This window comes from Collinsella sp. UBA1693 (genome assembly GCF_002320115.1).
GTDB classification, from domain to species: Bacteria; Actinomycetota; Coriobacteriia; order Coriobacteriales; family Coriobacteriaceae; genus Collinsella; species Collinsella tanakaei.
On sequence record NZ_DCJT01000001.1, the window covers coordinates 1 to 57671 of the forward strand.

General features: G+C 61.5%; 54 protein-coding genes, 2 tRNA genes and 1 other RNA gene (1 of these 57 running past the window's edge). 15 read left to right on the forward strand and 42 right to left on the reverse strand.

The features are described from left to right. Positions 1-775 (reverse strand): Glu/Leu/Phe/Val dehydrogenase dimerization domain-containing protein (locus B3H65_RS00005; protein WP_286683634.1); only part of this gene is annotated, 775 nt, incomplete at its 3' end. Positions 776-969: 194 nt separating this feature from the next. Here B3H65_RS00005 and B3H65_RS00010 point away from each other — a divergent pair. The 6 genes from B3H65_RS00010 (at position 970) to B3H65_RS00035 (ending at position 5272) form a co-directional block, all read left to right on the forward strand. Further along, a tRNA-Pro gene (locus B3H65_RS00010) sits at positions 970-1046 on the forward strand. A 5-nt stretch (positions 1047-1051) separates the two neighbouring features. After that, positions 1052-1125: transfer RNA gene (locus B3H65_RS00015), tRNA-Gly, on the forward strand. Between the two features lie 360 nt (positions 1126-1485). Beyond that, on the forward strand, positions 1486-1962 hold the full coding sequence (locus tag B3H65_RS00020) for a sialidase family protein (protein ID WP_286683635.1): 477 nt from the start codon (positions 1486-1488) through the stop codon (positions 1960-1962). Next, positions 1866-2828: a sialidase family protein gene (locus B3H65_RS00025; RefSeq protein WP_286683636.1), complete on the forward strand. Its 963-nt coding sequence runs from the start codon at positions 1866-1868 to the stop codon at positions 2826-2828. Before B3H65_RS00020 ends, B3H65_RS00025 begins: the two co-directional genes overlap by 97 nt. Before the next feature lie 6 nt (positions 2829-2834). Then, positions 2835-4298 (forward strand): hypothetical protein, encoded by a 1464-nt coding sequence (locus B3H65_RS00030; protein WP_286683637.1) that lies wholly within the window; start codon positions 2835-2837, stop codon positions 4296-4298. Continuing rightward, on the forward strand, positions 4295-5272 hold the full coding sequence (locus B3H65_RS00035) for an S-layer homology domain-containing protein (protein WP_286683638.1): 978 nt from the start codon (positions 4295-4297) through the stop codon (positions 5270-5272). The genes B3H65_RS00030 and B3H65_RS00035 overlap by 4 nt, the downstream gene beginning before the upstream one ends. Before the next feature lie 79 nt (positions 5273-5351). Here B3H65_RS00035 and B3H65_RS00040 read toward each other — a convergent pair whose 3' ends face one another. The 5 genes from B3H65_RS00040 to glp form a co-directional block, all read right to left on the reverse strand. Continuing rightward, positions 5352-6422 carry a sulfate/molybdate ABC transporter ATP-binding protein gene (locus B3H65_RS00040; protein WP_286683639.1) on the reverse strand — a complete coding sequence of 357 codons (1071 nt, stop codon included), beginning with the start codon at positions 6420-6422 and terminating at the stop codon, positions 5352-5354. After that, positions 6422-8044 carry a molybdate ABC transporter permease subunit gene (modB, locus tag B3H65_RS00045; protein WP_286683640.1) on the reverse strand — a complete coding sequence of 541 codons (1623 nt, stop codon included), beginning with the start codon at positions 8042-8044 and terminating at the stop codon, positions 6422-6424. The genes B3H65_RS00040 and modB overlap by 1 nt, the downstream gene beginning before the upstream one ends. Positions 8045-8077: 33 nt before the next feature. Beyond that, positions 8078-8956: a molybdate ABC transporter substrate-binding protein gene (gene modA / locus B3H65_RS00050; RefSeq protein WP_286683641.1), complete on the reverse strand. Its 879-nt coding sequence runs from the start codon at positions 8954-8956 to the stop codon at positions 8078-8080. Between the two features lie 81 nt (positions 8957-9037). Then, on the reverse strand, positions 9038-9511 hold the full coding sequence (locus tag B3H65_RS00055) for a MogA/MoaB family molybdenum cofactor biosynthesis protein (protein ID WP_286683642.1): 474 nt from the start codon (positions 9509-9511) through the stop codon (positions 9038-9040). Positions 9512-9545: 34 nt separating this feature from the next. Next, positions 9546-10805 carry a gephyrin-like molybdotransferase Glp gene (glp, locus tag B3H65_RS00060; protein WP_286683643.1) on the reverse strand — a complete coding sequence of 420 codons (1260 nt, stop codon included), beginning with the start codon at positions 10803-10805 and terminating at the stop codon, positions 9546-9548. 210 nt (positions 10806-11015) lie between these two features. On the opposite strand from glp, the gene B3H65_RS00065 reads away from it, so the two are divergent. Both B3H65_RS00065 and B3H65_RS00070 read left to right on the forward strand, forming a co-directional pair. Next, positions 11016-12452: a chloride channel protein gene (locus tag B3H65_RS00065; RefSeq protein WP_286683644.1), complete on the forward strand. Its 1437-nt coding sequence runs from the start codon at positions 11016-11018 to the stop codon at positions 12450-12452. Continuing rightward, positions 12452-13414, forward strand: coding sequence for a diacylglycerol/lipid kinase family protein (locus B3H65_RS00070; RefSeq protein ID WP_286683645.1), 963 nt, complete (start codon positions 12452-12454; stop codon positions 13412-13414). The genes B3H65_RS00065 and B3H65_RS00070 overlap by 1 nt, the downstream gene beginning before the upstream one ends. A 178-nt stretch (positions 13415-13592) precedes the next feature. Here B3H65_RS00070 and B3H65_RS00075 read toward each other — a convergent pair whose 3' ends face one another. The 3 genes from B3H65_RS00075 to B3H65_RS00085 form a co-directional block, all read right to left on the reverse strand. Then, entirely contained in the window at positions 13593-13973 is a 381-nt protein-coding gene (locus B3H65_RS00075; protein ID WP_286683646.1) for a peptide chain release factor-like protein, read from the reverse strand. Between the two features lie 62 nt (positions 13974-14035). Then, positions 14036-14614, reverse strand: a complete 579-nt coding sequence (locus B3H65_RS00080; protein WP_009140601.1) for a xanthine phosphoribosyltransferase — start codon at positions 14612-14614, stop codon at positions 14036-14038. A gap of 33 nt (positions 14615-14647) precedes the next feature. Next, positions 14648-16084 (reverse strand): MFS transporter, encoded by a 1437-nt coding sequence (locus tag B3H65_RS00085; RefSeq protein ID WP_286683647.1) that lies wholly within the window; start codon positions 16082-16084, stop codon positions 14648-14650. Positions 16085-16411: 327 nt separating this feature from the next. Here B3H65_RS00085 and mscL point away from each other — a divergent pair, with 327 nt between their 5' ends. After that, positions 16412-16894: a large conductance mechanosensitive channel protein MscL gene (gene mscL, locus B3H65_RS00090; RefSeq protein ID WP_286683648.1), complete on the forward strand. Its 483-nt coding sequence runs from the start codon at positions 16412-16414 to the stop codon at positions 16892-16894. A 90-nt stretch (positions 16895-16984) separates the two neighbouring features. On the opposite strand, the gene B3H65_RS00095 is transcribed toward mscL, so the two are convergent. Both B3H65_RS00095 and B3H65_RS00100 read right to left on the reverse strand, forming a co-directional pair. Next, on the reverse strand, positions 16985-17953 hold the full coding sequence (locus tag B3H65_RS00095; protein WP_286683649.1) for an alpha/beta fold hydrolase: 969 nt from the start codon (positions 17951-17953) through the stop codon (positions 16985-16987). Between the two features lie 151 nt (positions 17954-18104). After that, complete coding sequence (locus B3H65_RS00100) at positions 18105-19385, reverse strand: O-acetylhomoserine aminocarboxypropyltransferase/cysteine synthase family protein (protein WP_286683650.1); 1281 nt, start codon at positions 19383-19385, stop codon at positions 18105-18107. A gap of 92 nt (positions 19386-19477) precedes the next feature. Between B3H65_RS00100 and B3H65_RS00105 the strand changes: the two genes are divergently transcribed. Next, on the forward strand, positions 19478-19945 hold the full coding sequence (locus B3H65_RS00105; protein WP_286683651.1) for a C-GCAxxG-C-C family protein: 468 nt from the start codon (positions 19478-19480) through the stop codon (positions 19943-19945). Positions 19946-20021: 76 nt separating this feature from the next. On the opposite strand, the gene B3H65_RS00110 is transcribed toward B3H65_RS00105, so the two are convergent. Then, positions 20022-20657 carry an IMPACT family protein gene (locus tag B3H65_RS00110; RefSeq protein WP_414630706.1) on the reverse strand — a complete coding sequence of 212 codons (636 nt, stop codon included), beginning with the start codon at positions 20655-20657 and terminating at the stop codon, positions 20022-20024. A 145-nt stretch (positions 20658-20802) separates the two neighbouring features. On the opposite strand from B3H65_RS00110, the gene rnpB reads away from it, so the two are divergent. The 5 genes from rnpB to B3H65_RS00135 all read left to right on the forward strand — a co-directional run bounded on the left by rnpB (position 20803) and on the right by B3H65_RS00135 (position 24373). Further along, positions 20803-21161: RNase P RNA component class A (gene rnpB, locus B3H65_RS00115), an RNA gene on the forward strand. 237 nt (positions 21162-21398) lie between these two features. Beyond that, positions 21399-22448 carry an inorganic phosphate transporter gene (locus tag B3H65_RS00120; protein ID WP_286683652.1) on the forward strand — a complete coding sequence of 350 codons (1050 nt, stop codon included), beginning with the start codon at positions 21399-21401 and terminating at the stop codon, positions 22446-22448. A gap of 72 nt (positions 22449-22520) precedes the next feature. After that, a complete protein-coding gene (locus tag B3H65_RS00125) occupies positions 22521-23144 on the forward strand; it encodes a DUF47 domain-containing protein (protein ID WP_286683653.1) in 624 nt (207 codons plus the stop codon). A 204-nt stretch (positions 23145-23348) separates the two neighbouring features. Continuing rightward, positions 23349-23885 (forward strand): nitroreductase family protein, encoded by a 537-nt coding sequence (locus B3H65_RS00130; protein WP_286683654.1) that lies wholly within the window; start codon positions 23349-23351, stop codon positions 23883-23885. Between the two features lie 26 nt (positions 23886-23911). After that, positions 23912-24373, forward strand: coding sequence for a DUF1097 domain-containing protein (locus tag B3H65_RS00135; protein ID WP_286683655.1), 462 nt, complete (start codon positions 23912-23914; stop codon positions 24371-24373). Positions 24374-24527: 154 nt separating this feature from the next. On the opposite strand, the gene B3H65_RS00140 is transcribed toward B3H65_RS00135, so the two are convergent. The 30 genes from B3H65_RS00140 to arcA all read right to left on the reverse strand — a co-directional run. After that, positions 24528-25184: a DivIVA domain-containing protein gene (locus B3H65_RS00140; RefSeq protein WP_009140612.1), complete on the reverse strand. Its 657-nt coding sequence runs from the start codon at positions 25182-25184 to the stop codon at positions 24528-24530. A gap of 56 nt (positions 25185-25240) precedes the next feature. After that, positions 25241-25519, reverse strand: a complete 279-nt coding sequence (locus B3H65_RS00145; RefSeq protein ID WP_286683656.1) for a YggT family protein — start codon at positions 25517-25519, stop codon at positions 25241-25243. 7 nt (positions 25520-25526) lie between these two features. Further along, entirely contained in the window at positions 25527-26282 is a 756-nt protein-coding gene (locus B3H65_RS00150; RefSeq protein ID WP_286683657.1) for a cell division protein SepF, read from the reverse strand. A gap of 72 nt (positions 26283-26354) precedes the next feature. Then, complete coding sequence (locus B3H65_RS00155) at positions 26355-27107, reverse strand: YggS family pyridoxal phosphate-dependent enzyme (protein ID WP_286683658.1); 753 nt, start codon at positions 27105-27107, stop codon at positions 26355-26357. Between the two features lie 156 nt (positions 27108-27263). Further along, positions 27264-28109, reverse strand: a complete 846-nt coding sequence (locus tag B3H65_RS00160) for a phosphate signaling complex PhoU family protein (RefSeq protein ID WP_117679305.1) — start codon at positions 28107-28109, stop codon at positions 27264-27266. Between the two features lie 70 nt (positions 28110-28179). Beyond that, positions 28180-28938: a phosphate ABC transporter ATP-binding protein PstB gene (pstB, locus tag B3H65_RS00165; RefSeq protein WP_414630707.1), complete on the reverse strand. Its 759-nt coding sequence runs from the start codon at positions 28936-28938 to the stop codon at positions 28180-28182. A gap of 57 nt (positions 28939-28995) precedes the next feature. Beyond that, positions 28996-29901 (reverse strand): phosphate ABC transporter permease PstA, encoded by a 906-nt coding sequence (gene pstA / locus B3H65_RS00170; RefSeq protein ID WP_009140618.1) that lies wholly within the window; start codon positions 29899-29901, stop codon positions 28996-28998. A gap of 3 nt (positions 29902-29904) precedes the next feature. After that, complete coding sequence (gene pstC / locus B3H65_RS00175) at positions 29905-30828, reverse strand: phosphate ABC transporter permease subunit PstC (protein WP_117679303.1); 924 nt, start codon at positions 30826-30828, stop codon at positions 29905-29907. 3 nt (positions 30829-30831) lie between these two features. After that, entirely contained in the window at positions 30832-31704 is an 873-nt protein-coding gene (locus B3H65_RS00180) for a phosphate ABC transporter substrate-binding protein (RefSeq protein ID WP_286683660.1), read from the reverse strand. Further along, positions 31668-32450, reverse strand: a complete 783-nt coding sequence (locus tag B3H65_RS00185) for a polyphenol oxidase family protein (protein ID WP_286683661.1) — start codon at positions 32448-32450, stop codon at positions 31668-31670. The genes B3H65_RS00180 and B3H65_RS00185 overlap by 37 nt, the downstream gene beginning before the upstream one ends. Before the next feature lie 126 nt (positions 32451-32576). Continuing rightward, positions 32577-32750 (reverse strand): hypothetical protein, encoded by a 174-nt coding sequence (locus B3H65_RS00190; protein ID WP_286683662.1) that lies wholly within the window; start codon positions 32748-32750, stop codon positions 32577-32579. Between the two features lie 343 nt (positions 32751-33093). After that, positions 33094-34224 carry a cell division protein FtsZ gene (gene ftsZ, locus B3H65_RS00195; protein ID WP_009140624.1) on the reverse strand — a complete coding sequence of 377 codons (1131 nt, stop codon included), beginning with the start codon at positions 34222-34224 and terminating at the stop codon, positions 33094-33096. Positions 34225-34440: 216 nt separating this feature from the next. Then, a complete protein-coding gene (locus tag B3H65_RS00200) occupies positions 34441-35847 on the reverse strand; it encodes a cell division protein FtsQ/DivIB (RefSeq protein WP_286683663.1) in 1407 nt (468 codons plus the stop codon). Beyond that, positions 35804-36715: a UDP-N-acetylmuramate dehydrogenase gene (gene murB, locus B3H65_RS00205; protein ID WP_286683664.1), complete on the reverse strand. Its 912-nt coding sequence runs from the start codon at positions 36713-36715 to the stop codon at positions 35804-35806. The genes B3H65_RS00200 and murB overlap by 44 nt, the downstream gene beginning before the upstream one ends. A 6-nt stretch (positions 36716-36721) precedes the next feature. Continuing rightward, a complete protein-coding gene (gene murC, locus B3H65_RS00210; RefSeq protein ID WP_286683665.1) occupies positions 36722-38152 on the reverse strand; it encodes a UDP-N-acetylmuramate--L-alanine ligase in 1431 nt (476 codons plus the stop codon). A gap of 154 nt (positions 38153-38306) precedes the next feature. Beyond that, positions 38307-39434, reverse strand: coding sequence for an undecaprenyldiphospho-muramoylpentapeptide beta-N-acetylglucosaminyltransferase (murG, locus tag B3H65_RS00215; protein ID WP_286683666.1), 1128 nt, complete (start codon positions 39432-39434; stop codon positions 38307-38309). Continuing rightward, complete coding sequence (locus B3H65_RS00220) at positions 39424-41073, reverse strand: FtsW/RodA/SpoVE family cell cycle protein (RefSeq protein ID WP_286683667.1); 1650 nt, start codon at positions 41071-41073, stop codon at positions 39424-39426. The genes murG and B3H65_RS00220 overlap by 11 nt, the downstream gene beginning before the upstream one ends. Positions 41074-41121: 48 nt before the next feature. Continuing rightward, a complete protein-coding gene (murD, locus tag B3H65_RS00225) occupies positions 41122-42534 on the reverse strand; it encodes a UDP-N-acetylmuramoyl-L-alanine--D-glutamate ligase (RefSeq protein ID WP_286683668.1) in 1413 nt (470 codons plus the stop codon). A gap of 10 nt (positions 42535-42544) precedes the next feature. After that, positions 42545-43576: a phospho-N-acetylmuramoyl-pentapeptide-transferase gene (gene mraY / locus B3H65_RS00230; protein WP_117679296.1), complete on the reverse strand. Its 1032-nt coding sequence runs from the start codon at positions 43574-43576 to the stop codon at positions 42545-42547. Further along, the gene (locus B3H65_RS00235; RefSeq protein WP_286683669.1) at positions 43577-45013 is read right to left on the reverse strand and encodes a UDP-N-acetylmuramoyl-tripeptide--D-alanyl-D-alanine ligase; all 1437 of its coding nucleotides are present in this window, start codon (positions 45011-45013) and stop codon (positions 43577-43579) included. Positions 45014-45167: 154 nt separating this feature from the next. Further along, entirely contained in the window at positions 45168-46931 is a 1764-nt protein-coding gene (locus tag B3H65_RS00240; RefSeq protein WP_349675972.1) for a peptidoglycan D,D-transpeptidase FtsI family protein, read from the reverse strand. A 24-nt stretch (positions 46932-46955) separates the two neighbouring features. Continuing rightward, on the reverse strand, positions 46956-47411 hold the full coding sequence (locus B3H65_RS00245) for a cell division protein FtsL (protein WP_009140634.1): 456 nt from the start codon (positions 47409-47411) through the stop codon (positions 46956-46958). 83 nt (positions 47412-47494) lie between these two features. Further along, positions 47495-48460: a 16S rRNA (cytosine(1402)-N(4))-methyltransferase RsmH gene (gene rsmH / locus B3H65_RS00250; protein ID WP_009140635.1), complete on the reverse strand. Its 966-nt coding sequence runs from the start codon at positions 48458-48460 to the stop codon at positions 47495-47497. Between the two features lie 15 nt (positions 48461-48475). Continuing rightward, a complete protein-coding gene (locus B3H65_RS00255; RefSeq protein ID WP_009140636.1) occupies positions 48476-48907 on the reverse strand; it encodes a division/cell wall cluster transcriptional repressor MraZ in 432 nt (143 codons plus the stop codon). A gap of 562 nt (positions 48908-49469) precedes the next feature. After that, positions 49470-50396, reverse strand: a complete 927-nt coding sequence (locus B3H65_RS00260) for a site-specific tyrosine recombinase (protein WP_286683670.1) — start codon at positions 50394-50396, stop codon at positions 49470-49472. A 99-nt stretch (positions 50397-50495) separates the two neighbouring features. Continuing rightward, positions 50496-52121, reverse strand: a complete 1626-nt coding sequence (locus B3H65_RS00265; protein WP_117679290.1) for a CTP synthase — start codon at positions 52119-52121, stop codon at positions 50496-50498. Between the two features lie 216 nt (positions 52122-52337). After that, positions 52338-53819, reverse strand: a complete 1482-nt coding sequence (locus B3H65_RS00270; RefSeq protein ID WP_286683671.1) for a DUF1846 domain-containing protein — start codon at positions 53817-53819, stop codon at positions 52338-52340. A gap of 290 nt (positions 53820-54109) precedes the next feature. After that, positions 54110-55696, reverse strand: coding sequence for a YfcC family protein (locus B3H65_RS00275; protein WP_181973298.1), 1587 nt, complete (start codon positions 55694-55696; stop codon positions 54110-54112). A gap of 155 nt (positions 55697-55851) precedes the next feature. After that, positions 55852-56847: an ornithine carbamoyltransferase gene (argF, locus tag B3H65_RS00280; RefSeq protein WP_009140641.1), complete on the reverse strand. Its 996-nt coding sequence runs from the start codon at positions 56845-56847 to the stop codon at positions 55852-55854. A 105-nt stretch (positions 56848-56952) separates the two neighbouring features. Continuing rightward, positions 56953-57671 carry the 3' portion of an arginine deiminase gene (gene arcA / locus B3H65_RS00285; RefSeq protein ID WP_286683672.1) on the reverse strand. 523 nt of this gene lie beyond the right edge of the window, so only the last 719 of its 1242 coding nucleotides appear in the window; the start codon falls outside the window, past its right edge — the gene reads right to left on this strand; it ends in the stop codon at positions 56953-56955.

Below are 57671 nucleotides of genomic sequence, written 5' to 3' on the forward strand. Positions count from 1 at the left end.
GGGTCACCACCTTGGCGCCCAGCTGGGCGGCCTTCTTGCAGATGCCCCAGGTGACGTTGCCGAAGCCGGCACAGGCAATGGTCTTGCCCTCGATGCTCTCACCCTCGTGCTTGAGGACGTTTTCCAGATAGTACACCGCGCCGAAGCCCGTGGCCTCCGGACGGATGCGGCTGCCGCCGTAGGAGAAGCCCTTGCCGGTGAGAACGCCGTTCTCAAAGGCGCCCTTCAGACGGCGGTACTCGCCGTAGAGGTAGCCGATCTCCCGGGCGCCCACGCCCATGTCGCCGGCGGGGACGTCCACATCGGGCCCGATGTAGCGATAGAGCGCGGCCATGTAGCTCTGGCAGAAGCGCATGATCTCCGCGTCGGACTTGCCGGTGGGATCAAAGTCAGCGCCGCCCTTGCCGCCGCCGATGGGCAGACCGGTCAGGGAGTTCTTGAAGATCTGCTCGAAGCCCAGGAACTTGAGCATGCCCAGCGTTACCGTGGGGTTGAAGCGCAGACCGCCCTTGTAGGGGCCGATAGCGGAGTTGAACTCGACGCGGTAGCCGCGGTTGACCTGGCACTTGCCCTCATCGTCGACCCAGGGAACACGGAACATAACGACGCGCTCGGGCTCGACCAGACGCTCGAGAAGGCCTGCCTCCTCATAGGCGGGGTTGGCATCTACCGCAGGGGCGATCGAGGTCAAGACCTCGTCTGCAGCCTGGATGAATTCGGGCTGGTCGGCATAGCGCTCGTGCAACTCTGCAACAATTCGCTGGGTATAGCTCATGATATCTCCTTTAGCTCTTGCTGGATGGGCATAGCGCCCTCAGCCATACGGCGTAACATGATAAAGCACGCGTAATGCTTTTACTCTGATACATCAAGTTGAAACTACGCCGCAACATGTTGTTCATGTTTGCCAAAATAAGAAATCATTTGCCTGTTTGGCGAGAAAGCTCTATACTGCCTCTTTGTGGACGTCGGGACGTGGCGCAGTTTGGTAGCGCGCCTGCTTTGGGAGCAGGATGTCGCAGGTTCAAATCCTGTCGTCCCGACCATATACGCGGGCGTAGTTCAATGGTAGAACCCCAGCCTTCCAAGCTGATGACGCGGGTTCGATTCCCGTCGCCCGCTCCAGACAGATTTGCAGGTCAGAGTGCTTAAAAGCTCTGGCCTGTTTTCTTTTGCGGAATCCATGCCATAAGCCTATGCATTCAATATGCCGCCGACGCTTTACTCGCAATGCATCGGCGGCAGCATAGCGCGCTGATAGCAAGTTCGCCCCAGCCTACCGATATCAACCGTTTCACGCGCCAACCGAATACCGGTTATTATCTACCATTTGCACTCTTACCTTACATATGTAACCGTTCTCTCTCTTTTTAAGTGACATCTGTATCCATAGACTACGTTGACCGGCTGGCCAACGCGTAGCCGCATCAACAACGCCTGCCGCTCACCTCTTCCCAAGCGGCACGTAGCAGAATGGATGGATACATGGAACTGAAGTCATTTGGGACAATCGCCGCGGCGTCCCTCATCGCCGCCGGGCTCGCGGGCACCGCCGTACCCGCCACGCTGATCGCAAACCCTCTTTTTGAAGCCCAGGCAGCGGCAAGCGCCACCGCTCCCCTGCCTTCGGTAAGTTCGCGCGCGCTTTCAGGCACCACGGCAGGCCAGCCCTTTGTCTCCAACCAAACCGGCAACAGCCAGCACTACCGCATCCCGTCGATCATCACCCTGGATAACGGCTGGCTGCTCGCCAGCGCGGACGCGCGCTGGGGCGTTTACGGCGACTCCCCGGAGAACCTGGACGGCCTTGTGAGCATCTCCAAGGACGGAGGCAAAACCTGGGAGTGGGAGCTGGTGAACGAGTTGTGGACTACCCCAGCCAAAACGGCGGCCACAAGGGAAACAGCGCCTCGTTTATCGACCCCACGTTTATCCAGGGCGGCGACGGCACCGTCTACATGATGGCGGATGCCTGGCCGGCGGGCACCGGCATTTGGGGCACCGGCGGCGCCAGCTGCCAAAGCACCGGCTTCGACGAGAACGGAAACCTCCTCATCAGCCGCGGCAAGGCCGGCACCATCGCGAGCTTGGACGCAGACCAATACACCTATTATTGCGATGCCGCAGATAAGCAGACGTTCGACATAGACGGCGCGCGCATCGATCTTCGTCCCATTAAAGACAAAAACGGCGCGCTTACCGGCTCTTGGGTCGACGCGTACTTCGACCTGTATACCGTAGCTGACGGCGCGGCGTCTCGCACCGTGGTCAAGCAGCATGAGACCGGCAAGGATATCCAGGCCAACGTGTTTTACTCCCAAAGCGAATGGAAGGCATACCCCACCTGCTACATTTGGCTAGTCAAGGGCACGCCCACGCAAGACGGCATCGACTGGGGCGAGCCTTCGATCCTGAACGTCAAGCGCAAGGACGACCAACCCTTTACCGGCATCTGCCCGGGGCGCGGCCTGGTGGTTCCGCTGCAGGGCGGCGGCGAGCGCATCATGTTCCAAATCTACGAGAGCAAGCAAGGCGGTAACGAGAGCGCAAGCGCCATTTGGAGTGATGACGCAGGCGCCACCTGGCAGCGCGGCGAGCGTTCCAACAAATTCAACGGCAGCGGCAAGTCCAGCGAGTCGCAGACCGTGAGGCTGCCCGGCGGAGGGGTACGCATGTACTCGCGCAACAGCGCGGGCGCGATCTCGTATGCCGACAGCTTTGATAACGGGCAGACCTGGAGCGCCTACACCCTGGATACGGAGCTTCAGTACACCGGCAACTGCATGGTCTCCTTCATCAACGTCGACGGCTGCCTGGTAGATGCGTAGGGCCGCGTGTGGTCCAACCTCATCGCCGCGTCATACCCCAAGACAAGCGGCCGACGCGACGGAGCGGTGCGCATAGGCTCCATCGACGCCGCAACCAACAAGGTCACCTGGCTCAACGCCAACGACATCAAGTTCCCGGGGCGCTTTCTCTATTCCTGCCTCACGCAGGTAGACGGCGATAAGATGGCTATTGTCTACGAGCAGCAGGAGCCAAAGAGCGACGGCACGCAGGATGTGATCTTCAACCAGTTCTCCCTGCTCGACCTTTTGGGCGAGGGCTGGAGCTACAGCGCGGCCACGCCCGCCCTTGCGGTCTCCAACATGGTCGAAGCGCTTGATGTGGACGAGGAAATAGAGCTTTCCGCCTCAGTCGACGGCGTGGACGCGATCGAATACACCTGGACGGTCGAACAGTCTGCCGGCAATGACTCCACCGACAGCGCTCCCGCCGTAAAGATCGATGCCGCAGGCGCTAGCGCCACCCTAACCGGCGCGAACGCGGGCAAGGCACGCGTCAAGGTGGTCGCCGCCTTTGATCTGAACGGCGCGAAGGCCCACCTTGCAGCATCCTGGGACGTCTACGTATCCAGCCGCGGGGCCACGGTGCTCCCCGACCGCTTAGGCACCCATGAGGTCAACGCCACCTACGAGGCGCCCTACACGCTGGCGACGCAGCTTCCCAAGCACGGCGTCTACCTTATCCACGGACAGGAAGACGGCGGACGCATCATGTACAACCTGCCGGGCGGCGCCGCCCCCGACCGCCTGCGCAGCTCCATCTCCAACAACGCGGTGACGCCGGATACGTCCGGCAAGTTCCCCGTAGCAAACCAGGTGTGGAAGATCGACCGTACGGGCGACGGCTACACCATCGCCAGCGTTGCGGACGGGCGCAAGCTCGCCATCACAGCGGGCGACAACGGCTGCAACCTGGTGCTCGGCGACGCGGGCAGTATCTTTACCATCGAAGGCGAGGGCACGGCCAAGACCGTCTCAACAACCGTAGGCGACAAGACCGTCTACATCGGCATGGGAGCAAAAGGCGCCTTTGTTGCGGGCGAGACCCCCTGCAACAAGATTTCGCTGGGACTTGGCGTCATGAGCAACTGGACCGTTTCCACCACGCTCATCTCCTCCGTTTTGGACGAGGCGAACGCGGTTACCAACGACGACGCGTATACGGACGAGAGCTGGAAGGCATTCACCGCCGCACGCGACGAGGCCAAGGCAGCGCTCGATAGCTGCTTGGACACCTACGACACCGAAGCGGCCGCAGAGCAGCAAAAGGATCTGCTGGACACCGCAGCGAAGAAGCTCTTCCGCGCCCAGCGCGGCCTTGCCGCAAAGCCGCTGCCGGAACCCGATCCCGAGCCGCAGCCCCAGCCGCAACCCCAGCCCCAGCCGCAGCCGCAGCCGCAACCCGATCGAGACAACATCAAGTTGAGACGGATGAAGCCGGTAACAAGGTGACCACCACCACGCATAAGGACGGCACGTCCACCATCGACACCACGGCTCCCGACGGCGTCAGCACCACCATAAAGCTCGACAAGGACGGCGACGCCACCGCCATCAGCGGCACCGTTCCGGCAAGCGTCGCCAAAACCGGCCGCGCCACCCTGCCCCTCAAGTACGCGATCGCCGGCGCAAGTAGCGCGGACGCACCTGCGATTACCATCGACATCGCAGGGACCGCGCCGGCGAGACCGTTGCAGGTCAGCCTGGACTCGCAGGACAGCGAGCTGGCCCCGGGCACCGTCGCCGTGCTGGTAGACGCCAACGGGAACGAGAAGGTGCTCGCCAAGACAGCGCTGGCGAACAACCGCGTCTCCTTCCCTATCGAAAACGACGCCACCATCAAAATCGTCAACCGCGGCAAATCGTTCGAGGACGTACGGGAAACCGACTGGTTCGCACAAGAAGTCGTAGGCTACGCGAGCGCCCGCGGCATCATCAACGGCGTTCCCGGGGAGCGAGGAGCGCTGCAGTTCCAGGGCAACACGGCTGCAAGCAGGGCCATGTTCGTCTGCATGCTCGCTAACTTGGAAGACGCGCGCCAGGACCAGCCGGCAAGCGCCTTCACGGATGTTGCGCAAAGCGACTGGTTTGCCAACGGAGCCGCGTGGGGCAGCGAAAACGGTATCGTCGCAGGTTACGGCGACGGCTCCGTCTTTGGTGGCGAGGACCCCGTAACCCGCGAGCAGGTCGCGGTGTTCCTCATGCGCTATGCAACCATGCTGGGGCTCGACACCTCCGCGCGCGTCCAGCCCACCCATCCGGACGCAGGCCTCACCTCGCAGTTCGCTGCGGACGCCATGCAGTGGGCGGTGGCAGAGGGCCTAATCCTGGGAAATGAATCGGGTACGCTCAATCCCGCCTCGACCGCTACGCGTGCGGAGGTCGCCGCCATCCTGGCGCGCTTCATCAACACGCAGCTCGCCTAAAGAGCGCTCAAAGCGCACCTGAAACACGCGTGCATGCAGACGGCGGACGATCGCCCATTGGCTAGTCGTCCGCCGTCTTTTACCTATTCACCATCAAGATCTTGGCCGCGTCAAAATGCATGCGCAAGCAATCGCCCTCGCACGGCAGGGTCGCCATGTCCGCGCCCACCGTGTTCACCTTCCACGTAAGACGACTCGATGCGTCCGCTCGCGGCGGGTCCAGCAGCACCAGGCGCTCAAAACGAGAATCGCTCACCCGCGCCACGCGCAGCATATAGCTGTTCTTGCCGGGCGCCTCGCGGTTGTCGATATGGAAGTAGTTGGCGCGCACGCCCAGGTAGGCAACATCGTCTGCAACCGGAGCGCCCACATCGAACGTCATGCCCCAATCGAGCGCCTCGACCAGGGTATCGCCCACCTTCCGCGCGCGGCTGGTGTTCTTGCACCCGGTCAGACGCAGCGCGGCAAGCGTCTGGGGCCGCTGAACAACCTGCTCCACCGTGCCGTCCTCTTCCACGCGCCCGTTGTGTAGCACGCAGATGCGCTCGCACAGTCGGCACGCCTCATCGATATCGTGGCTTACATAGAGCACCGTAGAATCGATGACGGAAAACAGGTCAAGCAGATTTTGCTCAAGCGCGCTCTTTAAAAACGAGTCGAGCGCAGAAAACGGCTCGTCGAACATGTAGATCGCCGGACGCGCGGCCAGCATGCGAGCAAGCGCGACGCGTTGCTGCTGTCCACCGGAAAGCCTAGCGGGATAGCGGTCCGCATACCCCGCCATGCCAAAAATGGAGAGATAGCGCCGCGCGAGCTCATCGCGCCCTTCACGCGAAAGCCGCCCTTCAACGCCGGCAAGCACGTTATCGGCAACGCTCAGGTTGGGGAACAGCTGATAGTTCTGAAACAACAGGGCGCACTTGCGCTGCTGCGGCGACAGGTTGATGCCGCGCGCAGAATCAAAGAACGTCACGCCGTTCACCGCTATTCGGCCTTCGTCGGGCGTCTCCACGCCGGCGATGCAGCGCAGCGTGCAGCTTTTCCCGCAACCAGAGGCCCCCAGCAGCGCCACGCGCTCGCCGGCGGCTTCCAACCTCACGTCAAGCGAGAAGTCCGGGTAGGCCTTCTTGATATCGAGGACCAAGGACATCAGCGGCCTCCCTTGCCGTCTCGCGTTGCGGATGATGGGGACGAGGAACCACATCCCGTCGAAACCGCGCCCGCGGCAGCTCCCACCGCAGAGCCCACGGCTGCGTCCGTGCGCATAAGCTCGCGCAGGGCATCGCGGTCGATGCGCAGCGCGTCGCCGCCCGCGGCCTCGTCATCGTCCAAAAACGCCGCATCTTGAACGCCCTGCACCCTAGAGCCCACGTGTAAAGCGTCGCCGACGGCGCGACCCTTGATGTAGCCCCGGCTGCGATAATCCTGCGAACGCGCCGTATACAGGTTGATAAAAAGAATCACCAAGAAGCTGAAAGCGATCACCACAAGCACCCAGAACAACGCCACGTCCGTGTCGCCGCCCATCCACTCAAAGTAGATGGCAATGGGGATGGTCTGCGTAATGCCCGCATAGTTGCCCGCGAAAAACAGCGTGCAGCCAAACTCGCCCATGGCTCGGGCGAAGGCCAGCACCGTGCCCGCGGCGATAGAGGGCCAGCCCAGGGGCAGCATAAGCGAATGGAAGATGCGCCACTCGGACCAGCCCAGCGTACGGGCGGCATCGAGCATCTGCGAGTCCAGGGCCTCGAAAGCCCCCAGCGCGGTACGGTAGACCAGCGGAAATGAGACGACAATCGCAGAGATCACCGCAGCGGGCCACGTGAACACCAGCGAGACGCCGTGGTCGATAAGCCACCTGCCCACAGCGGTGGACTGGCCAAAGAGCATCAGCAGTAAAAAGCCGCATACGGTGGGCGGCAACACCATGGGGATGGTGAAGACGGAATCCAGCACGCCCTTGATGCGGCTTGTGGTACCCATGGTGCGCCATGCGGCGAGCAGCCCCAGCGCAAACGAGACCACAAGCGCCACGCCGGCCGTCTTGATGGACACCCACAGCGGACGGTAATCGATTCGGGCAAAAAACGCCCCCAACCCCTCGAGCCACGTGGGCTCGGCCGCCAAGGACACCTGGTCGGCGGCTACCAGGCGCGCGTCATCGCTCCACAGCGCACCGTCGCCCAGATCGATGTCTTCAGCCGCAGCCGCAGCGTCGGCAGCGTCCGCCTGTCCGGCGGCGTCCACCACCGCGTAGGCGTCGCCGTCCTCGCCCGTCACGCAAAACCGGTAGCGGTAAGGAGCCTGCACGTATTGTGGCTCGGTGGTGAAGATCCAGGGGTCCTCGACGTCAGCCAGCGCGGCGCCGCCCATAGAGTGCGCGGCGTCAAGCTCGCACAGCATGCGCCGCAGCGCCGCTTGATCGTCCGCGTCCTCGCAATCAAAGCCAGCTGCCTGGGCGGCATCTGCGTCAACGTACACCAACACGTTTGCGTGCGTGCGAACAACCACCACGTTAGAGTCATCCAGCAACGGAAAACGATACCCCGCTGGCTGGCCGTCCATAGCGCGCGCGGTGCCCTTGGCGTTGCGTTCAAAGCCATCGATGCCAAAAGCGGCGCCCTCTTGCGTGGCGGTGACGGCGGGGTCGGAGGCGCCGGCCGCCATGACGGGCGCGGGCCACAGGGCGACGCACGCCACCATGATGACCGCGACCACCACTGCCAGCCACGCCGCCCTTGCATCCGCCGTATCGATACGCCATGCGCTCAACGCGCCACCTCCTTGCCGCGTTGCGCGGCACACCTATTCAGAGAGCTCAAAACCGTACTTGGCCCAAATCTTCTGCGCATCCTTATTGGTAAGGCAGAACTCCAGGAACTTGGCTGCTTCCTCGGCATTCTCGCTGGTAGCGGACACGGCGCCGGGGTACACGATGGGCTTATGGGAATCCTCCGGGCAGACAAACGCCTCCTCGATGCCATCGTAGCGGAAGATATCGGAGCTGTAGACAAAGCCGGCCACGCAGTCGCCCGTAGAGACGTACTTGGCGGCGGTGCCCACCTTGTCGGCAAGCGCGACCTTGTCCGCGATCGAAGCGGCGTACTCGCCATCCGTGCCCTCGGCATTGGTGTAGAGGCTAACGGAGGCCAGCGCCTGGTTGGCGTACTTGCCGGCGGGCACCGTGGCCGCGTCGCCGATAGCGATCTTGCCGTCCAGGCTGGCAACGTCCTCGATAGAGGAAATGGCAAGGTCGGAACCCTCGGCCTTCACGATCACCAGGTCATTCACAAACATGTCCTCGCGCGTGGACTCGTCCACCAGATCAGCCTCGACCGCATCGTCCATAGTACCCTTGGACGCCGTGATCAGCGCGTCGACCTGCGCCCCGGCGCGCATCTGCTCAACCAGGTCGCCGGACGCCTTGAACTGCGTGTCCGCAAAGGTCACGCCCGTCTGCTCCGTATAGAGCGCCTGGACCTCGGGCAGCGCCTTCTCCAGCGAGTTGGCGGCAAAGATCTGCAACTCCACCTTTTCCGCGCTTTGCGTGGACGAGGAACCGGCAGCTTCGGCGCTGCCCTGCGCGGCGGTGTTGCCAGAGCAGCCGGCAACGGACCCCGCAATAGCAAGCGAGGCGATAAGGGCGAGCGCGCCGCGGCGGCTCATGGCGGTGAACATTGACATGAGATTTCCCCCTTTAAGAATAGGCTGGTGCGAAACAACGCCCTCATTATACTCGTAAGAGAATAATTACAAGCACACACGTTAGTGCCCGCCGCCGGCTGTCATCTTGCATGCGTGCTCAAGCTGGTCGCTTATACCCTCCCAGCACTCCAGCGCCGCCTTGGTGGAACCGGGGAAGTTGATCACCAGGTGGCGTCCGCGCTGCATGCACACCGCGCGCGATAGCATGGCGCGGCGCGTCTTTGTCATGGAATACGCCCGCATGGCCTCCGCGATGCCCGGGACGTCTCGGTCGCATACGGAGCGGGTCGCCTCGGGAGTCACGTCGCGCAGAGACAGACCCGTTCCCCCGCACGTGATCACAATGTCCGCATCCACCTGGTCGCACGCACCAACGATGGCGAGAGCGATCTGCTCCTGCTCGTCCTTGACCACAACATGGCTGGCAACCGACCAGCCCGCCTCCAGCACCAGGCGCTCAAGCGCGGCGCCCGCCTCGTCGCGAGTAAGATCGCGCGTGTCCGAGCACGTGATGACGGCAAAAGATATATCCATAGGGGCCTCCCCGGCTATATGCGATTCGATACGGCTACAAAACGGTGCCCTCGGGCAGATCGATGCGCACGCAGGGCACCATATCTCCCGCGGAAAAGCCCGCGTCCCCATCGGGCACCATCAGCAGACAGTTGGCATTTTGCAGGGTGCCCAGCAGCGCTGAATTCTGGCTTTTTGCCGCAACGACCACCAGCTCGTCGCCCTCATCGCGAGACAGCACCGCGCGGTCGTAGAAACGCCTGGCCTGGGTCTTGCGCACGTTATGGGCGACGCGGGCATACTGCAGGGGACGAGGAGCGACCGCGTAGCCGCGCATCTTACGCAGGGCGGGGCGGGCAAGCATCTCAAATCCAACGCACGCCGCCGCGGGGTTACCGGAAAGTCCCAGATAGGGCGTATTACGGATAAGTCCAAACGTGATCGCCTTGCCGGGACGCATGGACACGCGATCGAACAGTACCCGACCCTCGCGCCGCACCAGACGGGTCACATAGTCGTAATCACCCGCAGACGCGCCGCCGCTCGAGATAACAAAGTCGCACTCTTCCGCCGCGGCGAGCATCATGTTCGAGATCTCGTCCTCGCTATCGCCCGCTATGCCGTAGAACCTGGGCTCCCCGCCCGCCGCGACCACAGACGCCAAAAGGGCGCTCGAGTTTGCATCGCGAATCTGCCCGCGACCGGGGACCGTATCCGGTGCCACAAGCTCGGTGCCAATTGACAGCACGCCCACCACCGGCGCACGATGCACGGGCACCGCCGTGATACCCGCAGACGCCAAAAGGCCGCATCCGGCGGGAGCCAGGACCTCGCCCGCGCGCATGACCGCCTCGCCCGCACGGGCCTCAAGGCCCGCTTCGCGCACGTTGTCGCCCACCTGGGCGGAAGCGGTGAAGCGCACCGTGGAGCCCTCGTTGCCGTCACCTTCCATAACCTCGACGACCTCGTACTTCACCACGGCGTCCGCACCCGCCGGCATGGGCGCGCCCGTCATGATGCGCACCGCGCAACCCTCCTCGACCGCGCCTTCAAACACGTGGCCCGCAGCCTCATGTCCAATGACGACAAGCTCCACGGGAAAGTCCGCGCTCGCATCCGCAAGGTCGCGGGCGCGAACCGCATAGCCGTCCATCGCGCTGTTGGCAAAAGGCGATAAATCGATATCGGTCGCGAGGTCCGCTGCCGTGGGAAGACCGGCTGCCAGGTGCAGCGGAACCTCGACCACGGGCGTGGGGTGGACGTGCTCCATCACGATCGCCTGGGCCTCTTCCAACACCATCAAGTTCTCGGCCATGCGCCCTCCCCTTTCGCGCCGCACCCGCGGCATGCAAGCAGTACTATTCTCCGAGAAGTATAGTCTCCAAATGCCAAGCGCGTAACTCGAACCGTCGATGAAACCCCTATACTTGGTTCCAGCCCGCACGCGCGATATCCCGCATCACCACAAAGCAGGACAAGTCTGCCTTGTCCGCGCCTTGCCCAAGATTGAATAAGGACCGCAACCATGGAAACCAACACCACCAAAAAGCCCCTTGAAGACGCAACCAGCGCTATCGCATACGGCGAGCGCCTACTTGCCGCAGATGTCCGCCGCAACGCGCGAAACATGCATGCAAGCTGCAAATTGCTTGCGCTGGTGCTTTTGGTCTCATGCGCCATGGGTGCCGCCGCATGGGCGTTTTTGGCATCGCTTGACCTTGTAAGCGGCGCGCGCGAGCAGCATCGCGCCCTGTTCGCCCTGCTGCCGCCCGTACTGCTCGCTACCGCGTGGCTCTACCGCACGCGAGGCCTGCAGGCCGGACGCGGCAACAACCTGGTTATCGACAGCGCCCTCACCGGCCGCCTCATCCATGCGCGCATGGCCTTCCTCACCTTCTTCTGCTCCGTCGCCACGCACCTCGCTGGCGGCTCCGCGGGCCGAGAGGGCACCGCCGTCCAAATTGGCGGCACCATCGCCAGCAACGTGAGCCACGCGTTCAAGCTGGGCGAACGCGACCACCATGACCTTATGCTCTCCGGCATCTCAGCCGCCTTCGGCGGGGTCTTCGGCACGCCGCTGGCTGGAGCGTTCTTTGGCATGGAGATGTGCTACGTGGGCAAGCTCGATTACAGTTCTGGACTGTACTGCCTTATCGCGTCCTTCACCGGCGATGCGGTCAGCCGCATGCTGGGCACCCACCACGCACTCCACGTTATAGGCAACATCCCGTCCATGTCGCCGCGCACTATTCTACTGGTGGTGCTCGCCGCCGTCGCATTTGGTCTCACCGCCAGACTCTTCTCCTTTTCCATCCGCACCATCAAGCGCTTCTACGCAAATCGCTTTCGCAACTACCTCGTCGCAGCGCTCGTGGGATCGCTGGTGCTGTTGGGCACCTACGCCGTCTTTGACGGATGGCGATACGGCGGCCTTTCCGAATGGATGGTCTCCTCCGCGTTCGAAGGCGCTAGCTCGCCCATAGACCCCTTAGCCAAGCTCGCCTACACGGCGCTCACGTTGGGCGCGGGCTACCAAGGCGGCGAGGTCACGCCGCTGTTCGGCATTGGCGCGTCCATGGGCAGTGTGCTTGGCCAAGCAGTGGGCTTCGACCCCTCCTTTTCCGCCGCGCTGGGCATGATCGCCGTCTTTGGATCTGCCCTCAACGTCCCCATCACCACCATCATGCTGGGCATCGACCTGTTTGGCGGACGAGCGGCGGGCTATTTTGTTATCGCCTCCTTTGTAAGCTACCTGGTCGCCGGGCACCGCGGCGTGTATCCAGCGCAGCGCATCGTCACACCCAAGCGCCGCTCTCTTGCGGGCGATGAGCAGCTCACGGTGGACCAAGCCATCCAGCGCCATCGCGAGCAAGTCGATCAAAGCGCCCCGAGCGACGCCACCGACACCGTCGCCGAAGCCAACAGCGCAGACGCCGCCACCGCAACCGTCCCGGAGGACTGATGAACACCCGCACCAACTTGGGAAAAACGCTGATCATCGTCAACCCCACCGCGCAGTCCGGGGCAGCAGCGACCGCAGCCCAACAAGTCCAGCGCTTCTTGTCCATGTACATGCACGATGACAGCGCATTCGAAGTGGTCCACACCACACACCCGCGCCACGCCACGCAGATCGCCTCGCAGGCAACCGGTTACAACACCGTGCTCGCGCTGGGCGGAGACGGCCTGGTGCATGAGACCGCCTGCGGCCTTATGGCGATCGGGTCCGAGGCGCGCCCCTGCCTGGGCGTGCTTCCCGTGGGTTCGGGCAATGACTACGCGCGCACGCTCGGCATGGACCAGACTATGGGCGCGGACCTTAGCTGGCTTTCCCACGCGCGCAAGCGCACCATGGACGTAGGCCGCATCGATTACGTCGGCGAGGCGGGCCGTGGCACCGACTACTTTGTGCAGACCTTCTCCTGCGGTCTGGACGCCGCCATAGCCATTGGCACCTACGAGTTGCGCAAGTCGACCGGCCTTTCGGGGGACGCGCTCTACCTGGCCAGCGGCCTCAACGTATTCGGCATCGGTTACCGGCGCTTTCCCCTGCGCGTCAAGTTTGAGGACGAGGCGTGGCAGGAACTTGAATCCATCATCATGGCCATCCAGATAGGTCCCACCTACGGCTCCGGTTTTCGCATCTGCCCGGACGCCGACCCCTCAGACGGCCTGTTCGACATCTGCTACGCCCACGGCAAGATCCCCCGCGCCATCGCCCTGCCGGTTTTTTTGCGCGCCAAGAACGGACATCACCTTAGCTCGCGCTACGTTCACGGCCGCCGTGCGCAGAGCGTGCGCCTGCTCTTCGACGGCGAAGATTATCCCCTGCAGGCGGACGGCGAGCAAATCCGCGCCCGCAGCGCCACCATCACCATGGTCCCTAGCGCCCTTACCGTCCTGGCACCGGCAATGTCTCGGTAGCCATGAGCTCAACGAGCCAGCCCATATCGCCAAAAACGGATACAGCGACATGGTCATCATGAACTTTGTTGCTTTTTTAAACGATGCGATCAAACCATGAGGCGATTGGGCTAATGAACAATAGCCGTTTGCGCGCTCGCGCCGCTCGACCAAAGCAAGTCACGCGCCCCGTCATCTTCTAGTCGTCCGCACCGGGGCGGCGGCGCCGTTCCTTTGCCTGCGCGCGGTGGTGCTTATCCGCCAAGCGACGTGCGCGGGCGGCCTTAGTGGGCTTGGTGGGTCTCCTCTTTTTAGGTGGACGAGAACGACGTTCAAACTCCGCGTGCAACTTACGCAGGCAGCACGCCCTGTTCTGGAACTGGCTGCGGCTCTCGCGCGACGTCACCGCGATGCCCGAGGGAACATGACGCATGCGCACAGCGGAATCCGTGGTGTTCACGCCCTGGCCGCCCGGACCGGTCGCGCGAAAAACCTGCACCTCGCAGTCGCGCGCGACCTCCTCCAAGCTCTGTGCCGCCCATGCGGCGAACGCCTTATATGTCGGCTTTTCCTCGTCCATATAATCAACCTGCGAAATAGCCTGTAAAACGGCTTGCAAACGAGCCCGCGATACGGTCGCCGTTAGGCGAACTCGATCTGACCCGTTTCATCGTCCATAGACACGATGCGGGCTAGCGACTCCAGGTGATAACCGCGTTGGCGCAGCTTGTCGCCACCGGACTGGAAACCCTTCTCGATGGCGATGCCAATGCCCTCGACCGTGGCGCCGGCGGATTCGCAGATGCTGATGAGTCCCTCGAGCGCGCAGCCGTTTGCCAGGAAATCGTCCAGGATCAAGACATGGTCGCCCTCGGAAAGGAAGCGCCTGCCCACGATAACGGGGAACTCGCGCTGCTTGGTGAAGGAGTAGATAGTGGTGGAGTACTGCTCGCCATCCAGGTTGATGGACTGGGCCTTTTTGGCAAAAACCACCGGCGCGTTGCCAAAGTGGCGAGACGCCATGCACGCCAAGCCTATGCCGCTGGCCTCGATGGTGAGAATCTTGTTGATGGGAGCATCGGCGAACAGGCGCGCCCACTCGGCGCCCATGTGGTCGAACAGCTGCGTATCGCATTGATGGTTAAGGAACGCATCCACCTTCAACACGCCCCCGGCCTTGACGATGCCGTCCTTGCGAATACGATCTTCAAGCTCCTTCATTACAGCGTTTCCTTCCCTTTTCCGACCCGGCGCTTACTTGCGGCGCATCATCCGAACAAGCGTCATCACAAAACCTATGGCGACCAGCGCCGCCGTAACTACATAGACTATACGGTATCCGTACAGAAAAATGTCCGGTCTTCCCGCAACATACGAAGTAACGCGATATCCAGCGGCCACGCTCATTTGGCTGTAGAGTAGCGACGTGGATCCGCTGATGCCGATCGCCATGCCCAAATAGCGGGCAAGCGCGGCCAGGCTACCGCCAAAGCCCAGGGCCTCGCGCGGCAACGAACCCATCACCAGGGAATTGTTAGGCGACTGGAAGATAGAGGTGCCAAGCGACGCCAGACCCAGGCAGATGAGGATGTGGACAAGCCCCGTCTCCTCGCCGAAAAAGCCTACCAGCAAAAGGCCCGCGGCGAACACGAACAGGCCAACGCACGTAGGACGCTCGCATCCGATTCGGTCGGACACCGCGCCGGAGATGGGACCGGCGATGGCGTTCGCAAGCGGGATGACGCAAAAGATCAGACCCGCCGTATCGGGCGAGAAGCCGCGAGCATCCTGCAGGTAGAACGGCGTCATGAGCTCATAGACGCCGATTGCGACGAAGCTGATGAACAGGCACGCGATGTTCACCATGAAGGCGCGGTCGCGAAAGACCGAAAGCGCGACCAAGGGGTCGTCCACCCGGCGCTCGACCATGACGAACGCGACCATAAGGCCCAGACCCGCCGCGAGCATCAGCAGGGTCGAAGGCGTGGCCCCCGCTTCGAGCATGGTGATGGATATGAAGGTGAGCAGCATGCCGGGAACCAGCAGCACCGAGCCCAAGACGTCAAGGCGCCGTCCAACCGACTGCGGCGCTACGTGGGGCAAGGTCTTAAAGCCAACAAACAGCGAGGCCACGCCCACGGGCACGTTGATAAGGAAGATATACTCCCAGGGCAGCGCGCTCACGACAAAGCCGCCCAAAACCGGACCGCACATCATTCCCAGGGCAACAAAGCTCGCAAGCAGCCCCAGGGCGCGCCCGCGTTCGCGCGCCGGGAACGATTCGGTGATGATGCCCATGTTGTTCGCCATGGCCGATGCGCAGCCCACGCCCTGCACCGCGCGGGCAAGCACCAAAAACTCAAGCGTGGTCGCCATGCCGCACAAAAGCGAGCCCAGCGCGAAGATCGCCACGCCCACCTGGAAAAAACGAACCTTGCCGTAGATATCGCCCAGCCTGCCGAACACCAACAGCACGGCGCAGGTGGTGAGCAGGTAGATGGATGAGACCCATTGAATCTGGTCGAGCCCTACGCTCAACTCCTTTTGCATCACGGGCAGCGCCACGTTGACGATGCTCGAGTCGAGCGTGGCCATAAACGTCATGATTAAAACGGTAAACAGGATAGCCCATTTGTTCTTGCCGTGGGTGTTGCCCTCCACGGCATCGTGGATGCGCTGATCTTCGCTCATGCGTACCTCGCTTGTTCACAAGTGGCGCCGCGCGCTCTGATGACGAAGGTGCACCCCTCCCGCCACGTGCCGCGCTATCGTTCCCGCGGCCGCGTAGATACGCCGGGGTCCGACCATAACGTGCCCGACCCTGCATTTTTCGCACAGTGTTGTAACACGGAACGGTCGAAAGGGGCAAGGTAATACCATGCGCCGCACGAAGATTCCGCGACATGTATAATCAAGTTTGCCGGCCTCCGATGCAGGGTTTTCGCGCTAAACGCAATCCCTTTGCACCGTCCGCCCACGCCAACGCCCAAACATCATCAAGACAAGGAGGCTGCTCACATGGCTCTCAAGAAGATTGTCAAGGAATTCCAGGACTTCATCAGCCGCGGAAGCGTAGTCGACCTCGCCGTCGGCGTTATCGTGGGCGGCGCCTTCACCACCATCGTCAACTCGCTAGTGGCAAACATCATCCAACCCCTCATCTCCTTTGTCACCGGAGGCGGGGCGGAGATTCCCGGCCTCGCGATCAACCTCAACGGCAACATCGTCGACTTTGGCGCGTTTCTCTCCGCCGTCATCAACTTCCTCATCACGGCAGCCGCGGTCTTCGCCATCGTAAAGGCCTTGAACAAATTTAACGACATCAAGGAGGCTGCCGCGAAAGCAGCCGCGATCAAGGCGGGACTTGCCGAGGAAAAAGACGGCGATGCCGCACCGAAGCCACGCGTATGCCCCTACTGCAAGCAGGAGATAGACCGCAGCGCCACCCGCTGCCCGCATTGCACGAGCAAACTGGACGGCTATCAAAACGCGCTGGAATAGCGAGCCGCACGCCGGCGCCTTCAGCTTTATCAAGGTTGCTTCGAAACACGCGCCATCGCCAAACGGCAGTGCCGAAAGCGCAAATGAAGGCTAGGAGCCCAGCACCTCATCAAGCCAAACGGAAACGTCCTCATGCACCTGACCCTTGATGGGCTCGTTCAGGATCTCATGGCGAACGCCGGGATAGATCTTCACGTCAACGCGCTCCATGCCGGCGCGGCGATACATCTGAGCTGCGCGCTCAACGCCCGCACCGCAATCCCCCACCGGGTCCTCTGCACCGGCGATAAAGAAGAGGGGCAGCGCGTGGGGAACGCGCGCGACAAGCTTGGGATCGGTCGCGTCCGCCACCAACGTCGACAACGTGTGGTAGGCGCCCACGGTGAACTTCTGGCCGCACAGGGGATCGCGACGATACTCATCGACCACCTCGGGATCGGTTGCGATCCAATCGACGTCCGTCCGCGCGCCCTCGATCGCCTTGCCATATGCCCCCGCACCCATGCCGTCGACCAGCTCGCTGACGTATCGCTCTCCGCGCGAACGGGCGATACCGCGGGTCAACGCCTTGCCCGCCGCCGAGAGCGCGCGAGGTTGCTGACCGGTGCCGCAAATCACCGCGGCGCGAACGCCAAGGGCGTACCTCGTAAGGTAGACGCGCGTGATAAAGCTGCCCATAGAATGTCCAAAAATGATATACGGAAGGTCTCCGGACGAACCGCTGTCCTCGCGCAGGCGCTGCATGACAAGCTCACGTAGCGCGTTCACGTCATGGAGCAGAACCTCCTCGCCTTTCTCGAGCGGCATGTGCCCAAGGTCATCTGCGCTCGCCACCGTTTTACCATGACCTATATGATCGTTGGCGCACACCGCAAAACCCCGGCCGCATAGATACTCGGCAAAGCCTGCATAGCGCTCCACATGCTCGGACATACCGTGTACAAGTTGCACCAGACCACGCGGCCCTGAAGGAGCGGCCTCATGGTCCGGCTCCCACAGCAGCGCGCGGATAGTCGAGGTGCCATCATAGCTTGCATAGGTAATGGTAGTGGTCTTCACGGGAGTGTCCTCCAAACAAGGGACGAGATCCAACGCTGAGAATCATCCTACCCAAAAAACTAAGCCCGCACCGTCCATACAGGCAGACGGTGCGGGCTTGTTTTCGCATGCGCTCATGCGCGAGGTCCATGCGCACGAGGAGGCCGCGTCTTTAGATGGTGTCGAGAGCCTGGGCGATGTCGGCGATAAGGTCCTCGGTCGACTCGATGCCGCAAGAGAGGCGCACCATGTCCGGGGTGATGCCGCAAGCGACGAGCTCTTCGTCGTTCATCTGGCGATGTGTCGCGTTTGCAGGGTGCAGGCAGCAGGTGCGGGCATCGGCAACGTGCGTGGCGATCTGCGCCAGACGCAGGCTCTTCATAAATTGCTCGGCCGCGGCGCGACCCCCGTTGAAGCCAAAGCTGACCACGCCGCATCCGCCCTGGGGCAGATACTTCTGGGCGAGCTCGTGATAGGCGTCGCCCGGAAGACCCGGGTAGCGCACGAAGCTGATCTTGGGGTGCTGCTGCAAAAACTCCGCCACCGCCTGGCCGTTCTTGCAGTGCTGGGGCATGCGGACGTGCAGGGACTCCAGGCCCAAATTGAGCAGGAAGGCGTTCTGGGGAGACTGGATGCAGCCAAAGTCGCGCATAAGCTGGGACGTCGCCTTGGTGATAAAGGCGCCCTCCAAGCCAAAGCGCTCGGTATAGACCACGCCGTGATAGCTCACGTCGGGCGTAGTGAGGCCCGGGAACTTATCGGCATGCGCATTCCAATCGAACGTGCCGGCGTCCACGATCGCTCCGCCAACGGCGGCGCCATGGCCGTCCATGTACTTGGTGGTGGAGTGGGTCACGATGTTGGCGCCCCACTCGATGGGGCGGCAGTTGACCGGCGTGGGGAACGTGTTGTCGACGATCAGCGGCACGCCGTGGGCATGCGCCGCGGCGGCGAAGCGCTCGATATCGAGGACGGCGAGCGCGGGGTTGGCGATGGTCTCGCCGAAAACTGCCTTGGTGTTGGGCCTGAACGCGGCCTCCAGCTCCTCGTCCGTGCAATCAGGGGCGACGAAGGTGCACTCAAGGCCCATGCGGCGCATGGTATGGGCGAGCAGGTTATAGGTACCGCCGTAGATAGCGGAGCTCGCTACCACGTGGTCGCCGCAGCCGGCGATATTGAAGATGGCGAAGAAGTTCGCGGCCTGGCCGGAGCTGGTTAGCATGGCGGCGGTACCGCCCTCGAGCTCGCAGATCTTCGCGGCGACGGCGTCGTTGGTGGGGTTCTGCAAGCGGGTGTAGAAGTAGCCGGACTCCTCAAGGTCGAAGAGTTTTCCCATATGCTCGGACGTGTCGTACTTCCACGTGGTGGACTGGTAGATGGGCACCTGGCGGGGGTCCGCGTCGCCGGGACGGTATCCACCCTGGACGCACGTGGTTCCGATATGTTCAGCCATAGTTCGCTCCTTCTTCAAACGCTTTCATATGCGCTCGATACATGCACACGAGTAAAATGGTATACCCAACTCGATACGCAAAGGACTTCAACATGGCAATCAACAAGGATGAAATCTTCTTGAACCGCTCCGAGATCAAGAAGGAGGCCGCGCGCCTGCATGAAATGGGCTACAACTGCGCGCAATCGGTCGTCTGCGCGATGGCACCTGCCATCGACCTCGATGCAGACGGCGCCTTTGTATTGGCGGAGGGCTTTGGCGCCGGCATGGGCGGCATGACCGAGACCTGCGGCGCCGTCTCCGGAGCCGTCATGGCCTTAAGCCAGGTGGAAAGCACCGGCCGCGACCAGATTGGTAGCAAGGCCAAGACCTACAAGCTTTCTCGCGAGATGAGCGCTCGCTTTGCCAGCACCAATGGGTCCACGGTGTGCCGTGAGCTCAAGGGCATCGGCTCTGACGCCGGAGCCCTGCGCAGCTGCCCGGGCTGCATCGATGACGCGATCGACCTCGCCGTTGATATTCTGGTCGAGCAGGGCGCGCACGAGGCCGGCTCGCGATAGCGCCCATCTCCCCCGTGCCCTTTAGTCCCGTGCCTTTTTGGAATGCGCTCCTTTGGGGACCGCAAACCCCTAGGACCTAAAACTCGGCGAAGCGCTCCTCGCCCACGCTCACGTCTTCGCGACCGCCCATAAGCTCGGTGAGCGCTGCCAAAAACGCAGCCTGCTCCCCCACTTTGAACACCAGGTGCAGGAACACGGTATCCGTGAAATCGGTGCCCGCGATCTTGCAGCCAGAACCCGCTGCCAGATGCTGCACCTGGTCGTAGAGCGGATACGGCACGCGAACGTCCACGGAGACCACGCTGGTCATCTCCACCAGCTGCCCCGCCGAGCGCGCCGCGGCGATCGCCTCCTGCGCTGCGGCGGTGTACGCCCTCACCAGGCCGCCCGGCCCCAGAAGCGTTCCGCCAAAATAGCGCGTGGTGACGCAGCAGACGTTTTTAAGGCCGGCCCCGCGCAGCACCTCCAGCGTGGGCATGCCGCTGGTACGCTGGGGCTCCCCGTCGTCGCTTTGGCGCTCGCGCCCGTCTAGCAAGATCCACGCCGGCACGTTGTGGCGGGCGTCGTAGTGGCGGGCCCTCACCGCGGCGATATGGGCGTTGGCCTCGTCCTCACTCTCAACGTGAACCAGCTGCGCGATAAAGCGGCTCTTACGGTCGACGAACTCGCCAGTAGCCTCAACACCCTCCCTCATGGTGATGTAATCGTCCACAACTCCCCCTTTTTTCGGCGCCGCCGGCAGCAAGCGCGGCCATCGAAATCCATGTCTTTCAGACACCCATTATATATGTGGAGCGTTCGATGATACGCGCGGGCAAGCGCGGCGACGCGCAGGGCGTGCTACAATACTCCATCGCAAAGCGGGCCAGGCGATCGCGCGTGCGGCATGTTCGCATGTGAGGAAAGTCCGGGCTCCACAGGGCAGGATGCTGGCTAACGGCCAGGCGGGGCGACCCGACGGAAAGTGCCGCAGAAAAGAAGACTCCCGCTGCCCGCTATATGCGGGTGAGAGAAAAGCTGAAACGGCGGTGTAAGAGACCACCAGCGTCGTGGCAACATGGCGGCTTGGTAAACCCCATCCGGAGCAAGCGCAAATAGGAGCGCCATGGACCGGCCCGGTCCGCGTTCGGGTAGCGTGCGTGGAACTGCACGGTGACGTGCAGGCAAGATAAATGATCGCCCACGACAGAACCCGGCTTATCGGCCCGCTTTGCCTTTTCACCACCAACTATTCCAACGAGATGCAGACAGCCGTCTACCAAGCGCGCCGTGGCCTCATGGGCCGTTAGACGGGATTACCCAAACCGCTTGGTGCTCGATGATTTCAAATCCCTTACGGAGTCCTTACAAACGATAACCGTATTAAGACCTCGTTAATATTGTGTAAGGTGTTATCCTATTACGTGCTTTGTAGGGTGCGGAGGGACATCCGCACGATAGGAACGTGGTTTCAGTGGACGTATCATTCTCCTATTTCATCTCGCAAGTCTTTTCCAATCCAATACTTGCAATGACGGTCGCCCTCACGCTGGGCGTAATCTTTGTCAACGGCTGGACGGACGCGCCCAACGCGATCGCCACCTGCGTGACCACGCGTTGCCTGCCGCCCAAGGCCGCGATCATCATGAGCGCCATCTTTAACTTCCTGGGCGTCTTCATCATGACCCACATCAACGCCAGCGTCGCTTCCACCATCTCCAACATGGTCGATTTTGGAGCCAACACGCAGATCGCGCTTATCGCGCTGTGCGCGGCCCTGTTCTCGATCGTCGTCTACTCGGTGGGCGCCAGCATCTTCGGTATCCCCACCAGCGAGAGCCACAGCCTCATCGCGGGCCTTACCGGCGCGGCGATCGCCCTGGGAGGCGCGGACGGCGTCAACATGAACGAGTGGGTCAAGGTCCTCTACGGTCTGGTCCTCTCGCTTGGCTTGGGCTTCGCCGCGGGCTGGGGCGTTTGCAAGGTCGTAACGCTGCTCTTCGCGAACACGGACCGCCGCAAATCGAACACCTTCTTCCGCTGGGCGCAGATCGCCGGCGCCGCGGGCATGAGCTTCATGCACGGCGCGCAGGACGGCCAGAAGTTCATCGGCGTCCTGTTCCTGGGCGTCGCCTTCTGCAACGGACAGCCCTCCGTCGAGAACATGATCATCCCCGTTTGGCTCATGTTGCTGTGCTCGACCGTCATGGGCGTGGGCACCTCCGTGGGCGGAGAGAAGATCATCAAGTCCGTGGGCATGGACATGGTGAAGCTCGAGAAATACCAGGGCTTCTCCGCGGACCTCTCAAGCTCGCTGTGCCTGCTGCTAGCCACCCTCACCGGCATCCCCGTTTCCACCACCCACGTTAAGACCACCGCCATCATGGGCGTCGGCGCGGTCAAGCGCCTCTCGGCCATCAACTTTGGCGTTGTCAAAGATATGCTGCTCACCTGGGTCTTCACCTTCCCCGGCTGCGGCCTCATCAGCTTCCTCATGGCAAAGCTCTTCTTGCTCTTTATCTAAGCGAATCACTATGGAAGAAACGCCCGCACGGGCGATGTAGAACCCCAATCAAGCGGTACAAAAGGAGCCATCATGGCAAAAAAGAACGACGCATTCTATTACGACAGCTTCGCAAAGGCGGCAGAGCTCGCCTGCAAGGCGGCAGAGAAGTTGGACGATGTCATGCGTCACTTCGACCCCGCCAAGATCGTGGACGCCGTCGCCGAGATGCACGAGATCGAGCAGAGCGCCGACGAAATTGTCCACGAGGTCAACGACGCACTGATCAGCGCATTCATCACCCCCATCGAGCGCGAGGACATCTCGACGCTCGCCAACGCGCTCGACGTTGTCACCGACCGCATCGAGGGCGTGCTTCATCGCATCTACTTCACCAACATCCAAGAAATGCGACCGGACGCGCTCATGATGTCCGCCAAGGTCATGCGCGCCTGCGAGCAGATGCATGATCTGGTTCTCGAGCTCCCCCAGTTCAAGCGCTCCAAGAGCCTGCGCGAGCACGTCATCACCGTCAACACCATCGAGAGCGAATGCGACGACCTGTTCATCAACGCCATGCGCACGCTGCACACCACCGACCTCGACCCTCTGGCCGTCATCTCCTGGCGCGACGTCTACATGTTCCTTGAGTTCGCTGCAGATTCCTGCGAGTTCGTCGCCGACACGGTCGAGTCCATCGTCATGAAGAACAGCTAGGATCCGCTGAAACGCCGGCTCGTCGTTCAGGTAATAATCTTCCACGGCTCCGCCAAGCGGGGCCTTTTTCTTAGCTATCGCCGAAAGTCGTATCACAAGAATCCCGACGCGCGCCGCATATGCCAACGCGCTTGCGTACAATAGAGCGCGTTGAGACTCGTTTGATTCGGATCCAGATGGTCATCCGCTACGAAAGGAGGGCCCATGGCCTTTTCCAACCTTACCCTTACTCGTTATTCTTGCCGCGACTACCAGAACCGCCCCGTCGAGGACGAGAAGATCGCGCAGATTATCGAGGCCGGCCGCCTGGCGCCCTCAGCCTGCAACAACCACCCCACTCGCGTGATTGTCTGCGACACCCCCGCCCTTAAAGGGAAAGCCGCCAAGGCAGCACACCATTTCGCCAAGGACGGAAGCGTCTTTGGAGCGCCGCTGGTCCTTTTGGTATGCGCTAAAGAGCAGGTTGCCTGGACGCGCAAGTACGACTCCATGAATGCCGCGCAGATCGACTCTGCCATAGTTACCGACCAGATGATGATGCAGGCGGTCGACTTGGGGCTGCAGACCTGCTGGGTGTGCCATTTTGACCCCCGTATCGCCATCGATGAATTCGACTTGCCTCAAGACGCCTACCCCATCCACATGCTTACCGTGGGCTATGCGGCAGACACGATCGCAGAACCCGAAAAGCGGGAAGAACGCACCATCGCAAAAGAGGACTTCCTTAACGTTCGCGCCTAGCGTCTTTATCACCTGGAAGGATAAGCATGTTCAAAGCAAGCAACGTACTTCCCGCCTTTGCAACCGGCCTGCTCTGCACCGTCTGGATGATCCTGGCGCCCATGGCGGGCATTCCGGGTTGGTCGGGCTTTGCAGGATGCACCGCGTACTTCGCAGCGCCCGGCAAAGGCACCAAGAGCCTGCCTGCGACCTTTGCCTGCGTATCAAGCGGAATTGCCTACGCCTTGCTCTCGCTCAATCTGGGAGCGCTTATAGGCGGTCAGGCATTCGGCCTCTTCATGACCTTCGCCACCACGTTTCTCATGTGCTTTGCAGGCGGAAGCAAACTGCTCTCCTTTGTGCCCGGCGCGTTCATGGGCTCGTTTTCCACCTTTGCAGCAGGCGGCGACATGTATGCCGTAGGCGGGATACTGCTAGGAGTGCTGCTAGGCCTTGCGTGCGATACCTTGGGAAAGGCGTTGGTCAGCGCCAGCGCAAGCAGAAGCTAAGCGAATCCGTTCTAGAGCGCGGACAAAGCATCGCCGCCGCATCCGCCACTCATCCGCTACTCGTGCGCCACTCGTCCAAAAACCAAAACCTAGAAAAAGAAGGCCTCGCACATGCGGGGCCTTCTTGGCAATAGCGATAACTATGAAATGAAGACTAGTCCAGATCGTCAGCGCCAAAGTTGTCCAGCGGAGCAAACGGATCAGCCACGGGCATGGGCTGAGGGACAACCGGAGCGACGGGTTCCACGGGAACAGCGGAAGCAGCGGAGCCGGTGGGCGTGCTCATGAGCAGGTCGGACGGGAACGAATTCTGAGCCTCGTCCATAAAGTGCTGGATGAGCTTGAGGTACTCGTTCTTGAAGTCCTCGCGGGAAGCCTTGAGACGGTCGATCTCCTCGATCTCGCTCTGCTTCTCTGCGAGAGCCTGACGGATGACCTCGCGGGCCTTGGCATCGGCCTCGTTGCGAATGCGCTCGGCGTTCTCCTGAGCCTCGGCAACGATGGCATCAGAGGTCTGCTGCGCAGCGATAAGGGCCGCGGAGATCTGGCGCTCGGAAGCGGTGTAATCAGGCGCGGGAGCGGGTGCGGGAGCCGGCGCGGGGGCAGCCTGGGCCTGAGCGAGCTGCGCCTGGGCCTCGGCGAGCTGCTGCTCAGAAGCGGTCAGGCGATTCTTGAGATCCACGATCTTGTTGAGCATAGCGTCAACCTCAGAGGAAATCTTCTCAAGGAAGACGTCGACCTCGGCGGGATCATAGCCGCGCTTGGCCTCAGAAAAAGTCTGGGCCTGAATATCTGCAGGGGTGATAGCCATCGAAAAATCCTTTCCGTGCCGTTAATGCCGCAGCTTACTGCCGCGACCATGCATTCCTACAAGATTATACCTATCAAATACACCAAAAGCCGCTCGATGAAGGTTAACGCAAGAACAGCAATAACAGGTGAGAAGTCTATACCCCCCATGGGAGGCATGATCCTCCTAAAGAAATTGAGGTACGGGCCCACAATGCCATCGAGCACCGCGCCAATGTCCGCCAGCAATCCGTTGGGGTTCATGGGAATCCATGTCAGCAGGCAATAGACGATGATCAGGATGTTGTAGAAATTGATAAGCGAATCAACAATCTGAACTAGGGTGTACGGGGTCACAGCTCTCCTACTTGGTCTTTATATAGCCCTCGGCGCGAAGCTTGGCCAGATCGGATTCCTTGACCTCGCAGCCCTGGGGCAGCACGATGAAGACGCGGTCGGCGACTTCCTTGACAGACGCGCCAAGGCCGCAGGCGAAGCCATAGCTAAAATCAAGCACGCGCTTTGCAACCTCGGTGCGAACGCCGGCGAAAACCAGGACGACGGGCTGACGGGTGCGCACGCGGCGAACGACCGTCTCGATGTCGTCATAGCTCTCCGGACGAAGAATGTATGCGGGAAGCTGAGGGGTACCGTTCACAACGGCGCTGCGATGAGCCGCGGCGTCAGCTGCCGTGGTGCTGGAAGCAGGGCTTGCCGGCGAGGGGACGGAGCGAAGGGTCTCGGCATAGCTCGACGGGGTGTCGTAAGCGCCGGGACGATACGCATCGTGCGAGCGCGTGGGCGGGTTGAACGTGGTCGCATGGCGATCGGCATCGCCTACCAACTGGCCGCTACGGGTGTAGACCGCTACGGATTCCGCCTCGCCGCGACGGGTCTGGCCAAGCATGCCGTTGCCGCTGTCCTGCTCGCCATACGAGCCGTAGCCCTGGTCGTTTCCGCCATAGCCTGCGGACGAGTAATCATCGCCGTAGCCGGCATCCGCACCGCCATCGTCATAGTAATCGTCATAGCCGTCGCCCTGTGCATAGGAATCGCGGCCATAGCCACCCTGTTCCTGCCCAAAAGGGAGCTTGCTCTTGAGTTCATCTAGGAAGCCCACGTTTCCTGCCTCTCTGCCCGTCGTGCGGTTAGTGTGTGAATGGTGCAGGTCAAGCCAACACGCCTGACCAGCCTATTCTACTGCAAAGGCGGGGTCAAACACCACCCTGCCAAGGCGAACGATGGTAGAACCCTCCTCGAGCGCGATCTCGAAGTCCTCGCTCATTCCACAGGAGAGCTCGTCCAAAGAAAGATCGGGGTACTCGGCGGAAAGTTCGTCCCTCAACTCGCGCAATCCCGCAAACGTCGCGCGAGCCACTTTCTTATCCCCTCGCGGCGCCATGGTCATAAGTCCGCAGACGCGAATTCCATAAAGTGTCTGCAGGTGCGGTATGGCCTGGCGAACCTCGTCGACCGAAAAGCCCGACTTGGTCTCCTCGCCGCTCACGTTCACCTCAAGCAAAACCGGCTGCGCGGCGTCAAGCAGGCCATCCTCGATGCGACGGGAAGCGCGGCTTGCAACGGCTTCTGCCAGGTGCAGCGAGCTGATGGAATGGATAAGGTCCGCACGTCCTAAAACCGCGTTGATCTTATTGGTCTGCAAGTTGCCGATCATGTCGAAGCGCACGTCCGGGATATCCGCGCCGGCAGCGCGCATCTGCTCCAGGCCGTCGATCTTACGGGCGAGCTCCTGCGGGCGGTTCTCACCAAAAGCTCGGTAGCCGGCGGCAATAGCAGCCTGGACGTATTCCAAATCCACCGTTTTGGACACGGCAATAAGCTCAACGTCCGCAAGCGTGCGACCGCTTTTGCTCAAAGCCGTATCCATGCGGAAGAGAATCTCCTCGCGACGGCGCCTCAATTGATTCTGCAAGCTGATGTCCATACGACCACCTTCGCCAAATAACCATGTGAGCACATACTAGCGCACCTTTGAGGCGGCACCCCCGCGCAACGCATCTCGTAACACGGTATGCGCAAAACAAAGGCGCTTCGGGAGCATGCCCAAAGCGCCTAGTGCGATCTATAAGGAAGAAAACCGCTAGTCCTCGTCCTCATCTTCTGCATCGAGCTCGCGAATCAAAGTGGCAAGCTTCGCGCCAACCTCGTCCAAAGGCAAGTCGGCAACGTAGCGCGCGTCAGACTTGGGCTCCAAGATAACACCCTCGCCAGACGGGATGCGCATGCTCTCGAGCTCGCCCTCGTCCGCCTCCAGGATATCGGAGGCGCTCCAGCGCTGACCGGTCAAAAGGAAGGTCAGGCGCGTGCCGATCTCAACGGAGACGCTAGAGATGCGCTCCAGGTAGCGGGAGGTCATGATGGTGCGACGAAGGTCGTCGTAAGCGTGCTCATCGGGCTCCTCGACGGAGACGATGTGGTTGTACACGCGGAAGAACTCCTCGTAGACCTGACGCACCGGCTCATCCAGGTCCATAAGCGAGCGCATGGCGGACAGGTCGTTGTTGACCAGGGCCGTGGCGGTGGCGCCCAGAACCTGGTAGACCAGCGAGGCCTCGGTCTCGATGAGCTCAACCAGCTCGTTGGGGATCTTGAGATCGGCATTGGCCTTGCGCTTGGCGCCGCGGGCGATGGAGCGGACGTGGTCGCTCATGCGGGCGAGGTTGAAGTTCACGTAGATGATGGTCTGCAGCAGGCGGAAGTCAGAGGCGACCGGTGACTGCGTGGCGATGAGGTTGTAGCAGACGGCCTCGAGGTTGGCGCAGCGGGCATCGATCTGCAAGGTGGCCTTCTTAGCCTTGTTTGCAAGCTTCTTGTCGTTTAAGACAAACGCCGAGATGGCGTCATGAAGCGTGAGGTCGACTGCCTCGAAGATAGAGAGCATCTCGTGGCGTGCCTCGACTAGCTGACGGGAAAACAGTTTGCGCATTCTTGGCTCCAATCAGACGAGCGCGGGCGAATACAAACCCGCAACCGATAATGACCGGTCGGCTGTCCAATCAGCCGAATCGACCGGTGATATAGTCCTCCGTGCGCTTATCCATCGGACTAGTGAAGATAGCGTCGGTCTGACCATACTCAATCAGTGTAGCAGGCTCTCCGGCAACTTCCTGCAAGAAGAACGCGGTGTAATCGGAGATACGGGCGGCCTGCTGCATGTTGTGCGTAACGATGATGATGGTCATCTCGGGCGCGAGCTCGGCCATCAGGTCCTCGACCTTCTGAACGGAGGTGGGATCGATGGCTGAGCAGGGCTCGTCCATCAAGAGCACGTCCGGCTGAACCGCCAGCACGCGGGCGATACACAGTCGCTGCTGCTGTCCGCCGGAGAGCGCCAAGCCGTCCTTAGAGAGCTGATTGGATACCTCTTTCCAGAGGTTGGCGCGCTTCAGGGACTCTTCGACTATGTCGTCGAGGTCGCTTTTGCTAGTCACGCCCTGCAGTCGAGGGCCAAAAGCGACGTTCTCGTAGATGGATTTAGGGAAGGGGTTGGGCTGCTGGAAGATCATGCCCACGCGGCGGCGCAGATCCACCGGATCGACGCCCTCGGCGTAGATATCGGATCCGTCCAGCGTCATGGCGCCCTCGATACGGGTCCCCTCGATAAGGTCGTTCATGCGGTTCATGCAGCGCAGAAACGTCGACTTACCGCAACCAGAGGGGCCGATGAACGCGGTGATCTTGTTTTTAGCGATGTTGAGGTTGACGTCGGTAAGAGCATGGAAGTCGCCGTACCAGAAGTCGAAGTTCTGGGCGATCAGCGCGCTCTCGGTTACTGCGGGTGCGGACTGGTATACGGACACGGGATAAGCTCCTTACTTGCTCTTACGCGACAGGTGGCGGGCGAAGAGATTGAACGCGAGAATGATGACCATCAACAGCAGCGCCGTACCGTAGGCGGCGTTCATGTTGATGCCGTCGTTGGCCAGAAGGTACAGGTGCACGGTCATGGGGCGACCGGAATCAAGCGGCGTGACGGGCATGTTGATTGCCTGGCCCATAGTGTAGAGCACAACGGCGGTCTCGCCGATGGCGCGACCGATGCCCAAAACGATACCCGTGGCGATGCGGCCGAAAGCGGAGGGAAGCACGATCTTGGAGACGACCTGCCACTTGGTGGCGCCCAAGCCGTAGGCGCCCCAGCGGATGTAGCGGGGGACCGAGCGGATGGCCTCCTCGGTGGTGCGCATGACGATGGGCAACATGAGCAGTGCCAGCGCGAGCGCGGCGGAAAGCATCGAGAGTCCCAAACCCATGGCCTCGACAAAGAGCGCGTAGCCAAACAGGCCCATAACGATCGAGGGCACTGAGGCCAGCGTGTCGGCGGCATAGCGAATGGTGTTGACGAGCCTGCCCTGCTTGGCGTACTCGGCCAGATAGACGGCTGCCAAAACAGCGATGGGCGTGCAGATGAGCATCGCCAGCGCCGTCACGTAGATAGTCGAGACGATGGTGGGCCAGATACCGCCCTCCGCGTTGACGCCGTGGGGCCAGCCGAAGATGAAATCGAGCGAGATATGCGGAAGGCCGTTGACGACGACGTAGGCGATGATGGCCACCAGCACCAGTGTGGTGATGGCGGCAGCCAGGCGAAAGACCCCAAGCATCACTTTGTTGGAGGTGTTCTTGGAGATACGGCCCTGCTTGCCGTGCGAAAGGGCGCGCTTGATGCGCTGCGAGGAGCTAAGCTGCTCGGTAGAGGTAGAAGCGTCCTGAGCCATCGCCTACCCCTCCTTCCTCATCTTTGAGAGAACGCGGACGATGCCCACCAGCGCGGCGGAGATGATGAAAAGCACCACGCCCATGCCGAACAGGGCGGTGCGGTGCAGGCCGGACGAGTAGCTCATGTCGAGCGCGATCTGGCTGGTGAGGGTGGATACGGGGCTTGAGATGGAGTCCGGGATGACCGGGGCGTTGCCGACCACCATGAGGACGGCCATGGTCTCGCCGATAGCGCGGCCCATGCCCAAAACCACCGCGTCGACGATGCCGAAGCGCGCAGCGGGGATAACGACCTTGTAGATAGTCTGCCACTTGGTTGCGCCCATGGCGTAGGAGGCCTCGCGGATACCCATCGGGATGGAGTTGAGCGCGTCGATAGTGAGCGTGGTGATGGTGGGGACGATCATGATCGCCAGCACGAACCACGCGGTAAGCGCGCCGAAGCCCATGCCGCCGGTAAGCTCGGCCACCACCGGGCGGATGATGACCATGCCGAAGAAGCCGTAGATGATCGACGGGATGCCGGCCAACAGGTCGACGGCGGGGCTGATGAGGGCGCGCACACGGTCGGTCGCGATCTCGGTGAGGTAGACGGCGGTGCCCACGCCCAAAGGAACGCCCAGCACCAACGCGCCTATGGTCACCAGACCGGAGCCCGCGAGGAGCGACAGGATGCCGTACTGTCCCTCCGTGGGAGCCCAGGTGAAGCTGAAGAAGTTGGCAAGGCCGATATCCGTGAAGACCGGGGCCGCCTGCATCATGGTGAAAGCGAAGATCAAAAGAACGGTGACAACAGCAAGGAAGGCGCAGCCGAAGAAGAGGTACTGCAACCCCTTTTCCTTAAGGTAGGTGCTGCGGGATACCAAGGCAAGGTCGCGTTTGCGCGATTGAGACGTCTCTTGGACGTTGGAAGCGGTATCGCCCATGTGCTACTCCTCCCCTGCTTCAGAGCCATTACCGGCGGGAATGAAGCCGGCCTCGCGAATCTGCTCGTCCATTTCCTCGGACAGGACGTAGTCGATATAGCCCTGTGCCTCATCCGTGGGCTCGCCCTTGGTGAAGAAATACAGGTCGCGGGAGATGGGGTAGCCGCCGCTGGCGACCGTCGCCTCGATGGGCTCAACGTGGTTCACGTTGATGGCGCGAACCTGGGTCTCGGCGTACTTGGACTCCACGAAACCCATGGAGATGTAGCCGATGGCGCCGCGGGTGCGGCTGACGACGTCGCGCACCTGGCCGGTGCCGGAAAGCACGGCGGCACGGCGGTCGAAGGACTCGCCGTCCATGATGATGGACTTGAACGCCTCGCGGGTGCCGGATGCCTCATCGCGGTTGACGAGCTGGATAGCGAGGTCCTCGCCGCCCACTTCCGACCAGTTGGTGATCTTGCCCGCATAGATGTCGCGGAGCTGCTCGGTCGAGAGGTTCTGGACGGGGTTGTCCGGGTTCACGATGACGGCGATGCCGTCGTGCGCGACCGGGATGGTGGTGAGGCCCAGCTTTTGCTCTTCTTCGTTAAGACCGCGAGAAGAGGTCGCGATCTCCGCCGTCCCATTGGAGACGGCCTCGATGCCGGCGCTGGAGCCCAAGCCGGAGACGAGGACGCTGAGCCCCGTCTGCTCGGCGTAGGCTTCAGCAGCGACCTCGGCGATGGGCAGGCAGGTGGTCGAACCCGCCACCGTGATCTGGCCATCCGAGGCACCGGAAGAGCATGCAGAGATTGATAGGGCTGTTGCCAGGGTGAGGGCCCCGATAGCGATGCTCGCTAGAGGGCCACGGCTATGGCGGCGTGGCGACCACAAGTGCCGTTCTCCGCCCGGTACGAGAAGAACCGGTCGTTGAGACGCACGGTCGAGAGCCGCAAGTCGTGAATTGCGCACGGAGGAACTCCAATTTCTTCGAGCGACTGACGTATGCACGCGGACAGATCCAAAAGCCGCGATGCGGTTTCTGCAATGGTATCAAATTGTAAAGAGAACTTATGCATCAGGTCATCAGACACCTGATATTCGTCCCCTTGAATATGCGGGCCAATATACGCAGAAATAGCGGATGGGTCGGCTCCCGTCTCCTCGCACAGCGCGCGGGCCGCCTTTGCTGCGATACGGGCATATGTGCCCTTCCAGCCGGAATGAACCACGGCAAAGCCATTGTTTCCGCAGGTCAGAATAACCGGTACGCAATCAGCGAAGCAGAGCATGACGGGAACTTGGCGGGCGGTGCATACGATGGCGTCCGCGCCCTGCGCAACCCGCTCGCGAATACTCTCGAGATAGCCTGCACCAGAATTTCGCACCACCACCACGTCATCACCATGAACTTGGTTGGGAATTATCAGGGCATTGTAAAGGTTTTCAACTCCCAGCGCGCGCAGGGCTAAAAGCCTATTATGCTGTACTGCTTCAAGGTCGTCTCCAACATGGCTTCCCAGGTTAAGCGAGGCATACGGAGGCTTGGAAACCCCTCCTGTGCGCTCGGTGAAACCAAAGGCGATATCGGCATCACGAGACCCCACAAGGGTCACGCCATCAACGGTAAAGCGCTCCACAGCATCGACCACCAATCATCAGCATCTGCATAAGGGAACGGGGCGAGAACGCTTCCGCCCTCGCCCCAAACTCATTTGCTATACGTTGTACCCGCGGCGCGCGATCCTCACACGCCGCGCTTCATTTTAGTCACCACCGGATGCGCGGGAGCTCTCGACCACCTCGATAGCATCCGGCTGGATGAGCGCCGGCAGTTCATATGGGTTGTCAACATCTTTGGTCGCAACCTCAAAGCGAACATCGACCACATCGCCCGCGCGCAGGCTCTGCACATCGACATCCTCCCCCTGTTCCGTCACGCGGGTGTTCTTCCCTGGTGAGTCACACCCAACCGCATGGCGATCTGTTCCTGGCTATATCCCCTGCCCTGCCGCAGGGCGACCAAACGCTCCCCAAACCCCTTGTCCATCGCTTCGCCTCCTATCGAAAAGCAACTTCGATATATACACCATCTCACAATCGAGCAGCCTGTCCTAGCAACCAGCGCTTACATGGATCAGATTATGGCAACCATATCGTGCAAAGGGGCCGCACGGGGTGCGAGACGTGTCTGCACGAGAACGTAAGCTCGAGATACAAGAAGGCGCCCCGACGTTGATGCCGGGGCGCCCTATATAAGCAAGCTATCGTACTGAAAAAACGTTAGAACGTGCCGCGCTTAAGGAAGTCGGGCAGCTCGAACTGGTCGTTGCCAAAGTTAGGAAGCTCGGTGCCGCCGATGTTGCGGGTGGGAGCGGCCTGGGCGGCGTGCTGGGGAGCAGCCTCCGCCTTTGCCTGGGCCTGGGACTGAGCAAAAAGGTCATCCTGGCGGTTGACGTTGGAATCGGAGAAGCCGGTGGCGATGACGGTGATGCGAACCTGATCGCCCAGGGACTCGTCCACAACGGTACCGAAGATGATGTTGGCCTCGGGGTCGACGGCGTTGGCGACAAGGTCGGCGGCGTCGTTGATCTCCTGGATGCCAAGGTCCTTGGAACCGGCGATGGAGAGCAGGACGCGGGTGGCGCCATCGATGGAGCTCTCGAGCAGGCGGCTGGAGATGGCCTGCTGGGCAGCGTCGACCGCGCGGGAATCGCCGGAGGCGACGCCGATGCCCATCATAGCGGTGCCGGCCTGGCGCATGATCGTCTTGACGTCTGCGAAGTCCAGGTTGATGACGCCGGGGACGGTGATCAGGTCGGTAATGCCCTGGGTGCCCTGGGAAAGGACCCCATCGGCGTTGGAGAAGGCCTCCAGCATGGTGGTCTTCTTCTCAGCGATGTCGAGGAGCTTATCGTTAGGGATGACGATGAGGGTATCGACGCTGTCGGACAGGGTCTTGATGCCCTCCTCGGCGGCCTTCTTGCGCTTGCGGCCCTCAAAGGTGAAGGGCTTGGTGACGACGGCGACGGTTAGCGCGCCGACCTCGTTCATAGCGATGTCCGCAACGATGGGAGCGGCGCCGGTACCGGTGCCGCCGCCCTCGCCGGCGGTGATGAAGACCATGTCGGCGCCAGCCAGGGCCTCGGCGATGTCGTCGCGGCTCTCATCAGCTGCCTTGCGGCCGACCTCGGGATTGGCGCCGGCGCCCAGGCCGCGCGTGAGGTCGGTGCCGATGTGCACCTTGATGTCGGCATCGGAGATCGCCAACGCCTGCGCGTCGGTATTGATGGCCACGAACTCGACGCCGCGGATACCCTCTTCAATCATTCGATTGACCGCGTTGGTACCGCCGCCGCCGACACCGACCACCTTGATGACGGCAAGATAGTTGTTGATCTCGTTCTCGTGCATGTGTCGGTCCTCCGAACATCCGTATACGCAAGATTGCGAATAAACAACGGTAATGATAACCCTCAAGTTAAGATTAAACCTAGAGATAAAACACGTTATCTTTGCATGTTTTCCCGGTAAAAGTCAAATGCATACGCCCCCAAATGTGAATTTAACAAACAAACAGCAGGTAGACCAGCTGACCATTCACCGAGAGCTGGGATTTTGTCCAAAGCATCACGTGGGAACGCTGCGGAATGTATACGCATTGGGCGTTCGCACGTTGATGAAGGTGACTCCCTGCTCCTGCTGGAGTAGCTGCGTCACCACGCGCTCCTTCAGGGCGATATCGTCAGGCGGGCCGAGCGCTATCTCCACTCCGGAGTCAAGGTTTGCAGAAATCGCCTCCTCGGACGCAATGGAGATATCTTTGATCTGGGCGACGAATTCCGGCGTGAAACCCTTCGCGTAGGCGATGCCGTCCAAGACCAAATCAGAGGTGACGTCATCGCCACTTGACGGAGACACATCGGCGGAAACGTCGCACAGCAGAATCGCGTTCGACTGCTTGGCAAGGGCCTCGGCGGCATCTTTGCCGGAAAGCGCGGTGATGCCCTCGGGCAGCGCAGTCGCCGCCGTATCCACTTGATCCTGAGCGTCCGCATCCTGCGAGGCGCCATCTTGGGTAGCGCTGTCCTGGGAATCGGCGACGACGGGCTCTATGTCATCGACGATGTTGCCGTCCGCATCCACGTACACGCTCAGCGACATGGGCGCAATCCAGCACGAATCATCCCCGATCGCCCACGCGATATCATCCGCGGCGATATAAGCGATCGCTATCACCGTTCGCTCGTGCGGGGTGATGACAAGGGTATGGGGAAACTCGCGCTCGATATCCACGCCGGAGACCCATGGGTTCTTCTTGAGCGCGCTCGACAGCTCGGCTTCGTTGACGTTGAAGAGCGTTGTCCCCTCTTTGATGTCGATCAGCTGCTCCGCTTGCTCCTGCGTCACATGGACGCTGCCCTCTATCTTGATCTCGGTAGCGGCGAACAAGCCGGAGTTCAAGATAACGATGGCGGCGACTGCCAGCGCCAGCACGCCCAGCAAAACGGCGGCGATGGCCGCTCGCGGAACACGGGGCACCGGCAGCTTAGAAGCGATGGCCTTTGCACCGGATGCGATCTTGCCGGCGGGACGCGGCTCCTTGGCAGGCGATGCCTGGGGAGCCGGGGAATTTAGCGCGCGCGCCGTTACGGGGCGCGAACCCTTCTTTATTGATTGGTTGAGAGTTGGCACGGCGGCCTTGCGCATGCCGGCTTTCTTGATGCCCTTGCCAGACATGGGAGCGGCGGCGGGTTTTGCCGGAACGCTTTGAAGTCCGCGGGGAGCCGGCCCCTTTCCAGAGACCTGCTTGGCGGGTCGCTTAGCCTTAATGCTTGCCGCAACCCTGCTGGAGGTTTTGCGAGACGGCGCGGTATAGGCGCTGATAGGTTTTTTGGGAGCGGGAACCGAAGCTGGACGCGTGGCAGGAGCGGAGCTTGAAACGGGGCGCTTCTGCGCAGCGGTCGCCTTGCGGAACGTGGGCTTCGCGGCTCTAGAAGCCGAGGAATTTGACTTCCGGTTGGAGCTCGACGCCATACGTTTCCTTTACCTTTCCGTGCACATGTCGAATAACCGCCGCGACATCATCGGCCGAAGCGGTCCCTTTGTTCACGATAAAGTTAGCGTGAATCGTCGAGACTTCGGCGCCGCCTATAGAAAAACCCTTCAATCCACAGTCCTCGACCATCTTTCCAACACTCATGTCGGGCGGATTGCGGAACACCGATCCGCACGAGGCGGAACCGATGGGCTGCGTGCGGCGACGGCGCGCAAGCGAGCGCTCCATCTTAGTCCTGATATCGGCCTTGTTGCCGGGGGCAAGGCGAAGCGTAGCCTCCAGAACGATCTCGTCGCGCGGCAGCGTGTTGGTGCGATACCCCCACGTGACGTCATCGCGACCGTAATGGCGAATGCCCTCGCCCGCCTTATAGGTAAGAACGTCTTGGACCAGGGCACCTATCCACTCATCGCGCGAGCCCGCGTTCATGGATATCGCGCCGCCCACGGTACCGGGAATGCCGACGGCAAACTCCAAGCCCGAGAGCTCACGGCTCAACGCCTCGTTAACCAAGCGCGCCAGCATGGCGCCGGCGCCGGCGGTAATGGTTGCGCCGTCATCGGCGAGCACAAAGCGGCTGAACTCGCGTCCCAGCGAAATCACCGCACCCGGGTAGCCGTCATCGGCGACAAGCAGATTGGAACCCTTGCCGATAATGACCCACGGCACCTGCTCGCGCCCCAGAACCTCCACGGTCCGGCGCAGCGAGTGGTAGCTATGGCAGGTGATGAAGAGGGACGCCTTGCCGCCGATGCGGTAACTGGTATGGCGAGCAAGGCGCTCGTCCTCTACAACCTCGGTATCGATGAGTCCCGAGAGGGACATGACGGCGTTGAACAGACCCATGGCGATCTAGCGGTCGCTATCGAGCTGCTGCACGTGCTCGAGGTAGTCGGGACCCACGGTGGTGACGTCGCCGGCGCCCATGGTGATCAACAGGTCGCCGTCCGAGACGGTCTCATCGATGCACTGCATAAGGTCGGCGCGATCGGCAACGTAGCGCACGTCCATACCGGGATGCAGCTCGCGCACCCTGTCGGCAAGCATCTTGCTGGTAACGCCCGGAATGGGCATCTCGCCCGCAGGGAACACGTCGATCAAGATGAGCTTGTCGGCGTCCGCGAAAGCGTTGGCGAAATCATCGCGCAGCGCCTGCAAGCGCGAGTAGCGATGCGGCTGGAACACAACGGACACGTGCTTGAAAGCAAGGTCCTTTGCCGCGGCAAGGGTCGCCTTGATCTCGGTGGGATGGTGGCCGTAATCGTCCACCAACGTCACGCCGTTGACATCGCCCACATGGGTGAAGCGGCGGCGCACTCCCTCAAAGCTGGAAAGCGCCCGGGCGGCAGCGTCCACGTCCAGCCCAAGCACGTAGCTCACGGTGAGCGATGCGGTGGCGTTGAGCATGTTGTGATGGCCGGGGTTGTGCTTGATGGAAACCTCATGGGTGGTGCCGTCGGGCAGCTTCACCGTAAAGGTTGCGCCGATGGCATGCATCGACTCGCCGGGGACGCAGACCACGTCGTTATCGGCATCGACGCCATAGGTGATCACGCGACGGCCGGTGGAACGGGCAAGCTCGGCCAGGCGCTTCTGGTCGCCGCACGCGATAACGCAACCGTCCTCGCCCACCAAATTCATGAACGTGCAGAACGTCTCCTCAATCTCTTCAAGGGACGAGTAATGGTCCATGTGGTCCGCCTCGACGTTGGTAACGACCACCACGTTGGGGTTGAGGTACAAAAAGGAGCTATCGGACTCGTCCGCCTCGGCGACAAAGAACTCGCCCGAGCCGTTGCGGCCGTTGGTGTCATAGCCCTCGACGATGCCGCCGATAAGGAAGCTGGGGTCCAGGTCCATACGGTCGAGCATGGTGGCGCACATAGAAGACGTGGTGGTCTTGCCATGCGTACCCGCCACGGCGACAGTGGTGTAGCCCTGGCCCAGCGCAGAGAGCATCTTGGCGCGAGGCCACACGGGAATACCCAGCTCGCGTGCGCGAACCAGCTCCGGGTTGGTCTCGGGAATAGCGGTCGAAACAACAACCACCTCGGGCTTGACCTCGTCGATGGTCTTGGCCTCATGGCCAATATGGATATCGACGCCGGCTCGGGTGAGCTGGCGGATGTAGCGGGAGGTCTTGAGGTCCGAACCGCTCACCGCGTAGCCGCGCTCATGCAGCACCAGCGCGATGCCGCTCATGCCGGCGCCGCCAATGCCAATAAAATGCGCGCTCTTAAACGCGGGCGCCTCGGTTGTCTCGGGTACTACGATGTTCGACATGCCTACTCCTCGTAGCGTCGCTTTCATAATTAACCTATCCATTGTACTCTCATGCGCGCCCTTATGCACTCACCGCGCACGCATAGGAAAATACCCCCATCCCGCAGGCGATCGCCCAAGCAAATCAACCAGCAGGATGGGGGCATGCAAGCGGTTAGCGAACCAATGCCTCTATCTGGTCCGCGAGCATCTGCGCCGCGCGGTCTTGCGCCAAATCCTTGGCCGCCCGCCTCATCGCGGAGCGTTTGGACGAGCTCGCCAGCAGGTCTGCCAGAGTATCCTCAAACGCCTTGCCATCGATATCCGCGTCCGCAAACATCACAGCCGCATGGGCATCTACCAAGAAGCGGGCGTTGGTGGTTTGGTGGTCCGCCGTGGCGTGGGGATAGGGCACCAGCACGGAGGGCACGGCCAGGGCGGCGATCTCGGCGATGGACGAGGCCCCGGCGCGCGAGAGCACCAGATCCGCCGCCGCCAGCATATCGCCCATATCCTGGATATAGGGCTGGACCGTCCAACGGCTTGCCTCGGCATCCGTCAGGGCCAAAAGGTCGCGCGTCGCCTCAAAGTCGTCGGCACCGGTCGAGTGCATAACATGCAAGCCGGGGACTGAAAGCAGGCGCTCTTTTAACGCGGCGATGCGTTCGTTGAGGTGATGGGCGCCAAGAGAGCCGCCAAAGACCAGCAGCAAGGTCTCGTCCTCGCCCACCCCCAGCGCAGCGCGGCCGCGAGCGCGATCGCCCTCAAGCACGGAGCGGCGCACCGGGTTGCCGGTCATAACAATCTTGGTATGGGCGCCGGCATGTTCACGGAAGATCTTCTCAACGCTGGGCTGCGCGATAGCGATAAGAGACGCGGTCTTGGCGGACTGCTTGTTGGCAAGGCCGGGTACGGAGTTTTGCTCGTGCAGCGCCACGGGGACACCCATCTTGGCGGCGGCGCGCATAAGCGGGAGCTCGATGTAGGCGCCAAAGCCGATGGCCACGTCCGGTTTGAGCGAGGCATCGTCCTTAAACGCACGGACAAGCCTGGATTGCTCGCGGCTTAGATGGTACAGGGCGGTCGCCAGGGTCCATGGGCGGGCCCGGTCAAAGCCGGTGACGTGCACGGGAAAGAAGTCGAATCCTGCCTGAGGCACCAACTTGCCTTCAAGGCGGCGCGACTCGCCAAAGAAGCGGACCGCATGTCCGCGCTGCCGCAGCTCCTCCGCAAGCGCAAGTGCCGGATTAACGTGTCCGGCAGTGCCGCCGGCGGCGATAGCGACAGAGAGCTTATCGGTCATAACGACCCCTCCTGGTTGAATTTGAATATCCGCCGCGACCACCATGGTTGTCGCGCCGGCCAGAACCATCATACCTGTTCACGCGCGGGCCGGAATCGCGCGACCGCAAGCGGTCCGAGGGGTCGCCGTTAAGGTTCACGCGATCATAGCCTCCGGAGATGCCGGTGCGACCATAGCCCGCAGGACCCCGCGAGGATGTGGACGAGGACCTTGCGCCCCGGGTGGAACCCCCCTGACGCGGCGAGCCCGACTGCGAGGAACGCCCGCGCGAAGATTCGCCTCGCGCGGAGCCGCCCGTAAGCACGCTAAAGCCAGATGAAGTCGCCCGTCCACCGCGGTCGCGATCAACCACGGAAAGGCTCTGGCGACGCACGTCATGGATGGTGGTCTGGTTGCTCTCGATCGAGACGCGCAGGATAAGACCGGCCATGATCATCGACGTCAGCACGGAAGATCCGCCGTAGCTAATGAAGGGGATGGGTTTGCCGGTCATAGGCGTGACGCCCAAGATGCCCATGACGTTGACAAAGAACTGGATGCCAAGCATGAGCGAGGAGCCGTAAGCTATGAGCCTACCAAACCGATTAGGGCAGCGCGTTCCAATCCTAAAGGCAGAGACCAACAGCGCTATGAAGACCGCAAAGAAGATGACGGTGCCCACCAAGCCGAGCTCTTCACCAATGATGGCAAGAATATAGTCATTATGCGCCTCGGGCAGGTAGTTGTACTTCATGGTCGACCCGCCGATGCCGCGGCCGAACAATCCGCCCGACGCAAACGCCATGATGGCGAGCGTCGCCTGGTAGCCGTCACCGTATGGGTCCTTCCAGGGGTCGATCGCAACCATCAAGCGGGCGATACGGTAGGGCTGCGCGACAAGCGCGGCGGTGCCGGCGACCGCGAAAACGCCGAGGATGTAGACGATATAGCGCCCGGGCAGCCCGGAAAGGACGAGCATAAAGAAGACCGCGACGGCGATGATGAGGGTACTGCCCATGTCCGGCTGAACAAACACCAGGGCTAGAGGCAGACCGATGCCCAAGACCAGGCCTTTAATGAACTTCTGGGAATCGATTTCTCGGTCAATAAAATAATCCACGGCAAGGCGCGCTGCGATGATGATGGCAACGGGCTTGGCAAACTCAGAGGGCTGGATGGTGGTAAAGCCAAGGTCGATCCAGCGAACGGCGCCGCCCGACCCCGCACCGATCACCTTAACAAGCACCAGCAGTCCCATGATGATAACCCAAAACGGCTTGGTCCAAAAATAGCGATACGACTCAAGCGAGAAAGCGGGCGCGATGCACATGATAAGAATGAACGCCAAGCCGATAGCCATATTAATAAGCTGGCGAACCAGAAAGTACGTCGAGCTGCCGGCCTCTTGAAGCGCCTCGACCGAAGATGCCGAATACACCATAAGCAATCCGAATGAGCACAGCGCCGCAAGACAGACGATAAACACCAGGCGGGGCGCCATGATGCGCGCGGGAACGCCGGCGATCAGGCGCTCGCCCATGCTGGAATGCTCAAACTCGGTAGCGCGTCGGCGGCGAGGGCGCTCGACCCGGCCGCGAACCCCTTCCCCGGCGCGTGCGTCCATGCGCGCATCCTGGTTGTTTCGCGTATCACGTGCCACTGGCGGCTCCTCGTCCAACTATAACGTTGCGATTCCTTAAAACCGCTCCTAGTCCATTTCAACTTCTGCCGCGTGGTCGCGCAGCTCTTGCAGGTACGCCTTAAAGCGGCGTCCGCGCTCCTCAAACCCGGAGAACTCATCAAAGGACGAGCACGCGGGCGATAGCAGCACCACGTCTCCCCTGCCGGCGAGCGAGCGCGCCACGTCAACGGCGTCGCACAGGTCGCTGGCGACCGCGATGTCGATATCGCTGGCGCCCTCGGTCTCCTCCAGCGCGTGCCGGAAGCGCTCACGCGCCTCGCCAAAGCAGACGACGGCGCCCACCTGAGCGGCGACCTGCTCAGCGAACTCGTCCAGGGGCGTGCCCTTATCATGGCCGCCAAGCAGCAAGATCACGCGGTCTTGCGGAAACGCGGTAAGCGCCTTGAGGACGGCGTCGGTGTTGGTCGCCTTGGAATCGTTGACGTAGCGGACACCGTCAAGCTCGCCGCACGGCTCGACGCGATGCTCCAGCGGCGCAAACACCTTGAGACCCTCGCGAACACCGACCGCGGTGGCGCCGCAAGCAAGGGCCGCAGCAGAGGCCGCGAGCGCATTGATCACGTTATGGTGACCAAAGATCTTGAGCTCGCCCGCACTCACCAGCGACGTCTCATCGTCCGCCAAACGCACCGTAAGGACGCCGTCGCGCACAAAGGCCGCGTCAGCGGTGCCCGGATCCTCAAAGGAGACGCTCAGCACGCGCCTGCCTGAAACGAAGACCTGGTCGCGGTAGGCGTTGATGCCATCGTCCTCCACATCCACGATCGCAAGATCATCCCTGTCCATGTTCTTAAAGAGGCTGATCTTGGCGCGGGCGTAGTTATCATGCGAGCGGTGCCAGGCAAGGTGGTCCGGCGTGATGTTGAGCAGCACGGACACGCGGGGGTGAAGCTCGCACGTGGTGGCCAGCTGGTAGCTGGAGAGCTCGGCGACCAGCCAGTCCCCCTGCGAGCGCGAATCAACGGCACTGATGGCGGTCATGCCGATGTTGCCCACGGCAGAGGCCGCCATGCCGCTAGAGCGCAGCAGATGCTGGGTGAGCGAGGTGGTGGTGGTCTTGCCATTGGTGCCCGTAATGCCGCACCAGCGCTGGGGAGACAGGCGCCAGGCAAACTCGGGCTCGCCCATAATCTGGACGCTCGCCGCGCGAGCAGAACCAAAGAACTCGGAGAACTCCGAAATGCCGGGGCTGGCTACGCACACGTCATACGATCCCTGAACAAGCTCGGTGCCGTAGACGAACTCAACACCCGACGCCTCGAGCGAGCGGGTTTTCTCCGTAGGCGAAGAGGAGCCGCCTCCGTACACCGTAATGGAGTCGACGCGATCGCCGCGATGGCGCAGGGCCCAAGAGACGACATCGAGCCCCGTGGTTCCCTGGCCGAGGACCAGCAGAGAAAATCGATCTGGCAATGACATGGGTACTCCCCTATGCAAGTTGGAAGAAGAAGGCGAGGCCCAGCGCCCCGCATGCGGCGGCGATGATCCAGAAGCGGATGACCACCTTGGTCTCCGCCCAGCCAAGCTTCTCGAAATGGTGATGAATGGGCGCCATGAGGAAGACGCGCTTGCCCGTGGCCTTAAAGCTGACGACCTGGATGATGACGGAGAGCGCCTCGACGATGAACAAGCCGCCCACTACCAAAGAGATGACCTCCGTGTTGGTGAGCACGGCGACGGCGGCAAAGCCCGCGCCCAGAGCAAGCGAACCGGTATCGCCCATGAAGATGCTTGCCGGATAGGCATTGAACCACAGAAAGCCAAGGCAACCGCCCGCGCATGCGGCGCAGAAGATGGCCAGGTTGGGGTCTCCGCGCAAGAAGCAGATGGCGGCCATGACCAACATGGCGATCATAACCGTACCGCCGGCGAGGCCGTCAAGACCGTCGGTGAGGTTGACGGCGTTGGACATTCCCGCAAGCAGGAGGAACACAAAGACGAGGTAAAGCCAGGGCACCGAGATGGTGGTGCCCGCTACGCTGAACGTGGTGGTGAGGACGCCCAGATCGATCGCGAACCCGCCGGGGAAGCGAATGACCGGTTCCACGCCGCACAGGTTGACGGCGGCGAGGAAGAACGCGACCACGATCAACGTGAGGCCCACCATCTTGGCTCGCGGCGTCAAGCCAAGCGAGCGGCCCTGCGCCACGGAGGTAACGTCATCGAGCAGGCCAAGCGCGCCGGTGGCCAACGCGGCGCCGGCAGCCAGCATGATGGAGGGCGCGGGCTGCGCCAGCAGCAGGCAGGACACCACTATGCCCAGCAGGATCACCACGCCGCCCATGGTGGGGGTGCCCTGCTTTACCAGATGGCGCTTGGGACCGTCGGCGCGAACCTGCTGGCCAATGCCCTCGATTTTAAGAAGCTTGATCCACAGCGGCATGAGGAGCGCCGTAACTATAGCAGCGATACCCAGGGCGACAAACGCCTGATACGTTGGGTAAGCGGGGTTGAAGAACATCTAGCACACCTCTTCAACAAAGCGATCGAGGCCCACAAAGCGCGAGCCCTTAACAAGTACAAGGTCGGTAGGAGCGAGAACATGCGAATAGCGGGCGATGAGCTTGTCGCAATCCGGCACCACCTGGATGCCGTCCTCGTCCATACCCATAAGACGGGCGGCGGACGCCATCTGTCGAGCGTTCTCATCGCCCACGCAGATCAGCAGCCCGGGCTTTTTGGAAGCGGCATACGCGCCGACCAGCTGGTGCAGGCGGGGAGCCTCATCGCCCAGCTCGCCCATCTCGCCCAGGATCGCCACGCGCGCGCCGCGGCACGGCAGCGTGGAGAGCAGATCCAGGCCGGCGGCCATGGACTCGGGGCTAGCATTGTAGGAGTCGTCGATGACGCGCGCGCCGTTGGCAGCCAAGCGAACCTCCTGGCGGTGCCCGGTGATCTGAGCCTCCCGGAACACCTCATCGATGGTGAACTGCGGAATGCCCAGTTCGGACGCTACGGCGGCGGCGTACAGCGCGTTTGGCACAGCCTGCTTGCCGGTGATTCCCAGCTTGGTCTTGAACTGCGCGCCGTTGGCGAACATAAGGTCAAAGACAGGCGAGCCGTTCTGGTCCAGCTCTATGTTGGTGGCACTCACGTCATCGTCCGCAGACGTGCCGCACAGCACCACGTCCACGCCGGCCGGCTTGGCGAACGTAGCGGTGATAAACGGCGTGAACTCGTCCTCGCCATTGAGGATGAGCTTGGAATGATGCCCCTCGAAGTTCACGGACGAGGGAGCCATGCCGCAAACGATCTCCGCCTTGGCGCGCGCGATGTTCTCGCGGCTGCCCAGCAGGCCGATGTGCGAGGTGCCGATTTTAGTGATGATGCTGTAGGTGGGCTGGGCGCAGCGCGACAGGCGCTCGATTTGGCCCAGCGAGTCCATGCCCATCTCGAGCACCATGATCTGGGTGTTGCGCGGAGCGGCAAGAATGGTGAGGGGCATGCCGATAAGGCTGTTGTAGTTGCCGCGCGTGGCATGGACGCGGTAGCGCGTCGCGAGCAGGGCGCACAGCACGTCCTTTGTGGTGGTCTTGCCAATGGAGCCGGTGATACCTACCACGGTGCAGCGCATGCGCGCTCGATAACCCTGCGCCAGGCGCAGGAGGAACTCGGTAGCGTCGTCCGCGGTGAAGATGGCGCACTCGTGATCGTCCGCCTGCCTTATCAGCTCGCGAGACGGCTCGCGGGTCAAAACGACGCACGCCGCACCCGCCTCGATCGCCTGGGAAGCGTAGTCGTTGCCATCGACGCGCTCGCCCGGGAAGGCGACAAAGATGGAATCGGTCTCCACCTGACGTGAATCGATGACGCAACCCCGGCAGACGCGGTCGGCGTTGCCGGTCCATGGCTTAGCACCCGTCACGTTCTCGAGGTACTTTACCGCTATCTCTATCATGCTAGACCCTTCGTTAGCTTATAGACAGCCTGCTATTGTACCGCTCGGTCAAGCCGCAATGGTGCAGTCCATGTGAACAGCGCATGACGGCAACATGCGCCCGCCCGCGCTCGTCCACGCCGGCGGGCGGGCGAAGAGTGCCATAGAACGCTTTTTACTCCCCCGCCTTGATGCCAAGCGCGTCGATAGTCGCCTGCATAATGGTCTTGAACGGCGGCGTCGCCACGCTGGAGGTGTAGGCCGTGCCGTCCAGGGTGATGTAGACCATGGCCTTGGGATGTTTGGGGCTTACAAAACCCAGGAACGACGCCATGTTGTTGTTTTCCTGGTAGCCGCCGCCCTCTCCGGCGCGCTCCGCGGTGCCGGTCTTGCCGGCGATGTTGTAGCCCTCGATCTGGGCGCCCGCGCCGGTACCCTCGGCCACAACCGTCTCCATCATGGAGACAACCTGCTCGGCCGCCTCTTCGCTGATGGCACGTTTGTCCTTGGAAGCCCAGTCGATCTCCTCGCCCTTTTTAGACTTGAGGAAGTGAGGGGTTACCATAACGCCCTTGTTGGCGATGCCGGTCATAGCGCGCAGAAGCTCGATGGGCGACACGGCGATACCCTGGCCAAAGGACATGGAGCCCAAGCTGGAGCCGTCATATTCGCTACGATCGCGAATGATGCCCGTGGATTCACCCGGGAAATCGATGCCGGACTTGGTGCCCAGGCCGTACTTCTTTAAGTATTTAGCGAAGTTATCCTCGCCCACTTTACGGCCAACCAGCACCATACCGGTGTTGGATGAGCGGCGCATGATCTCGCGCACCGACATAGTCATGGTGTAGTCGCGTTTGTCGACGTCGTAGACGTGGTCCGAACCAACCTCGACGCTGGCGGGGACCGAGAACTCGGTGTCGGGCGTGACCTTGTCCATATCGATCGCCATGCCGCAAACCAACGCCTTGAATACCGATCCGGGCTCGTAGGCGTCGGTCACCACGCGAAGGTTCATGTCCTCCGTGCGCGCCTCGGCAAGGTTTGATTGATCATAGGTGGGGTACGAGCACGCCGCTAGAATCTCTCCAGTTGTAGGATCGCATACCACGGCCGAACCATAGTTGGCGCCGGACGAGGTCACGGCCTCCTTCATGGCATCCTCGGCCGCGCGCTGGATGTTGGCATCAATGGTAAGCACCATGTCCGTACCATCCTGCGCAGGGACCTTCTCATAGGCGCCGCCCGCGATATAGCTGCCGTCGCGGGCGCGCTCGCGGACAATGCTGCCGTTCTCGCCCATAAGGTCGTCGTTGTAGTAGCCCTCCAGGCCGGAGATGCCCTCATTGTCGACGTTGACCACGCCCAGCACCTGCGAGGCCATGCTGCCATACGGGTATACGCGCTTAATGGTGGGCTCAAACTCAATGCCCGCGATGTCCTTCTCGGCAAGAAGATCGGCGTCTTCTTGATCCACTTGGCGCTTGACGTAGGCAAACGTGGTATCGCGATCCAGGATGTCGCGAACCTCGGCGGCGTCCACGCCCAAAATATCGACCAAGGCGTTTACCGCCTTGCGCTTGCTCTCGATAAGTTGCGGGTTCACGTAAACGTTTTGGCACTCCACGCTGGACGCCAGGACGTTTCCGTTGCGGTCGTAAACGGTACCGCGCTTGGCGAAAAGCGTCTGGTGCGACAGGCGGCGGTAATCCGCCTGCTGGCGATATTCATCTGCATTGAAGACCTGGTAATCCAGAAGCTTGGCACCGCACAACAGAGCGCCGGCGCCCATAAGGACTCCAAAGAACTTTCTCCTTGTTACCAAGGAGCGCTCAAGCTCCTCGTCCCTGCGCTGCTCTTCACGCGCATTGCGCGCGCTGCGGCCATCTCGCGGTTTATGAGGGCGATATCCCCTCTCGTCATAATTGTTATAGGGCATAGTCCCTCTAAAAATCGCGGAGCTCTACTGAACGGATGCGACCGGCGTAGCGGACACGTCGACGGTGACGCCGCCCTCGGCCTCGACCATGCCGAGCGTGCCGGCGGCGAGGTCGCGAATACGGGTGGTAGCGCCGTAGACGGAACGCATGACCTCCAGGTTGGAGCTTTCCTCCTGAGCGGTCTCAAGCGTGCTGTTGAGTTGCGCGTTGCCGTTCAGAGTCGCCGCGGTCGCGCTCGCTATGGTAACACGGGCGACGCCAAGGGCGAAGAACATGGCCACCAACACAAGGGCGACCTTGATAACACGGGTGAACACCGGGCTGACAGCCTGGTTTGCCTCTCGGCCCGCACCACCGACCACGTCGAGGCGCGGGCGCTCCAGGCGTTGGGGGCGAGCGGGGGCAAAAGCCTCCTCGCCCATATAGGGCTCGGCCGTCATATCATAGGCGACTGCTGTGTTTGTGTTGTAATAAGCCATGATATGAGACCCCGGTCCTTAGCTATAGTTATGGTTCGTTTAAAGTTGCGCCGCGGACCTGCCCAATCGTTACCGCTATGCGGCTACAGCCTCATAGCGACGCGGATTTTAGCTGATCGAGCCCGCGGATTGCGCTCTACCTCCTGAGGGGAGGCGACAAGCGGCTTTCGGGTGATTACCTTCAATGTCGGCACGTGCCCGCATACGCACACCGGAATCTCCGGCGGGCAGATGCACCCCTGGCTCATCTCCTGGAACATGTGCTTGACGATGCGGTCTTCAAGCGAATGGTAGGAGATAACGCATATGCGGCCCTTGGGGTTGGTCCAGCGAATAGCCGCTTCAAGGCCGCGCTCCAAAACTTCGAGCTCGTGGTTGACCTCGATGCGGATGGCCTGGAAGCTCCTCTTCGCCGGATGACCACCGTGGCGGCGAGCCGCCGCGGGTATGCCCGCTTTGATCACCTCGACAAAGTCTCCGGTGGTCTCGATCGGCGACGTCTCGCGGCGGCGCACGATCTCGCGAGCGATCTGCGATGAGAACTTCTCCTCACCGTAGACGCGAAGAATCCGGGCGAGGTCTGCTTCGTTATAGGTGTTGATGACCTCAGCTGCGTTTAGGGTGTTGTTACCCGGATCCATACGCATATCAAGCGGGGCGTCCTCGTTGTACGAGAATCCCCTTCCAGGGATATCGAGCTGTGGGCTGGAAACGCCCAGATCGAACAGGAATCCATCCACCCCCGGCACCTCTGCAGAGCACAGAAGCTTGTCAAGATCCCCAAAGTTGCCTTTAAGGAGCTTGGTGGGGGTTCCCGGCGCCTCGCGCTCAAGGCGCGCCGCCGCGGCCTCTAGGGCCATGTCGTCCTGGTCGACGCCAAGCAACAGTCCGTCCTCGCCCACCTGAGCAGCCATCTTTACCGAATGGCCAGCGCCGCCAAGCGTGCAATCGCACACAACGGAACCGCGCTTGAGCTTCAGGGTGTCGAGCACTTCCTGTAACATGACGGGTTCATGCCGAAATGCGGGTGTCAAAGTTCCCGATTCCATGTTCGCGTTCAGTCCTTACGAGTAAAAGAGGTCGGCTAGGTCGTCATCGTCGGCTTGCTGCGTCTGCTCCCACACAGCGCGATCCCAAATCTCCAGGTGGTCGAAGTTGCCAACCACGGTGACTTCGCGAGTAAGATGCTTCTTCTCGCGAAGCGCCTCGGTGAGGCCGATACGCGATGCCGAATCGATATCCATCGGAGTCGCCATCGAGTTGATCTTCCTCATGAGCGCCTGGTCCTCGCGCTTGCGGGGGTCGAAGCCGCCGCGCTTGTCGAAGAGGCCCATAACCCACTTCTCGTACTCATCGCTCGAGAACACGTACAGGGCTTCGACATCGGGTGCGGGCAACACGTAAACGTGCGAAGAGAGCTCGTCGCGGACGGCGGCAGGCAGGGACAGGCGACCTTTGGCATCGAGATTGCGCTCGTATGTTCCGGTCAATATCACTGCTGCGCCCTCCCCTCGGTTGCTCGGATGCGCGTGTACGGGGAACCACCCCCTCTGTCGACGCTTTCAATATTATGGGCTAGAGCGACTTTTATCAACACTTTTTCCCATTCTCTCCCCCACCCTCCACCCATTCCCCCACTCATCCCATAAAAACGACCGCTTGCGATTTCAAGCAACCACTACATATTGTGTTGTATCAGCTATTTTTGCCCACCCCTCGCCCCTGGATCGAGCGCCCTAACCTTCAAGTTAAGCTTGAATCGACTTTTGAGAGTTTGTGGCAGCGTTGTGAACCCGCAGGTAGATGGCAATTTTTGATAATTAGTCTGCCCAGTCATGCCAACAGGGGGCCGTCCGCACCGGCGCGTAGCTCCCCACCCCCACAAATTGAGTTCATATCCATATTTATCTCAGTCTTTGAGGCCCAACAGGGTCGGCGACGTCCCACTCGCTCCCCACCGCACCCCACGCCCGCACCCGCTCTCGCGTCCCACTCGCTCCCCCGCACGGCCCCACCAGGCCCCACGCGCGGCCCCGCACGCGCCACGCGCGCGGATCGCTAGGCGCGCGGATGCGCCGCCAGGTACACCTCGGTCAGCTGGGTTCGGTCAACATGCGTGTAGATCTGCGTGGTCGAGATATCCGCGTGCCCCAAGATCTCTTGGAGCACGCGCAGGTCCGCGCCGCCAGCGAGCATGTGGGTCGCAAACGAGTGCCTCAACGTATGCGGATGCAGTCCCTCGATGCCCACCGCGCGGCCGTATCGCTCGCACGCGGCATGAAGGCTCTGGCGCGAGAGCCGCCCACCATTCTTATTTAGAAAAACCGCCGGGCTCTCGTCTAGCGTTCGAGCATGGGCGGCAAGCCCGTCGCGCGCCCCACTATATATATAGTGTTGCAACGACTTCGCAGCCGACCCCGCGATAGGAACCAATCGCTCCTTGGATCCCTTGCCCGTCACGCGCAGCAAGCCCTCGTCCAAATGCACATTGCGAATATCAAGTCCCACCAGCTCGCTTGCGCGTAGACCGCACCCATACAGCACTTCAAGCGCAGCATGATCGCGCTCACCCGCGTTGGTTTGGGGAAACGGCTGGTCAAGCAGCGCGGCAGCGGCGTCGATAGAGATCACGTCCGGCAATCGCTCCGCCTTTTTTGGCAGCTTGATCGCAGATGCGGGGTTTGCGGTCGAGAACCCCTCGCGCAGCATGAACCTGTGCAGGCCCTTGACCGCAGATAGCGAGCGCTCCACGGACGAGACCGCGTATCCTCCCAACCGCCGCGCCATGGCAAACGCCTCTATATCCGCCCTTGTCACATCGCGCAGCTCCACGCCACGGCGGTCCAAAAACGCCACGTATGTCCCCAAGTCACGCCGGTACGCCTCTATGGAATTGGACGAGAGGCCGCGCTCGACAGCCAGATGGTCCAGGTATTCGGCCACGGGCCCGCACCCGCCCGCAAAAGCGGAAGCTTCATCTTGCACGGTCGTGACCCTCCCATCTCTATCAAGCAGGGGCGCCGCGTAGCACAGCAGCGCCCCCGTACAAACAGCGCAACGTTGCGCCGTATCTACAATACTCCCCTAGCAGCCGGTCTCATGCAATGCGATCGACGCGCGTACAAACTCACGGAAAAGCGGCTGCGGCCTAGTTGGACGGCTCTTGAATTCCGGGTGGGCCTGCGTGGCGACAAACCACGGGTGAACGTCGCGCGGAAGCTCCACCATCTCGACCAAGCGCTCGTCCGGCGAGACGCCGGAGATCACCAAACCGGCGTCCTCAAGGCGTCCGCGAAACGCGTTGTTGAACTCGTAGCGATGACGATGGCGCTCGTAGACCAACTCGCTACCGTACGCCTCGCGGGCAAGCGTGCCCTCGGCCAACCTGCATGGGTAGGCGCCCAATCGCATGGTACCACCCTTCTCCGTCACATCCTCCTGCGAGCTCATGAGGTCGATGACGGAATATGGGCCGTCGGGGTCGAACTCGGACGAGCTTGCGCCCGCTAGACCCACCACGTTGCGCGCAAACTCGCACACGGCGACCTGCATGCCCAGGCAAATGCCAAGGTAGGGAATCTTGTGCTCGCGTGCGTACTCGGCTGCGCAAATCTTTCCTTCAAGCGCGCGCTTGCCAAAGCCGCCGGGCACCAAAACGCCGGAAGCATCGCCCAATACCTCGTCCACGTTGTTCTGATCAAGCTGCTCACCGTCAACCAGCTCCACCTGCACGCGACGGTCAAAGAACACGCCGGCGTGGTGCAGCGCCTCGATAACGGAGAGATACGCGTCGGGCAGCTGGGTGTACTTGCCCACCACGGCGATCTTCACCGCGTCGACATGGCTGTCCGCATGGTCCTTCTTGGCCAGGAACGCATCCCACTCCGCCATGTCGCGCTCGCGCGGGTCCAACCCCAGGCGCTCGCAGACGCGCAGGTCGAAGTCCTGGTTGGCAAGAAGGGTGGGCACGTCGTAGATAGACGCACAGTCCTCGTTGGTAAAGACGCAGTTGGTGTCCACGTCGCAAAACGACGCGATCTTGGAGCGCGTGTCGTCGCCGATCTCATGATCGCTGCGCAAGACGATTATATCCGGCTGGATGCCCAAGCCACGCAGCTCTTTGACGGAATGCTGCGTGGGCTTGGTCTTAACCTCGTGCGCGGCGGCGATGTAGGGCACCAGCGAAACGTGGATGCAGCATACGTTCTCGGGGCCGGCATCTTTGCGGTACTGGCGGATCGCCTCGATAAAAGGCTGGCTCTCGATGTCGCCAATGGTGCCGCCCAGCTCGGTGATGACCACGTCGGCTCCGGTCTGCTCTTCAACGGCGCGGAAGCGGGCCTTGATGGCGTCGGTCACGTGCGGAATCACCTGCACGGTACCGCCCAAAAAGTCGCCGCGGCGCTCGCGAGCGATCAGGTCGCGGTAGATCGCTCCCGTGGTGAAGTTGGAATCGCGGGTAAGGTTCTCGTCGATAAAACGCTCGTAATGACCCAGGTCAAGGTCGGACTCATAGCCGTCCTCAGTAACAAAGACCTCACCATGCTGGTACGGGCTCATGGTGCCCGGGTCAACGTTGAGATACGGGTCGGCCTTCTGCATGGTCACCTTGTATCCGCGAGATTTAAGAAGACGCCCCAGCGAAGCCGCGGTAATTCCTTTTCCCAGCGAGGAGACAACGCCGCCCGTTACAAACACATGCTTGGCCATAGGTACACCATGCCTTTCCGATTAGTTAACCTACTGTTCTAACCGGAATTTAATTGTACTGCGCAATTGTTTCCAACATAAAGGTGTAATGAAAACGGGCGCCATGGTTCACAAAATGGAAACCATAGCGCCCGCGCGCATGAGATTTATATGGACGATGACCCGTGGCGAGTCCGTCGTCCCCGCAGGGGGCCGGCGAGCTTAACGAGCAAGCGCCTATTTGTGGTAGAACGTGTGACGCTCGTACTTGGGCTCGCAGCACACGTTGATACCCAGCTTGCGATAAAGCTCCTCGTCCGTTTGGGAAATGATCACGCTAAAGAACGCGTCGCAGCCGCGCAGCTTGGGCAGCCCGTCGATCACGCGCTTGGCGGTCTGGCTGGTTGCGGAGGAAATGGATAGGGCGATCAGCGTCTCATCGGAATGCAGGCGATGGTTCTTGGAATCCAACTGCTCGGTCTTAAGGCGGCAGATGGGATCGATGGCGCCGTCATCGATCACGTCCTCTTCAACATCCACGCCGGTGACGGTCTTAAGCGCGTTCATCAGAAGCGAGCTCGCCGCGCCCAGGCGCTCGGAAGTCTTGCCGGTAATGACGCTGCCGTCCGCGAGCATCATGGCGCCCACCGGGCCGCCCGTCTCTTCCTCTCGCTCAAGGGCGGCGGCACGAGTGGGCAGGTAGCCCTTGTCGATGCCGGCCTTCTGCATGATGGCCTTCAGGCGGCCCACCTGCTCCTCGCCCGTACCGGTGCGCTTTACGTTCACGGCGGCGGTAAAGTAGCGACGGACGATTTCCGCCAGCGAGGCATCACGGCACGCCTCGTCATCGCTGATGGCGAAGCCGACCATGTTGACGCCCATGTCCGTGGGGCTCTGGTACGGGCTTTCACCCAAAATCTTGCCCATAAGGGCCTTGACCACGGGGAACGCCTCGACGTCGCGGTTGTAGTTCACGGCGGTCTTGTTGTAGGCCTCCAGATGGAAGGAATCGATGATGTTCGCATCGTCCAAATCAACGGTCGCGGCCTCATAGGCGATGTTGACCGGATGGTTCAGGGGCAGGTTCCACACCGGGAACGTCTCGAACTTGGCGTAGCCGGCCTCCACCCCGTGCTTATGCTCGTGATAGAGCTGCGATAGGCACGTGGCAAGCTTGCCCGAGCCGGGACCGGGCGCGGTCACCACAACCAGCGGGCGGATGGTCTCGACAAACTCGTTCTTACCGTAGCCGTCCTCGGAAACGATGAGGTCGATATCGTGCGGGTAACCCTCGATGGGATAGTGCAGCTTGCAGGTGATGCCCAGGTCCGCAAGGCGGTGGCGGAACACGTCCGCGGCGGGCTGGCCCGCGTACTGGGTCAGCACCACGCCGGCGATGCGAAAACCGTGCGCGCGGAAGATGTCGGCCAGGCGAAGCACGTCCTCGTCGTACGTGATGCCCAGATCGCCACGTGCCTTGTTCTTCTCAATGTGGTTGGCGTTGATGGCGATGATGATCTCGACATCGTCCACCAGCTTCTGGAGCATGCGGAACTTGGTGTCGGATTCAAAGCCGGGAAGGACGCGCGAAGCATGGTAGTCATCAAACAGCTTGCCGCCAAACTCAAGGTAGAGCTTGCCGCCCAACTGGTCGATACGTTTGCGGATCTGCTCGGTCTGCAACTCGATGTACTTCTCGTTATCAAAACCCTGACGCATGCGCACATGCTCCTTCCAGCGTATCAGTCGGTAACTCCCGCATTATACCGAAGCTTTGGTAGGCAATCTCCATGCACTCGACCGCTCACGGCTTTTACGCACCGGCCCCTACACAAAAGCGCCCCCTCCCGCGCACGGAACGGGAGGGGGCGAAAGGTAGGGGTCGCAACCGGTCGATCGTTTTTGGACGAGCGGCCGGCCGGACATCTTATCGGCAACCGCCGGACTCGAAGCATGAAGCTACTTCATGCAAGGGGTCATACTGACAGCTGCAAAGCCGATGAATCGACCTAGATCATCACGCACGCGATGGTGAGGATGACAACGGAGACCAGGGCGATAACGACGATAACCTTCATGGCGAACTTCAGCCAGGTGGTCCACTCGATCTTGGCGAGGGCCAAACCGCCCATGATGGCGCCGGACGTCGGGGTGAAGAGGTTCACAGCACCGATGGCGGCGGAGAAGATCATGACCATGACCTCGGGCGAGAAGCCGAGCTTGACGGCCAGCGGGCCCATGATGGGCATGGAGACCGTAGCCATACCGGAGGTGGAGGGGATCAGGAAGGACAGGCCGAAGTAGACCAGGTAGCTCATGGGAGCGAAGATGATGCCGGAGAGGCCGGCCAGCGCGTTGGCGGCGGCGTCGAGAACGTAGACGTCCAGACCGGTGGAGGCCATGAGGACGGAGATGCCGCGGGCCAAAGCGATGATCAGGACGACGGACATCATGTCGGCGGCGCCGGCGATGAAGGTGTTCACGATCTGCTTCTCGGACAGGCCGCCGATGATGCCGATCACGATAGCCATGATGAAGAACCACGTAGAGGCCTCATCGAAGTACCAGGCACCGATGGGCACGCCGGTGACGATTGCGGACCAGCCGAGGGAGTCGGTCACGGTGGAGGTGGACTCGCCGGTCACATCGCCATCGAGCACGGTGGCGGTGCCGTTGGCGTCGTCGTAGGCGGCGACCAGGTCGTCGCCGGTTACCTCAACAACTTCCTCATGGGAGGCGGCGCCGGCGTCAAAGAAGTCGGCAACGCCCTGGTTGAGGTCGGCCAGCGGGATGAAGCCGACGATCATGACGACGAAGGTGAATGCGAAGGCGACGAGAACACCCTTCTGGCGACCGGTGAGCTTGACGTCCTTGGTGACCTCGGCGGCAGCTGCGCCATGGGCCTCCTCGGCGTCCTTGAGCTCCTGCATGGACAGGATGGTGGAACCCTTATCGGCCTTGACCTTCTTGGCGTACTGCATGACGAAGAAGATGGAGATGATGGTGGTCACGATCCACAGAACGGCGCCCAGGCCGATGATGATGGACTGGTTGACCTCGATGCCAACGCCGCGCAGGGAGTCGACGGCAGCGCCGACGGCGAACGGGTTGACGGTAGAACCCAGGCAACCGCAGCCGGCACCCAAAAGGACGGTGGCGGCGCCGACCAGCGGGTCGAAGCCGGCGGCCATCATGGTGGCGGCGAGCAGAGCGTAGAAGGGCACGGTCTCCTCGCACATACCATAGGTGGTACCGCCGAGGGAGAAGATGAACATCAGGACGGGGATGATCATGAGCTCGTTGCCCTTGAGCTTCTTGACCAGGACGGCGATGCCGTTATCAAGGGCACCGGTCTCGGTCATCATGCCAAGGAAGCCGCCGAGGATCATGACGAACAAGCATACGGGGAGCGCGTCCGCGAATCCGCGAACAGGAGCCATGAAGAAGTCATCCAAACGGGCAGCGGTGACTTCGCCAGGGGCGATGCCGGCGACGGCGACGGTAACGAGAGCGACGACGGCCAGCAGGATAAGAAGAATGGTGAACGATGAAGGCATACCACGCTTTTTCTTAGCGGTCTCAGTCAAGGTTCTCATCCTCCCTTCATTTCAAGATTCTTGTCTGTCCACCGCGTCCATACCGTGCCGTGCTACTTAAAGACGCGATGGGTGCAGAGGACTGCCAGATGCATGCCCTAGGGGCGGGCACCGAACGAGCGGCGCCCGCCCTTAAAGGAGGCACGACAAAGAAATTACTTCAGGGTCGCGTACATAACGGCCTTGATGGTGTGCATGCGGTTCTCGGCCTCGTCGAAGACCTTGGACTGCGGGGACTCGAAGACTGCGTCCTCGACCTCCATCTCGGTGACGCCGAACTTCTCGGCGATCTCGGCACCGGTGGTGGTGTTGGTGTCGTGGAAGGCCGGCAGGCAGTGCAGGAAGATGGCGGAAGGATCGGCCATGGCCATGAGCTCGGTGGTGACGCGATAGGGCTCGAGCTGGTTGATGCGCTCGGTCCAAACCTCGTCCGGCTCGCCCATGGAAACCCAAACGTCGGTGTAGATGACGTGGGCGCCGGTGCAGGCCTCCTTGGGATCCTGGGTGAGGGTGATGGTGCAGCCGTTGGCCTCGGCGATGGGCTTGCAGGCCTCGATGACGTCGTCAGCGGGCATGCACTCCTTGGGACCGCAGGCAACAAAGTTCATGCCGAGCTTGGAGCAGACAACCATCAGGGAGCGGGCAACGTTGTTCTTGGCATCGCCCATGAAGACCAGGGTCTTGCCCTTGATGTCATAGTTGAAGTTCTCCTGAACGGTCAGGATGTCGGCGAGCATCTGGGTGGGGTGCCACAGGTCGGTCAGGCCGTTCCACACCGGAACGCCGGACTTGGCGGCGAGCTCCTCGACGTCTTCCTGATCGAAGCCGCGGAACTCGATGCCGTCATACATGCGGCCCAGAACGCGGGCGGTGTCCTCGATGGACTCCTTCTTGCCCATCTGGGACGAACCGGGATCCAGATAGGTGACGCCCATGCCCAGGTCCATACCGCCGACCTCGAAGGCGCAGCGGGTGCGGGTGGAAGTCTTCTGGAACAGCAGGACGATGTTCTTGCCCTCAAGGTAGCGGTGCGGCGTGCCGGTGCGCTTGAGATCCTTGAAGTTCTTGGCGAGAGCGAGCATGTACTCGATCTCCTCGGTGGTGAAGTCGAGCAGGCGCAGGAAGCTGCGGCCGGAGAGGTTAACACCCATGTGCGTATCCTTTCATATATTAGTAGGTGCCGTGCATCGCATATGCGACAGGCAGTAAGTATGACGGCGCACCACGACAGATGCGCCATCAATTTAGATCAGAACTTAGAGGTCCTCACGCCAGAAGGGCATGCTCATGCAGCGCGGGCCGCCACGGCCGCGGGAGAGCTCAGCGGAGGGAACAACCAGAAGGTCCAGGCCCTCCTTGTAGAGCACGTCGTTGGTGACGGTGTTGCGAGCATAGACGCAGATCTTGCCGGGGGCGACGGCCAGCGTGTTGGAGCCGTCGTTCCACTGCTCGCGCGCAGCCGCGATGGGATCGCCGCCGCCGCAGGGGATGAGCTTGATCTGGTCGACGCCGGTAGCGTCCTCGAGGATGTGCTCGAGAGTGTCGGAGATCTCCTTGATCTTGACGTCACCGGGGGTGGCGCCGGGGGTGAGCTCGTACACCTTCAGGGTGCCCATGATGGCCGGGTGAATGGTGAACTTATCGACATCGATCTGGGTGAAGACGGTGTCGAGGTGCATCATGGCGCGGTTGTTGGGGATGTCGAAGGCGAGGATGCGGTCGACCTTGGAATCGCTGTTCCAGAAGATGTTCTGGGCCATGACGTCGATGGCGGCAGCCTGGGTGCGCTGGGAGATGCCCACGGCCAGGGTGTGCTCGTTGATGTTGAGCACGTCGCCGCCCTCGGTGTGGAACGCGGCATCGCGACGGAAGTACAGGGAGACGTCCTTGTAATCCGGGTGATACTTGAAGATGTACTTGCCGTACAGGGTCTCGCGGTTGCGGGTGACGGAGTACATGCGGTTCAAGCAAACGC

What these genes read in the sequence shown, in the direction of transcription:
- B3H65_RS00080 (WP_009140601.1), bottom strand. Translation starts at nt 14,614, where the DNA reads ATGAAGGAGCTTGAAGATCGTATTCGCAAGGACGGCATCGTCAAGGCC.
- B3H65_RS00155 (WP_286683658.1), bottom strand. Translation starts at nt 27,107, where the DNA reads ATGGACATCAGCTTGCAGAATCAATTGAGGCGCCGTCGCGAGGAGATT.
- B3H65_RS00240 (WP_349675972.1), bottom strand. Translation starts at nt 46,931, where the DNA reads ATGCCCTATAACAATTATGACGAGAGGGGATATCGCCCTCATAAACCG.
- rsmH (WP_009140635.1), bottom strand. Translation starts at nt 48,460, where the DNA reads ATGGAATCGGGAACTTTGACACCCGCATTTCGGCATGAACCCGTCATG.
- B3H65_RS00135 (WP_286683655.1), top strand. Translation starts at nt 23,912, where the DNA reads ATGTTCAAAGCAAGCAACGTACTTCCCGCCTTTGCAACCGGCCTGCTC.
- B3H65_RS00065 (WP_286683644.1), top strand. Translation starts at nt 11,016, where the DNA reads ATGGAAACCAACACCACCAAAAAGCCCCTTGAAGACGCAACCAGCGCT.
- pstC (WP_117679303.1), bottom strand. Translation starts at nt 30,828, where the DNA reads ATGGGCGATACCGCTTCCAACGTCCAAGAGACGTCTCAATCGCGCAAA.
- murB (WP_286683664.1), bottom strand. Translation starts at nt 36,715, where the DNA reads ATGGGTCTGTTCAACGCCGTCATGTCCCTCTCGGGACTCATCGATACC.
- B3H65_RS00265 (WP_117679290.1), bottom strand. Translation starts at nt 52,121, where the DNA reads ATGGCCAAGCATGTGTTTGTAACGGGCGGCGTTGTCTCCTCGCTGGGA.
- B3H65_RS00105 (WP_286683651.1), top strand. Translation starts at nt 19,478, where the DNA reads ATGGCAATCAACAAGGATGAAATCTTCTTGAACCGCTCCGAGATCAAG.
- modA (WP_286683641.1), bottom strand. Translation starts at nt 8,956, where the DNA reads ATGTCAATGTTCACCGCCATGAGCCGCCGCGGCGCGCTCGCCCTTATC.
- B3H65_RS00085 (WP_286683647.1), bottom strand. Translation starts at nt 16,084, where the DNA reads ATGAGCGAAGATCAGCGCATCCACGATGCCGTGGAGGGCAACACCCAC.
- B3H65_RS00040 (WP_286683639.1), bottom strand. Translation starts at nt 6,422, where the DNA reads ATGTCCTTGGTCCTCGATATCAAGAAGGCCTACCCGGACTTCTCGCTT.
- mraY (WP_117679296.1), bottom strand. Translation starts at nt 43,576, where the DNA reads ATGTTCTTCAACCCCGCTTACCCAACGTATCAGGCGTTTGTCGCCCTG.
- B3H65_RS00070 (WP_286683645.1), top strand. Translation starts at nt 12,452, where the DNA reads ATGAACACCCGCACCAACTTGGGAAAAACGCTGATCATCGTCAACCCC.
- B3H65_RS00275 (WP_181973298.1), bottom strand. Translation starts at nt 55,696, where the DNA reads ATGAGAACCTTGACTGAGACCGCTAAGAAAAAGCGTGGTATGCCTTCA.
- B3H65_RS00075 (WP_286683646.1), bottom strand. Translation starts at nt 13,973, where the DNA reads ATGGACGAGGAAAAGCCGACATATAAGGCGTTCGCCGCATGGGCGGCA.
- B3H65_RS00235 (WP_286683669.1), bottom strand. Translation starts at nt 45,013, where the DNA reads ATGATAGAGATAGCGGTAAAGTACCTCGAGAACGTGACGGGTGCTAAG.
- mscL (WP_286683648.1), top strand. Translation starts at nt 16,412, where the DNA reads ATGGCTCTCAAGAAGATTGTCAAGGAATTCCAGGACTTCATCAGCCGC.
- ftsZ (WP_009140624.1), bottom strand. Translation starts at nt 34,224, where the DNA reads ATGCACGAGAACGAGATCAACAACTATCTTGCCGTCATCAAGGTGGTC.
- glp (WP_286683643.1), bottom strand. Translation starts at nt 10,805, where the DNA reads ATGGCCGAGAACTTGATGGTGTTGGAAGAGGCCCAGGCGATCGTGATG.
- B3H65_RS00200 (WP_286683663.1), bottom strand. Translation starts at nt 35,847, where the DNA reads ATGGCGTCGAGCTCCAACCGGAAGTCAAATTCCTCGGCTTCTAGAGCC.
- B3H65_RS00020 (WP_286683635.1), top strand. Translation starts at nt 1,486, where the DNA reads ATGGAACTGAAGTCATTTGGGACAATCGCCGCGGCGTCCCTCATCGCC.
- B3H65_RS00270 (WP_286683671.1), bottom strand. Translation starts at nt 53,819, where the DNA reads ATGCGTCAGGGTTTTGATAACGAGAAGTACATCGAGTTGCAGACCGAG.
- B3H65_RS00125 (WP_286683653.1), top strand. Translation starts at nt 22,521, where the DNA reads ATGGCAAAAAAGAACGACGCATTCTATTACGACAGCTTCGCAAAGGCG.
- B3H65_RS00245 (WP_009140634.1), bottom strand. Translation starts at nt 47,411, where the DNA reads ATGGCTTATTACAACACAAACACAGCAGTCGCCTATGATATGACGGCC.
- B3H65_RS00140 (WP_009140612.1), bottom strand. Translation starts at nt 25,184, where the DNA reads ATGGCTATCACCCCTGCAGATATTCAGGCCCAGACTTTTTCTGAGGCC.
- murD (WP_286683668.1), bottom strand. Translation starts at nt 42,534, where the DNA reads ATGTCATTGCCAGATCGATTTTCTCTGCTGGTCCTCGGCCAGGGAACC.
- B3H65_RS00055 (WP_286683642.1), bottom strand. Translation starts at nt 9,511, where the DNA reads ATGGATATATCTTTTGCCGTCATCACGTGCTCGGACACGCGCGATCTT.
- murC (WP_286683665.1), bottom strand. Translation starts at nt 38,152, where the DNA reads ATGTCGAACATCGTAGTACCCGAGACAACCGAGGCGCCCGCGTTTAAG.
- B3H65_RS00130 (WP_286683654.1), top strand. Translation starts at nt 23,349, where the DNA reads ATGGCCTTTTCCAACCTTACCCTTACTCGTTATTCTTGCCGCGACTAC.
- argF (WP_009140641.1), bottom strand. Translation starts at nt 56,847, where the DNA reads ATGGGTGTTAACCTCTCCGGCCGCAGCTTCCTGCGCCTGCTCGACTTC.
- murG (WP_286683666.1), bottom strand. Translation starts at nt 39,434, where the DNA reads ATGACCGATAAGCTCTCTGTCGCTATCGCCGCCGGCGGCACTGCCGGA.
- B3H65_RS00100 (WP_286683650.1), bottom strand. Translation starts at nt 19,385, where the DNA reads ATGGCTGAACATATCGGAACCACGTGCGTCCAGGGTGGATACCGTCCC.
- pstA (WP_009140618.1), bottom strand. Translation starts at nt 29,901, where the DNA reads ATGGCTCAGGACGCTTCTACCTCTACCGAGCAGCTTAGCTCCTCGCAG.
- B3H65_RS00160 (WP_117679305.1), bottom strand. Translation starts at nt 28,109, where the DNA reads ATGCGCAAACTGTTTTCCCGTCAGCTAGTCGAGGCACGCCACGAGATG.